This is a genomic window from Nocardia coffeae (genome assembly GCF_019890715.1).
Taxonomy (GTDB): Bacteria; Actinomycetota; Actinomycetes; order Mycobacteriales; family Mycobacteriaceae; genus Nocardia; species Nocardia jiangxiensis.
In genome coordinates, this window is record NZ_JAINZY010000003.1 from 1 (window position 1) to 54858 (window position 54858).

Annotated in this window: 62 protein-coding genes (1 of these 62 only partly in view); 31 read left to right on the forward strand and 31 right to left on the reverse strand. The window is 66.2% G+C overall.

Annotated elements, in window-relative coordinates:
- Positions 1–30: 30 nt before the first annotated feature.
- A complete protein-coding gene (locus K7711_RS13570; protein WP_222969410.1) occupies positions 31–405 on the reverse strand; it encodes an ArsR/SmtB family transcription factor in 375 nt (124 codons plus the stop codon).
- A 253-nt stretch (positions 406–658) separates the two neighbouring features.
- Positions 659–1024, reverse strand: a complete 366-nt coding sequence (locus tag K7711_RS13575) for a winged helix-turn-helix transcriptional regulator (protein WP_222969412.1) — start codon at positions 1022–1024, stop codon at positions 659–661.
- A gap of 104 nt (positions 1025–1128) precedes the next feature.
- Here K7711_RS13575 and K7711_RS13580 point away from each other — a divergent pair, with 104 nt between their 5' ends.
- Complete coding sequence (locus K7711_RS13580; RefSeq protein WP_222969414.1) at positions 1129–1497, forward strand: DoxX family protein; 369 nt, start codon at positions 1129–1131, stop codon at positions 1495–1497.
- 61 nt (positions 1498–1558) lie between these two features.
- Here K7711_RS13580 and K7711_RS13585 read toward each other — a convergent pair whose 3' ends face one another.
- The 7 genes from K7711_RS13585 to K7711_RS13615 all read right to left on the reverse strand — a co-directional run bounded on the left by K7711_RS13585 (position 1559) and on the right by K7711_RS13615 (position 6802).
- Complete coding sequence (locus tag K7711_RS13585) at positions 1559–2326, reverse strand: ESX secretion-associated protein EspG (RefSeq protein WP_222969416.1); 768 nt, start codon at positions 2324–2326, stop codon at positions 1559–1561.
- 122 nt (positions 2327–2448) lie between these two features.
- The gene (locus K7711_RS13590) at positions 2449–3603 is read right to left on the reverse strand and encodes a WXG100 family type VII secretion target (protein WP_222969418.1); all 1155 of its coding nucleotides are present in this window, start codon (positions 3601–3603) and stop codon (positions 2449–2451) included.
- Positions 3603–4133 carry a hypothetical protein gene (locus tag K7711_RS13595; protein WP_222969420.1) on the reverse strand — a complete coding sequence of 177 codons (531 nt, stop codon included), beginning with the start codon at positions 4131–4133 and terminating at the stop codon, positions 3603–3605. The genes K7711_RS13590 and K7711_RS13595 overlap by 1 nt, the downstream gene beginning before the upstream one ends.
- Before the next feature lie 46 nt (positions 4134–4179).
- Complete coding sequence (locus K7711_RS13600) at positions 4180–4767, reverse strand: DUF3558 domain-containing protein (protein WP_222969422.1); 588 nt, start codon at positions 4765–4767, stop codon at positions 4180–4182.
- 206 nt (positions 4768–4973) lie between these two features.
- Complete coding sequence (locus K7711_RS13605; protein ID WP_222969424.1) at positions 4974–5549, reverse strand: DUF3558 domain-containing protein; 576 nt, start codon at positions 5547–5549, stop codon at positions 4974–4976.
- Positions 5550–5726: 177 nt separating this feature from the next.
- Positions 5727–6332, reverse strand: coding sequence for a hypothetical protein (locus tag K7711_RS13610; RefSeq protein ID WP_222969426.1), 606 nt, complete (start codon positions 6330–6332; stop codon positions 5727–5729).
- Positions 6329–6802: a DUF4254 domain-containing protein gene (locus K7711_RS13615; protein ID WP_222969428.1), complete on the reverse strand. Its 474-nt coding sequence runs from the start codon at positions 6800–6802 to the stop codon at positions 6329–6331. The genes K7711_RS13610 and K7711_RS13615 overlap by 4 nt, the downstream gene beginning before the upstream one ends.
- A 410-nt stretch (positions 6803–7212) precedes the next feature.
- Between K7711_RS13615 and K7711_RS47560 the strand changes: the two genes are divergently transcribed.
- The 3 genes from K7711_RS47560 (at position 7213) to K7711_RS13630 (ending at position 9070) form a co-directional block, all read left to right on the forward strand.
- Positions 7213–8106 carry a helix-turn-helix domain-containing protein gene (locus tag K7711_RS47560; RefSeq protein ID WP_222969430.1) on the forward strand — a complete coding sequence of 298 codons (894 nt, stop codon included), beginning with the start codon at positions 7213–7215 and terminating at the stop codon, positions 8104–8106.
- Entirely contained in the window at positions 8103–8306 is a 204-nt protein-coding gene (locus K7711_RS13625; protein ID WP_222969432.1) for a DUF397 domain-containing protein, read from the forward strand. Before K7711_RS47560 ends, K7711_RS13625 begins: the two co-directional genes overlap by 4 nt.
- Before the next feature lie 146 nt (positions 8307–8452).
- Positions 8453–9070, forward strand: coding sequence for a nucleotidyltransferase domain-containing protein (locus K7711_RS13630; RefSeq protein WP_222969434.1), 618 nt, complete (start codon positions 8453–8455; stop codon positions 9068–9070).
- Between the two features lie 237 nt (positions 9071–9307).
- On the opposite strand, the gene K7711_RS13635 is transcribed toward K7711_RS13630, so the two are convergent.
- Entirely contained in the window at positions 9308–10153 is an 846-nt protein-coding gene (locus K7711_RS13635; RefSeq protein WP_222969436.1) for an SDR family oxidoreductase, read from the reverse strand.
- An 81-nt stretch (positions 10154–10234) separates the two neighbouring features.
- On the opposite strand from K7711_RS13635, the gene K7711_RS13640 reads away from it, so the two are divergent.
- Positions 10235–10669 (forward strand): MerR family transcriptional regulator, encoded by a 435-nt coding sequence (locus tag K7711_RS13640; RefSeq protein WP_308014708.1) that lies wholly within the window; start codon positions 10235–10237, stop codon positions 10667–10669.
- 126 nt (positions 10670–10795) lie between these two features.
- Here the strand turns inward: K7711_RS13640 and K7711_RS13645 are convergent, their stop codons facing one another.
- From K7711_RS13645 to K7711_RS13655, 3 genes are read right to left on the reverse strand one after another with little or no spacing between them, the layout of a single operon-like run.
- Positions 10796–11209, reverse strand: a complete 414-nt coding sequence (locus K7711_RS13645; protein WP_222969441.1) for an arsenate reductase ArsC — start codon at positions 11207–11209, stop codon at positions 10796–10798.
- Between the two features lie 35 nt (positions 11210–11244).
- Entirely contained in the window at positions 11245–12333 is a 1089-nt protein-coding gene (arsB, locus tag K7711_RS13650) for an ACR3 family arsenite efflux transporter (protein ID WP_222969443.1), read from the reverse strand.
- 20 nt (positions 12334–12353) lie between these two features.
- Positions 12354–12878 carry an ArsI/CadI family heavy metal resistance metalloenzyme gene (locus K7711_RS13655; protein ID WP_222969445.1) on the reverse strand — a complete coding sequence of 175 codons (525 nt, stop codon included), beginning with the start codon at positions 12876–12878 and terminating at the stop codon, positions 12354–12356.
- A 97-nt stretch (positions 12879–12975) separates the two neighbouring features.
- On the opposite strand from K7711_RS13655, the gene K7711_RS13660 reads away from it, so the two are divergent.
- From K7711_RS13660 to K7711_RS13695, 8 genes are all read left to right on the forward strand, one after another.
- Positions 12976–13335 carry an Rv2640c family ArsR-like transcriptional regulator gene (locus K7711_RS13660; protein WP_222969447.1) on the forward strand — a complete coding sequence of 120 codons (360 nt, stop codon included), beginning with the start codon at positions 12976–12978 and terminating at the stop codon, positions 13333–13335.
- Positions 13336–13579: 244 nt separating this feature from the next.
- The gene (locus tag K7711_RS13665) at positions 13580–14431 is read left to right on the forward strand and encodes an alpha/beta fold hydrolase (RefSeq protein ID WP_222969449.1); all 852 of its coding nucleotides are present in this window, start codon (positions 13580–13582) and stop codon (positions 14429–14431) included.
- A gap of 535 nt (positions 14432–14966) precedes the next feature.
- Positions 14967–15698: a hypothetical protein gene (locus K7711_RS13670; RefSeq protein WP_222969452.1), complete on the forward strand. Its 732-nt coding sequence runs from the start codon at positions 14967–14969 to the stop codon at positions 15696–15698.
- Positions 15699–15767: 69 nt separating this feature from the next.
- Positions 15768–16400 (forward strand): TetR/AcrR family transcriptional regulator, encoded by a 633-nt coding sequence (locus K7711_RS13675; RefSeq protein ID WP_308014709.1) that lies wholly within the window; start codon positions 15768–15770, stop codon positions 16398–16400.
- A 43-nt stretch (positions 16401–16443) separates the two neighbouring features.
- Entirely contained in the window at positions 16444–17595 is a 1152-nt protein-coding gene (locus K7711_RS13680) for an acetyl-CoA C-acetyltransferase (protein WP_222970320.1), read from the forward strand.
- A gap of 139 nt (positions 17596–17734) precedes the next feature.
- Positions 17735–17962, forward strand: a complete 228-nt coding sequence (locus K7711_RS13685; protein WP_222969456.1) for a hypothetical protein — start codon at positions 17735–17737, stop codon at positions 17960–17962.
- Positions 17963–18005: 43 nt separating this feature from the next.
- The gene (locus K7711_RS13690; protein WP_222969458.1) at positions 18006–18515 is read left to right on the forward strand and encodes a catalase family protein; all 510 of its coding nucleotides are present in this window, start codon (positions 18006–18008) and stop codon (positions 18513–18515) included.
- Positions 18506–18835, forward strand: coding sequence for a cytochrome b (locus K7711_RS13695; protein WP_308014710.1), 330 nt, complete (start codon positions 18506–18508; stop codon positions 18833–18835). The genes K7711_RS13690 and K7711_RS13695 overlap by 10 nt, the downstream gene beginning before the upstream one ends.
- 14 nt (positions 18836–18849) lie before the next feature.
- Here K7711_RS13695 and K7711_RS13700 read toward each other — a convergent pair whose 3' ends face one another.
- Positions 18850–19602, reverse strand: a complete 753-nt coding sequence (locus K7711_RS13700) for a class I SAM-dependent methyltransferase (RefSeq protein ID WP_222969460.1) — start codon at positions 19600–19602, stop codon at positions 18850–18852.
- A gap of 178 nt (positions 19603–19780) precedes the next feature.
- On the opposite strand from K7711_RS13700, the gene K7711_RS13705 reads away from it, so the two are divergent.
- Positions 19781–20260, forward strand: a complete 480-nt coding sequence (locus K7711_RS13705; RefSeq protein WP_222969462.1) for a nitroreductase family deazaflavin-dependent oxidoreductase — start codon at positions 19781–19783, stop codon at positions 20258–20260.
- Between the two features lie 224 nt (positions 20261–20484).
- Positions 20485–22446 (forward strand): molybdopterin-containing oxidoreductase family protein, encoded by a 1962-nt coding sequence (locus tag K7711_RS13710; protein ID WP_308014711.1) that lies wholly within the window; start codon positions 20485–20487, stop codon positions 22444–22446.
- 15 nt (positions 22447–22461) lie between these two features.
- Here K7711_RS13710 and K7711_RS13715 read toward each other — a convergent pair whose 3' ends face one another.
- The gene (locus K7711_RS13715; RefSeq protein WP_222969466.1) at positions 22462–23301 is read right to left on the reverse strand and encodes a glycosyltransferase family 2 protein; all 840 of its coding nucleotides are present in this window, start codon (positions 23299–23301) and stop codon (positions 22462–22464) included.
- 176 nt (positions 23302–23477) lie between these two features.
- Positions 23478–24647, reverse strand: coding sequence for an FAD-dependent monooxygenase (locus tag K7711_RS13720; RefSeq protein WP_222969468.1), 1170 nt, complete (start codon positions 24645–24647; stop codon positions 23478–23480).
- 146 nt (positions 24648–24793) lie between these two features.
- Here K7711_RS13720 and K7711_RS13725 point away from each other — a divergent pair, with 146 nt between their 5' ends.
- Positions 24794–25561, forward strand: a complete 768-nt coding sequence (locus K7711_RS13725) for a helix-turn-helix transcriptional regulator (protein ID WP_222969470.1) — start codon at positions 24794–24796, stop codon at positions 25559–25561.
- A 74-nt stretch (positions 25562–25635) separates the two neighbouring features.
- Here the strand turns inward: K7711_RS13725 and K7711_RS13730 are convergent, their stop codons facing one another.
- The 4 genes from K7711_RS13730 to K7711_RS13745 are packed head-to-tail and all read right to left on the reverse strand — an operon-like array spanning position 25636 to position 29128.
- Positions 25636–26727, reverse strand: a complete 1092-nt coding sequence (locus tag K7711_RS13730; RefSeq protein WP_222969473.1) for an NAD(P)H-dependent flavin oxidoreductase — start codon at positions 26725–26727, stop codon at positions 25636–25638.
- Entirely contained in the window at positions 26724–27482 is a 759-nt protein-coding gene (locus tag K7711_RS13735; RefSeq protein ID WP_222969475.1) for a CoA-transferase subunit beta, read from the reverse strand. The genes K7711_RS13730 and K7711_RS13735 overlap by 4 nt, the downstream gene beginning before the upstream one ends.
- Positions 27482–28357 carry a CoA transferase subunit A gene (locus tag K7711_RS13740; RefSeq protein WP_222969477.1) on the reverse strand — a complete coding sequence of 292 codons (876 nt, stop codon included), beginning with the start codon at positions 28355–28357 and terminating at the stop codon, positions 27482–27484. Before K7711_RS13740 ends, K7711_RS13735 begins: the two co-directional genes overlap by 1 nt.
- Positions 28358–28363: 6 nt before the next feature.
- Positions 28364–29128, reverse strand: a complete 765-nt coding sequence (locus tag K7711_RS13745; RefSeq protein WP_222969479.1) for an enoyl-CoA hydratase family protein — start codon at positions 29126–29128, stop codon at positions 28364–28366.
- A gap of 50 nt (positions 29129–29178) precedes the next feature.
- Between K7711_RS13745 and K7711_RS13750 the strand changes: the two genes are divergently transcribed.
- The 5 genes from K7711_RS13750 (at position 29179) to K7711_RS13770 (ending at position 34234) form a co-directional block, all read left to right on the forward strand.
- Complete coding sequence (locus tag K7711_RS13750; protein WP_372460131.1) at positions 29179–29973, forward strand: SDR family oxidoreductase; 795 nt, start codon at positions 29179–29181, stop codon at positions 29971–29973.
- Between the two features lie 37 nt (positions 29974–30010).
- Positions 30011–30925 (forward strand): SDR family oxidoreductase, encoded by a 915-nt coding sequence (locus tag K7711_RS13755; RefSeq protein ID WP_222969481.1) that lies wholly within the window; start codon positions 30011–30013, stop codon positions 30923–30925.
- Positions 30926–31311: 386 nt separating this feature from the next.
- On the forward strand, positions 31312–32604 hold the full coding sequence (locus tag K7711_RS13760; RefSeq protein WP_222969483.1) for a hypothetical protein: 1293 nt from the start codon (positions 31312–31314) through the stop codon (positions 32602–32604).
- Positions 32605–32616: 12 nt separating this feature from the next.
- Positions 32617–33129: an ImmA/IrrE family metallo-endopeptidase gene (locus K7711_RS13765; protein WP_222969485.1), complete on the forward strand. Its 513-nt coding sequence runs from the start codon at positions 32617–32619 to the stop codon at positions 33127–33129.
- Between the two features lie 85 nt (positions 33130–33214).
- Positions 33215–34234: a hypothetical protein gene (locus tag K7711_RS13770; protein ID WP_222969487.1), complete on the forward strand. Its 1020-nt coding sequence runs from the start codon at positions 33215–33217 to the stop codon at positions 34232–34234.
- Positions 34235–34533: 299 nt separating this feature from the next.
- Here K7711_RS13770 and K7711_RS13775 read toward each other — a convergent pair whose 3' ends face one another.
- A complete protein-coding gene (locus K7711_RS13775) occupies positions 34534–34950 on the reverse strand; it encodes a helix-turn-helix domain-containing protein (RefSeq protein WP_011207048.1) in 417 nt (138 codons plus the stop codon).
- A 505-nt stretch (positions 34951–35455) separates the two neighbouring features.
- Positions 35456–36622 carry a steroid 3-ketoacyl-CoA thiolase gene (locus tag K7711_RS13780; RefSeq protein ID WP_222969489.1) on the reverse strand — a complete coding sequence of 389 codons (1167 nt, stop codon included), beginning with the start codon at positions 36620–36622 and terminating at the stop codon, positions 35456–35458.
- Between the two features lie 135 nt (positions 36623–36757).
- Here K7711_RS13780 and K7711_RS13785 point away from each other — a divergent pair, with 135 nt between their 5' ends.
- Entirely contained in the window at positions 36758–37993 is a 1236-nt protein-coding gene (locus K7711_RS13785; RefSeq protein ID WP_222969492.1) for a cytochrome P450, read from the forward strand.
- 291 nt (positions 37994–38284) lie between these two features.
- On the opposite strand, the gene K7711_RS13790 is transcribed toward K7711_RS13785, so the two are convergent.
- Genes K7711_RS13790 through K7711_RS13810 form a run of 5 tightly spaced genes read right to left on the reverse strand, consistent with a single transcriptional unit; the run spans position 38285 to position 42780 of the window.
- Positions 38285–38713 carry a nuclear transport factor 2 family protein gene (locus tag K7711_RS13790; protein WP_222969494.1) on the reverse strand — a complete coding sequence of 143 codons (429 nt, stop codon included), beginning with the start codon at positions 38711–38713 and terminating at the stop codon, positions 38285–38287.
- Positions 38710–39582 carry a TIGR03619 family F420-dependent LLM class oxidoreductase gene (locus K7711_RS13795; RefSeq protein WP_222969496.1) on the reverse strand — a complete coding sequence of 291 codons (873 nt, stop codon included), beginning with the start codon at positions 39580–39582 and terminating at the stop codon, positions 38710–38712. The genes K7711_RS13790 and K7711_RS13795 overlap by 4 nt, the downstream gene beginning before the upstream one ends.
- Positions 39579–40745, reverse strand: a complete 1167-nt coding sequence (locus tag K7711_RS13800) for a thiolase family protein (RefSeq protein ID WP_222969498.1) — start codon at positions 40743–40745, stop codon at positions 39579–39581. The genes K7711_RS13795 and K7711_RS13800 overlap by 4 nt, the downstream gene beginning before the upstream one ends.
- The gene (locus K7711_RS13805; RefSeq protein WP_222969500.1) at positions 40742–41773 is read right to left on the reverse strand and encodes a thiolase family protein; all 1032 of its coding nucleotides are present in this window, start codon (positions 41771–41773) and stop codon (positions 40742–40744) included. The genes K7711_RS13800 and K7711_RS13805 overlap by 4 nt, the downstream gene beginning before the upstream one ends.
- Before the next feature lie 8 nt (positions 41774–41781).
- Complete coding sequence (locus tag K7711_RS13810; protein ID WP_222969502.1) at positions 41782–42780, reverse strand: Zn-ribbon domain-containing OB-fold protein; 999 nt, start codon at positions 42778–42780, stop codon at positions 41782–41784.
- 78 nt (positions 42781–42858) lie between these two features.
- On the opposite strand from K7711_RS13810, the gene K7711_RS13815 reads away from it, so the two are divergent.
- The 4 genes from K7711_RS13815 to K7711_RS13830 all read left to right on the forward strand — a co-directional run bounded on the left by K7711_RS13815 (position 42859) and on the right by K7711_RS13830 (position 48129).
- Positions 42859–43893: an LLM class F420-dependent oxidoreductase gene (locus K7711_RS13815; protein ID WP_222969504.1), complete on the forward strand. Its 1035-nt coding sequence runs from the start codon at positions 42859–42861 to the stop codon at positions 43891–43893.
- 305 nt (positions 43894–44198) lie between these two features.
- Positions 44199–45851, forward strand: coding sequence for an acyl-CoA synthetase (locus K7711_RS13820; protein WP_222969506.1), 1653 nt, complete (start codon positions 44199–44201; stop codon positions 45849–45851).
- A gap of 99 nt (positions 45852–45950) precedes the next feature.
- Positions 45951–46931 (forward strand): aldo/keto reductase, encoded by a 981-nt coding sequence (locus tag K7711_RS13825; protein WP_222969508.1) that lies wholly within the window; start codon positions 45951–45953, stop codon positions 46929–46931.
- 208 nt (positions 46932–47139) lie between these two features.
- On the forward strand, positions 47140–48129 hold the full coding sequence (locus K7711_RS13830; protein WP_222969510.1) for a sigma-70 family RNA polymerase sigma factor: 990 nt from the start codon (positions 47140–47142) through the stop codon (positions 48127–48129).
- A 6-nt stretch (positions 48130–48135) separates the two neighbouring features.
- On the opposite strand, the gene K7711_RS13835 is transcribed toward K7711_RS13830, so the two are convergent.
- Positions 48136–48552 carry a VOC family protein gene (locus tag K7711_RS13835; protein ID WP_222969512.1) on the reverse strand — a complete coding sequence of 139 codons (417 nt, stop codon included), beginning with the start codon at positions 48550–48552 and terminating at the stop codon, positions 48136–48138.
- 63 nt (positions 48553–48615) lie between these two features.
- On the reverse strand, positions 48616–49194 hold the full coding sequence (locus K7711_RS13840; protein WP_222969514.1) for a TetR/AcrR family transcriptional regulator: 579 nt from the start codon (positions 49192–49194) through the stop codon (positions 48616–48618).
- A gap of 96 nt (positions 49195–49290) precedes the next feature.
- On the opposite strand from K7711_RS13840, the gene K7711_RS13845 reads away from it, so the two are divergent.
- Together K7711_RS13845 and K7711_RS13850 are read left to right on the forward strand one after the other, a co-directional pair.
- Complete coding sequence (locus tag K7711_RS13845; RefSeq protein ID WP_222969516.1) at positions 49291–50199, forward strand: aldo/keto reductase; 909 nt, start codon at positions 49291–49293, stop codon at positions 50197–50199.
- Positions 50200–50262: 63 nt separating this feature from the next.
- Entirely contained in the window at positions 50263–50430 is a 168-nt protein-coding gene (locus K7711_RS13850; protein WP_222969518.1) for a hypothetical protein, read from the forward strand.
- An 81-nt stretch (positions 50431–50511) separates the two neighbouring features.
- On the opposite strand, the gene K7711_RS13855 is transcribed toward K7711_RS13850, so the two are convergent.
- Both K7711_RS13855 and K7711_RS13860 read right to left on the reverse strand, forming a co-directional pair.
- Entirely contained in the window at positions 50512–51624 is a 1113-nt protein-coding gene (locus tag K7711_RS13855) for an acyl-CoA dehydrogenase family protein (RefSeq protein ID WP_222969520.1), read from the reverse strand.
- Positions 51625–51644: 20 nt separating this feature from the next.
- Positions 51645–52838, reverse strand: a complete 1194-nt coding sequence (locus K7711_RS13860; RefSeq protein WP_040818007.1) for an acyl-CoA dehydrogenase family protein — start codon at positions 52836–52838, stop codon at positions 51645–51647.
- A 191-nt stretch (positions 52839–53029) separates the two neighbouring features.
- On the opposite strand from K7711_RS13860, the gene K7711_RS13865 reads away from it, so the two are divergent.
- From K7711_RS13865 to K7711_RS13875, 3 genes are all read left to right on the forward strand, one after another.
- Positions 53030–53218 carry a ferredoxin gene (locus tag K7711_RS13865; protein WP_040818010.1) on the forward strand — a complete coding sequence of 63 codons (189 nt, stop codon included), beginning with the start codon at positions 53030–53032 and terminating at the stop codon, positions 53216–53218.
- A 43-nt stretch (positions 53219–53261) separates the two neighbouring features.
- Positions 53262–54167 carry a 3-oxoacyl-ACP reductase gene (locus tag K7711_RS13870; protein WP_222969522.1) on the forward strand — a complete coding sequence of 302 codons (906 nt, stop codon included), beginning with the start codon at positions 53262–53264 and terminating at the stop codon, positions 54165–54167.
- 270 nt (positions 54168–54437) lie between these two features.
- Positions 54438–54858, forward strand: partial view of an MlaE family ABC transporter permease gene (locus tag K7711_RS13875; protein WP_040818015.1) — the 5' portion only. Its footprint extends 344 nt past the window's final position; 421 of the gene's 765 nt are visible here — the first part of the coding sequence; the start codon lies at positions 54438–54440; its stop codon lies beyond the right edge, outside the window.

Sequence of the window (54858 nt, forward strand, 5' to 3'; positions counted from 1 at the left end):
ACGCTGTGCCGACGGTTCGCTGCGCTCCGCTCACGACGCCTCCTGCGCACAGCACGAATCGATGCCGTATTCGGGGCACAATGCGACGGCGTTCCCGGTCGCGGCCAGCACGGCCTCCGCCGAGGACAACATCTGCACCAGTTCCGGGCGGGTCAACCGGAACAGCGATGCCCGCCCGACCGGCTCCGAATCCACCAAGCCGCAATCACGCAGGCAGGCAAGATGTTTCGACACCGTCGACTGCGCCAGGCCGACGGCCTTGACCAGATCGGTCACCCGGGTAGGACCCGCCGCCAACCGCCGCACGATCGCCAACCGGGCCGGATCGCCCAACGACCGGAACAGTGCCGCAGCGGGAATCAACTCCACCCGCTCGACATCGATATTAGACGCTTTCATCGTCATATGGCGATGCTATATCGGGCGGCCTCGTGTGCCAAGCGGCTGGGGAACGATTCACGGGTGATTCGGGCGTGCCGGTCTTGCGGTCCTCGCGCAGCTGTCTCGCCCGTCGCTCCGATGCGGTTCGGATGCGTCCGGCCTGGCGTGCGGGTGCGGCGGCCGGACTTGCCGCCGCGGCTCGCGAACGCCTCGAAGGCAGTCGAAACCGCTGGTTCTCGGCCGAATCACCGTGTGCCGCACTGTGAACGGTCGCCGATTACGCCTTCGGGGCGGTGCGGTTGGCGTTGATCTCGTCGCGGTGCGCCATGGCCCACTCGGCGAGGGAGACCAGCAGCGGCAGCAGGGTGCGACCGAGTTCGGTCAACTCGTACTCGACTCGCGGCGGCACCTCCGCATATGCCGTGCGAGCGACCAGACCGTCCTCGACCAGGTGCGCGAGCGTCAGGGTGAGCATCCGCTGCGAGATGCCCGCCACGGCTTCGCGCAGTTCACCGAATCGCAGCGGTCCCTCGCGCAGGGTGCCGATCACCAGCAGACTCCACTTGTCGCCGATGCGATCCAGCACCTCCCGGACCGCACCGCCGTCGGGTATCCGCACCGTCTTTCGTGTGACTTGCGTCATACCCGAGCTTCCTTCCTGGATGCATACATCGATGTGCCTTTTGTCGCCGCATCGACGCTCGCCCACGATATGACCACGTACCAACGTGAGGATCGGTGAATACGGTGAATATCGCATTGTGGATCGCGCAGGGCCTGCTCGCGTTCGTATATCTCGTCGCGGGCGGATTGAAGCTCGTCCGCTCGCGCGAGCAACTCGTGGCGACGGGCCGGCTGGACTGGATGAAGGACAACTCGGACGCGGTCGTGCGGGCGGTCGGCGCGATCGAAGTGCTCGGCGCGCTGGGTGTGATCCTGCCCGCGGCGACCGGCATCGCGCCCATCCTGACTCCGATCGCCGCGGTCGGGCTGGTCATCGTGCAGATCGGCGCATTGCGGGTGCACCTGACCCGCAACGAGCGACAACCCTTGCCTGCCAACGTGATTCTCCTGCTGCTCGCCGCCTTCGTCGCGATCGGACGTTTCGCGAGCTGACCTCGGCACACCGGATCATGTCCCGGGGTCGAGGCGGCAGGTGAATCGGTCGAACACCGGCTCACCAGGTGTCGGGTTCGTCCTCGCGGAGGCGTTGCAGGGCTCGTTCGATCCAGGTTTCGAAAGTGGTGGTGAGTTCGCGGGGGCTCGCGGGGCGCACGGTGAGGTGTTCTCGGGTGCGTAGTTGCAGGTAGCGGCCGTCCCGGGCGATATCGACCCATTGCACGGCGTACCAGGGGTCGAGGGTGTGGAAGATCGAGCCGGTGAACAGGGCCGCACCGCCACCGCCGTCGACGGGACGCTGGGATATGCGGTCGTAACGGTCGCGGGGAGTGTTGCGGCTCAGTCCCTCGGCGGGGCGGCGGATGTCCGCCAGGTGGAAGGTGTCCGGCTTCTCCTGGCCCGGCGGGAAGGACGGCACGATGGTGGCCAGGCGCTGGGCCAGCTGTTCGGTGCGGAACAGGCGGCAGCGCACGGTGCCGTCGATGGTGTCCTGGACGCCCGGATCGGCGGTCTGGGTGAGCATCATCGCGTTGAATCTCGTTCGCGCGCCGATGATCCGGTAGTCCTTCGGCTTGCCGCGACCGAGAGTCGTGGACTGCCCGAGGATTTCGATGCGCAGCTCGGCGTCGGTCAGGGTCTGGAACGCGAGTTCGATGAGGTTGCGCTCGTCCGCGTCGTACCGGCCGTGCACCTGCTGACGGTGGAAGCGAACCTCGTCCTGGGTCGGGAAGCGGCTGGTGTAGCTCAGCGGGCTCGGCAGCCGATCGCGCGCCTCGCCGAGCCACAGGGCAGCGAAATCATCGGGCTCCCAACTCCATTCGGTCATGGAACATCCTTCGATCACGAACTCCGGTCACCTGAGAACCGGAACGACAGTGGAACATGCGCCCAAGCGCCCCGCATTCGCGGGGGCGTCCGGAAATGCAAGGGGCACACCGGATCCGGCGCTCACCCGCGAGTATCGGGATCCCGGTCGAAATCCCCGCCGATGACGCCGCCCGGAATGCTCTTGGGCGTCGGGCCGAGCAGTTCCTCGGCGTTCTCCATATTGCGCAGCCAATCCGGGAGCGAGTGCTCTTTGTCGTCCTCGCCCTTACCTTTGCCCGCCGCGCCGCCCATTCCGCCCATACCGGCCATATTGCTGTTCGAACCAGCGGCTTTCGCGGCATTCGCCGCTGCCGCGGCGGCGTTGGATCCGGTGCCCGCCACACTCTTGCCCAGCCCGCCGCCGGTTGCCGAGCCCAGCCCGTTCAACGCGCTGTCCCCACCCGATCCGCTGCCGACTCCGCTGTAATTGCTCGGCGTGGTGGATGTCGGCGAGGTGCCGCTGTAGTAGCCGGTCGGCGTGGTCGCCGTCGAACTCGAATACCCGGACATCGACGGCATGGACGAGGAGCTGTATCCCGCCGCCGACGTGGAATCCGACTGGCTCGAAGACGTTCCCGACTGACTTCCGCTGTCGCCGCTCGTACCGCTGGTACTCCCGCCGGGGACGCTGGGGCCGTTGCCGGAGTTCGGGGTGTACGAGCTGCTGGGGGTGTAGCTGTAGAGCGGGTTGCTGATCTCGTTCGGCTTGGGGATAACTGGGATCTTCTTGTCCGCGTCGACGAAGTTCTTGACGTAGTTGTTCTTCATCGCCTCGCGGGCATCGTCACGGGCCTGGTCGATCTTCTTCTTCGATCGATCGCCGTGCCAGAAGAGAAGGTCGCCTTCCCAGAAGTTCGCGCGGCTTACATGTTGCATCGGTACTGCGACACCGCTTTTGGTGCCGTTTACGCCGTCGATCGCTGAGGTCACCTGGGTGGCAAGGGCATTCAATGCCTCGGTCAGATCCTCGGCGCGCTGAGCGTAGTTGGAGATGGCATCGTGAGAGGCATCGGCGGCCTTACCTTGCCACGCTGCTGAGCTGGACTGACGAATGCGAGCAGCGAAGAAGGAGGCAGCCGATGACCATTGGCTGGCCAATGTACTGTAATTTTGTGAAGCGGTATGCGCTTTGCTGGTATCGAGCGGATGAAACTTATTGTAAATATCCCAGTGGGAAAAATTATCCGGATTCTCCCCATCGTGAGGGATTTGGCCGTCCTCGTTAGTGACTCCCATTACTTAGACTTCCCCAGTCCAGGGTTGGTTGTGACACCAACTTGCATCTGCGTTCCGATAGGACTCTTCTCGATATTCGCTGTAAGTCGATTGTATTCGGCTGCGAAATTGCTGTCCTGCTGGCAATACTGCTGTGCAATAGTGTGATGGAGTGTTTGAAGGTCGTCAACTATTTTGTAATGCTGATCAAGGATGCTGTAGAGATTATCATCTGAGTCGGTATGGAGGCCGGCGTGGTTAGCTTTGCTTCGGAAGCGAGATACGACGGTATTTGCAGAGGTCAGGCCGTCTGTAGCCTCGCCAAGGCCCCAGTCCGACTGTTCGGAGATGGTTCTCGCCAGTGCCTGAAGCTTTGTGATCTCTGCCTTGAACGCCTTGCAATCCCGTTCTATGTAAGCAAACTCATCGGCGTTGAGTAGGAAATCCTTTGTCACGCCTTCGCCAAAACTTACGCTGAGACCGCCATTTTGGGCCTCGGTAATCAGACTTGCCAGCGGACCGGTTTGTGTCGGCTTGCCGTCGTCAGCCATCCTGTCGGCCTCCTCCCCAACTTAAATCTTGCCGATGTTGAAAACGCTAGACGGATGCTGGGAAGGTTGGTACCAGATCGCCCGCCAGCTTCTTGGCGATTTCGCAGGAATCCTGGGTCCCGGTCGCCTTGTGTGATGCTGGGTTCGTCACCAATATCTCCAACCCGCCGCCCTTCATCTCGACGTTCAGGATGCAATCCGCTCGCAGGTCTGTCAGATCGGCTTCGTGGTAGGTAATCGCTTGCCGCCCACCGACTGTCAGTTGTTCGAAATTGTTGAACTTCTTGTTGGCCTTGATGAGAGGGATTGTCAGGTTCGTGGTGCGGATTGTCGTCCCGTAGCCGTCGCCGTCGTACGTGGAGTAGACGCATCCTTTCCAAGCGGCGCCGCTCGTGGGATCCGTCGAGTCGGCCGGTATCGCGCCCGAATCGATGTGGTTTGCATCGGCCACCGACTGCGACAGCTCGCATGCATTGAAAGCTGAGGGTGCGGTCGGTGCGATGGTAGACGTCGCAGCTGCTGCCGATGAGCTGGCATTCGACGTTCCCCCGCCCTCGCTGTTACACCCAGCCAACAGGGCGGCTGCGCCGACGCCTGCTGCCGCACAACGGATTACGCGTCCCCAGTCGGTCATGTCGTCCTCTCGGCCCCGATACCACAGTGACGAGGGCCGGATCGACTCCCACCCCTCAACGGCTCGCATCGAACTTACCCGGTCGCTGTGTCCGCTTCAATACGCCTGCGCTTGGTCCGAGCGTCCGCTCACCGCAGTGCCGTGGTCGGTATGACATAACCCAGCGGGCGTCCTCGCGGTCAACAGCGGGGGTGCGGGCCTTGGGGCTAGGCGGAGGCCGGGAATGTAGAAACGATTTCTCCGGCGACTCGCTTGATGATCTCGCAAGAGTCTTGAATGCCGGTTGCCTTGTGCGAGGGCGGATTGTCGACCAACAGGTCCAGCCCGCCGCCCTTCATTTCGACGTCGATCATGCAGTCCTCGCGCAGATCGACGTCGTCGCTCGTGTGGTACGTCACTGCCCTGCGTCCGTCGACGGTCAGGCGCTCGGCGACCTTGTAGTCGCTCATGGTCTCGATCATCTGGACGGTCAGGTTGGTAGTCCAGGTATTGATGTTGAATCCGTCGCCGTTGTGTGTGGACCAGACGCATCCGCGGAACTTGATGCCACCGTCCGCGTCCGCGTCGGCGTTCATCGGATTCGAATCAATCTGCTCGGCATCGACCACGGACTGCGGTAGCTGGCATCCATTGAATGATGTCGGGGTACTTGGTGTTGTGGTCGTCGTCGCGGATGCATGCGGTGTGTTCGATCCCAGGTCGTCGCGGTTGCATCCTGTGAGCAGGGTTATCGCGCCGATAGTTACTGCCGCGCAATGGAGTACGCGTCTACGGTTGGTCATCTCGTCCTCACTCGGTGTCGTACCACGGTGGAGAGGCCGAATCGACTGCTCACCCCCCGGCGGCTCGGATCGAACTTACTTGGTGATCAACTTCGCCTTACAGAGAAGTTGTCCGGTCCGGACGGCTCGGCGCGCCGGTCAACGGGATTCGTGCCGGATCGGGTTGTGGGTGGGCGGTCAGATCCAGCGGGACAGTTCGGGGCGGGCCAGTTCGCACCACAGGACTGTGCGGCCTTGGTGTTCGTGGCGGCCGCAGTGGTGGGATACGTGTTCGACCTGGGGGGAGATGAGATTGTCTGCTGCGGAGATGAGGTGGGCGTTTTCGGGGGAGTCGTGGACTTCGATGACGAGGCGTCCGGCGGAGAGGGCGCGTAGACGGAGGGTCAGGCGGGTTATGTGGCTCGGGTCTTCGTCGACTACGGCGGTTACGAAGGCTTTGACCAGTTCGTAGGTGACCAGGACGCCGTCGAAGAGGACGTCGTGCCACCACCAGGCGGTGAGTTTCTTGCGGACGAACCATCCGGCGACGGTGACCGCATTCCATTGGGCCGCAAGGTCTATGCGTTCGTTGCCCGCGCCCGGGAAGGTGCCCGGCGGCGGCATGCCCTCGGCGATACCGGCGCGGGATGCCATGTGGGCGGCGACCATTCCCAATCTGCCCGCGAGGACGTTGATTTCGCGAGTGCCGAGGAGTTCGGCCACGGCGTCGAGGGTGGCGTGGTCGCAGGCGCTGACGCGGCGGATCTCGTCTCTGACGAGGTGAATCCTGTTGTCTGCGTTCATGTGTTCGCCTGCCGGATGGTCGGGTCGCAGGTGTGGGGTCTGGGATCGGCCAGGTCGGGCACCCTGCGGCGACCGGCGTGGATCTCCGAGGCCAGGTCCTCGTAGGCGACGGCGAGTTCGGACATGCGTTGCCAGAGATAGTGCCGATGCAGTTCCAGAACGCCTTGTGCCGAACCGGCCTGTGCGGCAATCGAATATTCCGCGATTCGGTCTATCACCATGCCGACGGTCTCGGTGTGCAGGAAGGGTGCGGTCGGCGTCTGCGCGCCGCTCGCCGACAGCCAGCGGTCGACTTCGCGCACCGCATTTCGCCGGGCATTATCTATTTCTGGAATATCTGTAATGGAATAGTCCAAACGGGCCTGATGCAGACACGCCAATTCTTGACACGCCAGCAGAACTGGATGATCCGGTGTCGCAATGCCTGTGCACGCCTGGACAAGAAGAACTTTCGATGGCAGTGCGGTCATGCCGTCCCCTCCCTCGGCGCGATCCATGCAGCGGACTCGTGCTGCCGCTTACCGCATAAGACCAGGTGAGGCGTCATCGCAGGACGATCGAGGTTCACACACCTTTCGGTCATCGTATGTCGCACGTGGGCAGCGTCTTTCGCTCGAACTGGTGATCGATTAACCCTTGTCGAGACAGCGGATCGCATGGTAATCATGGAGTTCCCCGGAATTGAGTCGGAAAATTCTGGTCGAACGCCCGAAACCAGGCCGGTAGGAGGTGCGTTCGAGGTCACCCATCAGGTGCGCGATCCATGTCACACCTGATTCTCCGGACGCACAAGCATTTTCGAGAAATTTGACGACTTCGAAAAAACGAATTCCTGATTCGGTAGGCGGTATATCCGCCGGTCATGAGAAGGAGCAGTACTGTGCCTGCACAGCCCACGACCCCGTCGGTTCCTCGCACGCAGGTTGCGCGGATCCTGTTCAAGCTCCACCAGCAGTCTGGCCTCTATATCAAAGATGTCGCCGAACAGATCAACCTCCACCACACGACGGTGTCGAAGATCCTCAAGGGGGAGCCGTGCAAGCTGAAGCCGATCTACATCGACAAGATGTGCGACATCTACCGTGTCTCGGACGACATCAGGGCGGACCTGAAAGTCTTGGCTGCTGAGGCCGAGCTTGCACGGGACTGGTGGTATGACTTCAACGATGTTGTGTCACACGACAAGTTGGACGTCTTCATCAATCTCGAGGCCAGCGCCACCACCCTCATCGGGTTTCAGAACATGCGCATCCCTGGTCTGCTGCAATGTGAGGACTATGCGCGAGCCTTACTGCGAACTAGTCCGGATCTGACCCCGGACGAGGTCGAACGCCACGTTCAGGTTCGGATGCGACGCAAAGCCATCCTTACCAGGCCATACCCCCTCCCCGGGTTGGACGTGATCCTCGATGAGGGAGTCCTTCGTCGGGTACTCGGTAACACCGAGGTCGCGCGAAAGCAGTTGCAGTGCATCGCAGAACTCTCAGCCTTGCCCAACGTCAGTGTTCGCCTCGTTCCCGTGGACTCCGGTATCTATCGCGGCACCGAGATAGGACCGTTCATCATCCTCGAATTCGGCGCCCCTCAAGATCGAGAACCTGATCCCTCAGTCGTGTACCTCGAGACAGGGGCGGGTGCGGGCAACCTCTATCTCCAGAAACCTGACCAGGTTGCCCGGTATCGTCAGTCCTGGAACGACATTGTTCGTGCGAGTCTGAGCACGGCCAAGACACGTGCTTATCTGTCCAAGATCGCAAAGGAGTTGCCCCGATGACGCAGTCTCCCGCCGGGTGGTTCAAGAGCAGTTACAGCCAGCAAGGTGGTGACTGCGTCGAAGTCGCCTTCCAAGCCATCGATGTGATCGCTGTCCGCGACTCGAAGAATCCCAGCGGCCCAGCTCTGTCCTTCACATCGTCCGAGTGGGATGCCTTCACAACGAACCTTCGGACAGGGGCATTCGCTGATCCTGCCTGATCGGATTGCACTGGACGTCAAGCAGATCCATTGCCGTTGGCGTGCCATCAACGCGTCACACCTCGTCCGCACCGGAGCCGTCTTCGAAATGGGCAAACACGTGGAACGACCGGTCGATTCGTCAACCACGAAGGCGGCCGCCTGATATGGCCGGTCGCCCGCTGTCGGCCGAGGAGTGCGATCGGCTTTGGGAAGCCTGGACTCCCACCGAAGTCGCCGAACGGCTGTCTAGCACCCGGTCGTGTTGGTATGTCGCTGCCGGGTGGGCGCTGGATCTGTTCGTCGGAGGACTCGGGCGTGAGCACTCCGATCTCGAAATCGGGGTTCCGCGTGAGCGATTCGCCGAGATCGCCGAGGTGTTCCCCGGATTCGAGTGGGACGTCGTCGGCGACGGCCATGTCTGGCCGTTCCCGGAGGAAGCCGACAACCAGCATCAGACATGGCTGCGTGAACCGGCGACCGGACATTATCGCCTGGACGTGTTCCGCGAGCCGAGTCGTGGCGATCGATGGGTATGCCGCCGCGACGCCTCGATCACCCTGCCCTACGACGAGCTGATACTCCGCTCGGCCGACGGTATCCCCTATGTGATCCCCGAGGTCGTGCTCCTGTTCAAGGCGAAAGCCCGGCGAGCCAAGGACGAAGTGGACTTCATGCACGCGGTCCCGACGATGGACCGATCACGGCGCTCCCGGCTGTCCGGATGGCTATCGCGAGTACACCCCGGCCATCCCTGGCTGGAAACGCTCTCGGAACTACCTTGATGCCACGACGTCGTCGCGGATGACGGGTAGTGCCGTTTCGTGGTGCGTGTCGTGTTCGGTCGGGTGTGATCGGGAGGGCGCGAACTGTGTTGCGGCTGTGGATGTTTCCGGGACTGCCTTGATGCGACGCCGTCTTCGCGGACGACGAGTAGTGCTGTTTCGTGGTGCGCACAGTGTTCGGCCGGGTGTGTGACCAGGAAGGCTCGCACGTGCCGCGGCTGCGGCTCATTCCGGGAACTACCCTGACGCGACCACGTCTTCGCGGACGACGGACAGCGCTGTTTCACGCTGCGCATCGTGTTCGGTCAGGCGTGCGACCAGGGAGGCGCGCACATCGCGGTAGGTGTCGGAGCCGAGCGGGAGGCGTAGCGGGTTCGCCTGGCTGTCGACCAGGTCGATCATCGCTCGGGCGATCTTTTCCGGGTCGTTGCTCAGCGGGAACGTGCCGTTTTCGAGAGCGCGGCGGACGTCGCCGGCCGGTGTGCGGTCGTATTCGGGCATGGCCGGTGCGGTGGACAGCGCGGTTCCGAATCCGGTCGGGGTCGCGCCGGGTTCGACGATGGTGAGGCCGATGCCGAACGGCTCGATCTCCCGGGCGACGGTCTCGCAGAAGCCTTCGATACCCCATTTCGAGGCGTGGTAGTAGCCGAAGTTCGGATACGTCGTCTGGCCGCCCGCGCTGGAGACCTGGAGGATGCGGCCGTGGCCCTGTGCGCGCAGATGCGGCAGTGCGGCGCGCACCACGTGCATCGATCCGAGCAGGTTGGTATCGATCACCTGGCGGATCTGCTCGTCCGTGACCTCCTCGACCGAGCCGAACGTGCCGAATCCGGCGTTGTTGACGATCACGTCGATCGTGCCGAGGGCCGTGAATGCCTCGTCCACGACGTGGCGGACCGACTCCGCGTCGGTGACGTCGAGCCGGGACACCCACAGGCGGTCGCCGTGGGCCGCGCGGAGGTCGTCGAGAGCTTCCGGCCTGCGCAGCGTCGCGGCGACCCGATCACCCCGCGCGAGCAACCGCTCGGTGAGCAGCCGCCCGAAACCCGAGGACGTTCCGGTGATGAACCATGTTCCGGCCATTGCGTTTTCCTTCCGTCGGTGTGTGTTGCCGACGGTATGAGTTCGAGTCGACTCGAAGTCAACCCGCGTACGCTGGCTCTTGTGACGACTGTTCCCGAGGCGACGTTGAGCATCGGTGAGGTCAGCGCGCTCACCGGTCTGTCGGCGCACACCTTGCGGTTCTACGAGCAGGAGGGCCTGTTCATCGAACCGGTGCGTCGCAATTCCGCGGGACGACGCGTATTCACCGACCAGGAGGTCGGCTGGCTGAAGGTCTGCGCGAAACTGCGCTCCTCCGGAATGTCCCTGCCGAACATCCGCCGCTACGCCGAACTGGCCCGGCGGGGCCCCGACACCACGAACGAGCGCTTCGACCTACTCCGCGCCCACGAATCCACAGTGCAACAACAGATCTCCGACCTCCAGGATGCGCTGGCAGTGATCCGCGGGAAAATCACCCTGTACGCCGACCACCTCGCCGCCGGCTCCGCCGACGAACTATGGCGCAACGGACCCGAGTGCGCCCCGGTCGAATAGTCCGTTCGCCCAATGGCCGGGCGCGAAGGGGCTATCCGGCATTTCGAATCGGCGTGCACGCGAACGGTCTTCTACCAGGGCAGTGACGCCGCTGATGTCTTCCCGCTCACTTTCACGGCCTCCGGCTCACAGCGTCGGCCGTATGCCCAAATCGTCCAGCAGGGTGCGGATGTGGTGTTCGATCTCGTCGCGGATCGGTCGGACCGCTTCGATGCCCTGTCCGGCGGGGTCGTCGAGTTTCCAGTCCAGGTAACGCTTTCCGGGGAAGTACGGGCAGGTGTCCCCGCAGCCCATGGTGATCACCACGTCGGAAGCTTCGACCGCGTCCGCGGTCAGCACCTTGGGGATTTCGGTGGAGATGTCGATGCCGAGCTCGGCCATGGCCTGCACGGCGGTGGGGTTGACCCGGTCGGCCGGCTCGGAGCCTGCGGAGCGGACCAGGACGCGGCCTGCCGTGAGGTGGGTCAGGAATGCGGCGGCCATCTGCGAGCGTCCGGCGTTGTGGACGCAGACGAACAGCACGCTGGGTGTGGAAGACATGGGTTTGTATCGGACCTTCGGTCGGTTGCGAGGGATCAGGGCTGAACCGGTGTTTTCTGAATATCGCTGCGGGGGAATCGGTTTCGGAGGGCGAGGGATACGTAGACGAGGCCGACCAGTACGGGGACCTCGATGAGCGGCCCCACGACTCCGGCGAGGGCCTGGCCGGAGGTGGCGCCGTAGGTGGCGATCGCGACGGCGATGGCCAGTTCGAAGTTGTTGCCCGCGGCGGTGAACGCGAGGGTGGTGGTGCGTTCGTAGCTCAGGCCGATGATGCGGCCGTAGAGGTAGCCTCCACCCCACATGATCGCGAAGTACGCCAGCAGGGGGACCGCGATGCGCACGACATCCATTGGGCGAGAGGTGATCTGGTGGCCCTGGAGGGCGAACAGGATCACGATCGTGAACAGCAGGCCGTACAGTGCCCACGGCCCGATTCGCGGGAGCAGTGTGCGTTCGTACCAGTCGCGGCCACGGGTCCGCTCGCCGAACCGGCGCGTGAGGAATCCCGCGACCAACGGGATGCCCAGGAAGATCAGCACCGATTTCGCGATCTGCCAGGGGGAAGTGTGAATCGTGGTCTGCGCCAAGCCGAGCCATCCGGGCAGGACCGAGAGGTAGAACCAGCCCAGCACGGCGAACATGACGATCTGGAAGATCGAATTCACCGCGACCAGGACCGCGGCGGCCTCGCGGTCGCCGCAGGCCAGGTCGTTCCAGATGATCACCATCGCAATGCATCTGGCCAGGCCGACGATGATCAGGCCGGTCCGGTATTCGGGCAGGTCCGGCAGCAGCAGCCAAGCCAGGGCGAACATCAGGGCGGGACCGACCAGCCAGTTCAGGACGAGGGAGCCGAGTAGCAGGCGGCGGTCGCCGGTGACCGCGTCGAGGCGGTCGTAGCGGACCTTGGCCAGCACCGGATACATCATGATCAGCAGGCCGATCGCGATCGGAAGTGAGATTCCGTCCACTTGCACCGCGGACAGTCCGCTGCCCAAGCCGGGAATCACGCGGCCCAGCAGGAGTCCGGCGGCCATCGCCGTACCGATCCACAGCGGGAGGAATCGGTCCAGGGTGGAGAGTTTCCTCGCGACTGCCGGATGAGTGTTGGTGGTGGTCATGGGGATTACCTCGGCATCGGTCAGCAGCAGCCGGCGTTCGCGGAACTCATGTCGGCCTTGGTGTCGGTGGCGCAGCATGAGCCTTCTGCGGCGGCTTCGGTGCGTTCGGTGCCGGTTCCGCAACACGCTCGCACCGCTGCGGCATCATCGGTGGCGAATTCCTTTGCAGCACCGAAGTGTTCGGTATCGGCGAGCACTGTGTAGACCTCCCACTTCTCGTCGTTCGGGCCGGTCACCCACACCTTGTCCTGGGTGGCGAAACAACACGTGGTCGCGATCTGCTCCTCGGTGAACAACCCCGCCTCCGACAGGCGGGCGATCTCGCCGTGTACCCGCTCGGAGGACTCGACCTCGACCCCGAGATGGTTGATCGTGCCGCCCTGACCTGTGTTCTCGAGCAGCACCAGCTTCAACGGCGGCTCGGCGATGGCGAAGTTGGCGTAGCCGGGCTTGCGCTTGGCCGGGGCGGTGTTGAACAGCGTGGAGTAGAACGTGATCGCCTGCTCGAGGTCGTCGACGTTGAGTGCGAGCTGGACGCGGGACATCAGAACCTCCATTGTGTGACATATATCGAAAAGGTGGTGTGTGGTCGAGTCTGGCACCTTTTCGACATATGTCAATACCGTAGGTACTGTGGGGCGCATGCCCAAGGCCTTGCCCGTGATCGATATGTCCGCGCCGGTATGCTGCGCGCCGGTTGCCGCAGGTCCGATCGACGACGCCGCCGCGCTCGCGGTCGCGCTGCGCCTCAAGGCTCTCGCCGACCCGGTCCGGGTGAAACTGATGTCACTGCTGTTGGCCAACCGCGAGACCGGCGAGAACGGCGGTGACCTCGCCGCTGCTGTCGGGCTGTCCGAATCGACGGTCAGTCACCATCTCGGGCAGCTGCGCAAAGCCGGACTCGTCGACTCCGAACGCATCGGCATGAACGTCGTCCATCGCGCCAAACGTGACGCACTCTCGGCGCTGTGCGTCGTCCTGGATCCCGACTGCTGCTGCTGAACGGGTCAGGTCGCCTTCGCGGAAATCTCGATCGTCGTCGTCATGCGGGACCAGCTCACAGTTGTTTACGCAGATCGGTGAAATGTATGCGCAGTGGAGCCGGTGTGGGATCATGAATTGGCGACAGCCGTCGGATCGATGACCTGGCTGTCGCGGTCCACAAGTTTCATGAACACCCGAACGCAGTTCGTCTTTGCATGCTCAATGTCTGCAAATCGTCGGCCACAACTTCGGGAGGATTGTCATGAACGATGCGATCGACCAGTTCGCTGACCTGTCCGAGATCAGAATGTGCTACCGCGACGAAGGTGATCCGGCGGGGCCACCGATGCTGATGATCATGGGACTCGGCTCGCAGCTGATCCACTGGCCCCAGGAAATCGTCGATGACCTCGTCGCGCGCGGCTATCGGGTGATCCGGCCCGACAACCGTGACAGCGGCCTGACCACGTGGAAGGTCACGCCCAGCCAGTACTACCTGCGGGCGATCGCGCGCGACTGTGTCGAATTGCTCGATCACCTCGGCATCGAACAGGCGCACGTCGTCGGCGCGTCGATGGGCGGAATGGTCGCTCAACTGATGGCGATCGAGCACGCGCCGCGAGTGCTGTCGCTGTGCTCGATGATGAGCACCCCGCATGCCAGTATCGGCATGGCCGACGGCGACGTGCTCCAGGAGCTGATGCGGCCGGTTCCGCCGGATCGTGACGACGCGATCGAGCAGATCGCCGCACTGTACGAGCTCATCGGGTCGAAGACCTACGCCGAGAGCGAGCGGCAACGTCGTTGGAATCTGGCGGCTCGCGCCTACGACCGCGCGCGGCACCCGGAAGGGGCGGCTCGGCAGGTCACCGCGGCCGTCATCGCGCCCGACCGCAGAGCCAGGCTCCAGCAGCTGCGTGTACCCGCGCTGGTCATCCACGGCGCGGAGGATTCGCTGATCAAGATCGCCGGTGGCGAGGCCACACACATGGCGATCCCCGGATCGAGTTATCTGCCGCTCGAGCCGATGGGCCACGACATCCCCATGCCGTTGTTCGGGGCGGTCATCGAGGCCATCTCCGAAAACGCTGCTCGGCGGCCCGCCGTCGTGTAGCGCTCGCCTCGCGTTCGGTGTCGTCGCCGGGTGGCCGCAGCCAGCGGTCATCCGGCGACGAGAGCAACTCGCTCGTGCACAGCACGGTGTGAGGTCGCGGCGAGAGTCCTTCGTGGAGAAGGGCTCTCGCCGCTGTCGTCGCCCGGCTGTCGAGCCTGGCTACTCGGTCGGAGTTCGGCGGCTGTCGCGAATAGGTGTGTTGATGGGGGATCGGGGTGTACCGCGGGCTCGGCTTCCGGAACAGATTGGCCGGGCCGGGATGCCGGTGGAGATCGTCATCTATCCGGATGGGGAGGGGGACTGGCGGCATGCGATTTTGCATGAGCGGCCGCGGATCGTGGATGGGCGGTTGCCGGGGACTGCTGGGGGTGAGGAGGAGGGTGTGGTGCCGAGACCGATTGGGGCACGGGGGATGTGAAAGGGGATGGTGGTCGGGCGTATTCGGCCTCGAAAAATCGGTGGCGCTGACCACCCTGGACTGTGCGATCCTGAGGTAGGCCGGTTCGGCGGAAATTTTTCGAAGGGACCACGGCCCATGGGTCTGGACCACCGTGACAACGAAGAGCTGGAACTCGAGCTGGTGCGTGAAGTGGTACTGGCCCGAAGACGGCTGGACGGCAAGGTGATGGCCGCGTTGGCGCTCGGCGCGGAACTTCTCGATCACGAATCGGATGATGTTGCCGCGGCGCGCGCTGCGCAGATTCTCGAGGAGTATGCGGTGGATGAGGACGAGGTCGCACGCGATCCACGGTGTGCGTTGCGGGCCGATATGGCTCGGGATCGGGCGCGGGCGGCGCGGATCGGGCTGTTGGCCGGGCCGGCGGGCGGGGAATCCGAGGAGGAGCGGCGGCGACGTCAGCGCACGCTGCTGCTGTGTGAGGTGCGCTCGGATCTGCTCGCGGTGGTGCGGCGGTGCCGCAGATTCAGCTACGACCGGGTGGCCTTCGCCGACGGGATCGCCGAAGGATTGTGCGCCGCGACGGACAAGCTGGTCGACGGCGCCGATATGGACACCTATCGCGCCTGGCAGCGGGGGATGGTGCTGAAACTGATCGAGGAACCCGTCGAGACCGGGCCGCCCCGGGTGCTGGCGACGGTCGACGCGGGGCCGGGCCGTGGGCCGCTGACCGTCGAATGGGACAGTTGTGAACGACGGTTGGCGCTGGTCGCGCGGATGGCGCGGGCGGGAGTGTCGCCGGTGGCGATCTGCGATCGGCTGCTCGCCGACCTGTCGGTGTCCTCGCCGCTGCGCTATTCCGTGCGATGACATCCGCGGCGATGCCGATGTGGCGTTGTCGAGATGGACCAAGCAAATGCTTGGTTGTACTATGGGCGAGTGCCCGCACCCGACGCATCCAAATCCGCACGTCGCAACGAGCTGCTCGCCATCGCGGCAGGTCTGTTCGCCGAGCGCGGGCTGCGTGCGACCACGGTCCGCGATATCGCCGACGCCGCCGGAATCCTGTCCGGCAGTCTCTACCACCACTTCGATTCCAAGGAATCCATGGTGGACGAGATCCTGCGCGGCTTCCTCGACGAGTTGTTCGGGCGGTACCGGGAGATCGACGCGGCCGGGCTGCCCGCGCGCGACACGCTCGAGGCGTTGGTCATCGCGTCCTTCGAATCGTTCGACCGGTCGCACGCCGCGGTCGCGATCTATCAGGCCGAGGCCAAAAGACTCAGCGGCACACCGCGTTTCGACTACATCGACGAGTACAACCGGGAGTTCCGGGACCTGTGGCGGCGGGTGCTCGACAAGGGTGTGGCGGACGGTAGTTTCCGGGCCGAGCTCGATACCGAACTGGCCCTTCGCTTTCTGCGCGACACCGTCTGGGTGTCGGTGCGCTGGTACAAGCCCGGCGGTCGCATCACCGTGGACAACCTGGCCAAGCAATATCTGACCATCGTGCTGGACGGTCTCACCGACCCCGAGTCCGGCGCGAAATCCACAGTCCAGCACGGCAAGTAGGAGTTACCCCATGTCAGCACCGTCCCGTCGTCAGTACTCGCCCGTGCGGGAGGCGTATGTCGTCGACGCCGTGCGCACGCCGGTCGGCAAGCGCGGCGGCGCGCTGTCGGGTGTGCACCCGGCCGATCTCGGGGCCGCGGCACTGCAGGGTCTGTTGGGGCGCAACGCAATCGACCCCGCGGCGGTCGACGACGTGATCGTCGGCTGTGTGGACAACGTCGGCCCGCAGGCCGGAAATATCGGCCGCACCATGTGGCTGGCCGCCGGATATCCCGAGCACGTGCCGGGTGTCACTGTGGACCGGCAGTGCGGTTCGAGCCAGCAGGCGATCAATTTCGGCGCGCAGGCCATCATGAGCGGCACCGCGGAGGTCATCGTCGCTGGCGGTGTGCAGAACATGAGCGCCATCCCGATCTCCGCGGCCATGCTGGCCGGCAAGGAGTACGGGTTCGAATCGCCGTTCGTCGGCGCGCAGGGCTGGGACCACCGCTACGGCACCGGTGAGGTGTCGCAATTCAACGGCGCGCAGCTGATCGCCGAGAAGTGGGACATCAGCCGTGAGGATATGGAGCGCTGGGCGCTGCGCAGCCACGAACGGGCCCGGAAAGCCATCGCGGAGGGCACTTTCGACCGCGAGATCGTGCCGGTCGGCGAGTTCTGGATCGACGAGGGCCCGCGCGAGACGACGCTGGAGAAGATGGCCGGACTCAAGCCGCTGAGCGAGGGCAGCCGCCTGACCGCCGCGGTCGCCAGCCAGATCTCCGACGGCGCCAGCGCGACCCTGCTCGCCTCCGACTGGGCCGTCGCCGAATACGGGCTGAAGCCGCGGGCGCGCATCCACCACGTCAGCGCGCGTGGCGCGGACCCGATCTACATGCTCACCGCACCGATTCCGGCGACCAAGTGGGCGCTGGAGAAGACCGGCCTGAGCATCGAGGACATCGACGTCATCGAGATCAACGAGGCCTTCGCCTCGGTCGTGCTGGCCTGGTTGAAGGAGACCGGCGCGAATCCGGACAAGGTCAACGTCAACGGCGGCGCGATCGCCCTGGGCCACCCGCTCGGCGCGACCGGCGCGAAGCTGTTCGCGACGCTGCTGAACGAACTCGAGCGGGTCAACGGGCGGTACGGCCTGCTGACCATTTGTGAGGGCGGCGGGACGGCCAACGTCACCATCATCGAGCGGCTGAGCTGAGTTCGCTTGTGGCCGAGGGGCGTTGGTAGCGCCCTTCGGCCCGTGGTTCTGACGAAACTGTGAACTCCGGGCGCAGGTGATTGTCTCCCGATCTGGTCCCGCTTAGCGTCGAATCCCGAAACGGGAAGGGAGACACGCTGTGCGGGATATCGGGGCACGGGAACTACCGAACCGGCGGGCCGCCCTCGGGGCGCTGTTGGTCGGCGGGGCCGGGGCGGTGAGCATCGGCGGGTTTCTGTTCGCCCGCGATGTGATCGGCCCGGAGCGGTTGACCGCGGGGCGCATCGTGGATCGGTTGCAGGCGGTCGGGGGCCGGTTTCCGGGGTTTCGCCGCAACCACGCGAAGGGGCTCGCGGTGGCACGGTAATCCGAACCAGACCGACGCGGTCGGCGCGGTTCGCGGGCTGGGGTTGTGGTTCGCACTGCCCGGCGGTGAGCAGTGGCGCACCGCGATGGTCAACCTGCCGGTGTTCCCGGACCCCACACCGCGCGACTTCTATGATCGGCAGCTCGCCTACGCTCCGGATCCGGCCACCGGTAAACCGAATCCGCAGCGTGTCGCCGCATATCTGGGGGAGCATCCCGAGACCGCCGCGGCCATGCGGGTCATCGCCGCGCATCCGCCGTCGCCCACCTTCGGGACGTCGATCTTCCGTGGGCTCAACGCTTTCTGGTGTGTGGACGAGTCCGGACGTCGTACGCCGGTGCGCTGGGAGTTGACGCCTCGTAACGTCCCGACGACCCCTCGTTCGTCCGGCCGGGATGTGCTGTTCGACGACCTGGTGACGGCTCTGCACGGTGGACCTCTGTCGTGGACGCTCACCGTGATCGTCGGCGTGGCCGGGCAGGACCCGACCGACAACGCTTCTGTCCTTGGCCGTCCGAGCGGCGGCGGATCGAGGCGGGCACGGTGGTGTTGACCGATGCGGTACCGCGCTCTGCGCTGCGCGGGGTCGAGCGGTTCGTGGCAGGCGGCTCCGAGGCGCTGATGTACCTGCTGTTCCTGGCTCAGCCGCTGGTCGGCTGGGCGCTGGTGTCGGCCTCCGGAGCGCCGATCGAACTGTTCGGCGGCGTCTATCTGCCCGCCATCGCGCCCGCCGACGCGCATCTGTACGCCGAACTGCGCACCCTGCACAGCTGGCTGGCCTACGCGCTGCTCGCGGTCTTCACCGCACATATGTGCGCGGTGCTGGCACACGCCTCGATCCTGCGGGACGGGCTGCTGCGTCGCATGCTGTAACGCGGCAGTCGGAACTAGTCGACGCGGGTGGCCGCAACGGCCCACACGGGCAGGTGCACCCGGTTGTCCCGCAGCAGCGGCGCGAGGACCCGGAACTGTTCCTGCATAGGCCGCATCCGTTCGGCCCATGCGGAGTCGCCGTTCATCTCCTGAGTGAGCCGGATGAACGTCTCCGGGGTGAACGTGGCCTGGTAGGTGGTGGTGCCCAGGTAGTCGATGCGCCAACCGGCCGCGGGCAGCACCCGCTCGAAGTTCTCCGCGGGTAAGCCCTCGGGTTGCAGGCCGTTGACGTTGTGGCGGCCGAATTCGAACATGAACAGTCGCGCCCCCGGCCTGGTCGCCCGGTGCAGGGCCTGCGCGTACCGGTGCTGGGTCTCTTCGTCGTCGAGGAACACGTGGTAGAACGCGCTGTCGACGACGGTGTCGAACCGATCCTCGAGGCCGTCGAGCCTGGTGGCGTCGGCCACCTGGAAGTCCACCCGCACCCCGGCACGCTCCGCGTTGCGTTTCGCCCGCTCGATCGCCGCCGGCGCCGCGTCGATACCGGTGGCCGAGTAGCCCTTGGACGCGTAGTGGATCGCATGGTGTCCCGGGCCGGTTCCGGGGTCGAGCACCTCGCCCCGCACCGCGCCGTACGCCACCAACTGCTGCACCGCCGGTTGTGGGCCGCCGATGTCCCAGGGGATCGAAGCGGGAGCGTTCTGCTCCGGCGGCGCCTCGCGGTACAGCGCCTCGAAGTCCGGTGTGCGATTCGCTTGCTTGTCCATGACTCCTCCTTCGATTGCGGACGGGCCACACCTGAAGGGTCGTGCTGGAGATGAGACCAATCGTTCCGCAACTCGGTCGAGGGCGCCACCATCTTGTCGTGATTGTGGGCCTGGGCGGTCGGAATCAGGGCCGTTCGGCCGCTTGCCTTCGATGACGGACAGGTGGACGCTCGGGTTCATGGCCAAGTCGTATCGAGCGGGGTGGGCCGTCAAGGCGTCCAACGCGTGGATGCGGGTCGTGATACGCGCCGGATTGCCGATGTGGACATTCCGTGTGCTCACGGTGGCCGGACGTCGGACCGGGCGGGCGATCGAGACGCCGCTGACGGTGTTCGAACACGACGGGCGGCGCTATCTGGTGGCGGCCTACGGAACGGTGAACTGGGTGCGCAACCTGCGTTCGGCACGAGGGACCGCGACGCTGCGGCACGGTAAGCACGTCGAGGCCGTGACGGCTGTGGAGTTGCCCGCCGACGAGTCGGCCAGGGTGTTCCGCGCGGCGCTGCTGGCCGGGCCGCCACGTGTGCCGAAACCCTTTGTGGCGCTGTATCGGCGGTACTTCGTGCTGCCCTATCTGGATGTGAACGGGGACTCCTCGCCGCAGCAATTCCTCGACAACGCTCGCACTCATCCGGTGTTCGAAATCGTGTCGACCTGACTCGGGTAAGACACTCTTCGGGCGGACTCACCACGAGCCGCCGTGCGATGCGGGAACCTCCGCAGCATCGGCCGACGCGATCGGTTGCCCGGGGTCCGGCTCAGCGGGAACATAATGCGATCCCGCCTGCGCGCGAAGCCCGGACCAGCTCGGGGGCATGCCGTGCCCGTCGGCGCGGACGGGGACAGGGCTGGGCAGCGGATCTGCTGGTTACGATCGGTCGGGTGAAGGTATTCGGGGCTTGCGCGCTGGATTGTCCCGACGGGTGCTCCTGGGAGGTGACCGTCGAGGACGGCGTTGCCGTGGGGATGCGGGGCACCAAGGCGCACCCGGTGACCAGGGGTGCGCTGTGCGTGAAGGTGAACCGGTATCTCGAGCAGCTGAACGCGCCGGATCGGATCCGGTATCCGATGCGGCGGGTCGGGCGTAAGGGGGAGGGGCGATTCGAGCGGATCGGGTGGGACGAGGCGCTGGACGAGATCGCCGGACGTCTGCACGGAATCATCGACGAGTATGGGGGAGAAGCGATCTGGCCGTTCCTGGGGACCGGGAATCTCGGGTACGTCCAGGGCACCGAAGGGCTCACGGTGCGGCGGCTGTTCAACGTGCTGGGCGCCTCGCTGCACGATCCGACGATCTGCTCGGCGGCGGGGTCGGCGGGACTGAAGTACACGCTGGGCACGGCCGGCGGGATGGATCCGGAGGATTTCGCGCATTCGGAACTGGTGCTGCTGTGGGGGACCAACCCGCTGACCTCGGGGCATCACCTCTGGAAGTTCATCCAGGACAGCGGCGCGTACACGGTGGCGATCGATCCGGTGCGCAGCCGGACCGCCGAACGGTGTGACGAACATCTGGCGCCGATGCCGGGGACCGATGCCGCGCTGGCGCTCGGGTTGATGAACGTCATCGTGTCGAAGGGGGCGCACGATGCGGGCTATCTCGCCGAACACACCGTGGGCTGGGATGAATTCCGCGGTCGGATCATGGAATTCACGCCCGATCGGGTCGCCGGGATCACCGGACTGCCGGTCGAGCGGATCGTCGAGCTTGGTGAGCGGATCGCCCGCACCCGGCCCACCGCGATCCGGGCCTCACAGGGGATCCAGCGGCATGCCGGTGGCGGAATGGCGCTGCGGACCATGGCCTGCCTACCCGCGGTGACCGGTGACTGGGCGATTCGCGGTGGGGGACTGCACTATTCGACCTCCGGGCATTTCCAGCTCGACGTGGCCGGGCTGGCGCGGTTCGATCTGCTGCCGCATCCGGTGCGCACGCTGTCGCAGACGCGAGTGGGCGCGGGACTGCTCGAGGCGTCCGATCCGCCGGTGCAGGCGTTGTTCGTGATCGCGGCCAATCCGGTGGGATCCAATCCCGAACAGCGCGCCGTGATCGAGGGCCTCTCGCGCGAGGATCTGTTCACCGTTGCGCTGGAACACTTTCCGACCGACACCGTCGACTACGCCGATATCGTGCTCCCGGCGACCATGCAGCCCGAGCACACGGATTTCGTCGCCGCCTACGGGAATCTGTATCTGGTGTGGAACGAGAAGGCGGTCGAGCCGCCCGGCGAATGTCTGTCCACGACCGAGACGTTCCGCAGGCTCGCACGTCGCATGGGCCTGACCGAACCCGCGCTGTACGACTCGGACGAGGAGCTGCTCCGAATCGTGTTGCAGGGCTACGACATCGACCGGCTGCGCACCGAGGGTTTCCTCAAGATCGAGCCTCGCCCGGTGCCGATCGAGAAGATCAACTTCACTTCCCCGTTCGCCGAACGAGCCGGGCACGATCGGTTACCCGGCTACACTCCACCCGGTGACTCGGGCGCCGGTCTGGTGCTCATATCCGCTGCGCCGCACTACTTTCTGAACACGACGTTCGGCTCGAACCCGGAATTGCGCCGCCGTTCGGGCGAACCCCGCATCACCATCCACCCCGACGACGCCGCTGCCCGCGACATCGCCGACGGCGCACCGGTTCTGGTCGCCAACGCCCGCGGCTCCTTCGAAGCCGTCGCCGAGATCTCCGACCGGGTCCGCCCCGGCGTCGCGGCCACCACCAAGGGGCGCTGGGCCAAGTTCACCAACGGCGCCACCGTCAATGCGACCATCGCCGAACGTGATTCGGATTTCGCCGGTGGCGCGGTGTTCCACGACAACCGGGTGGAGATCACGCCGCGCTGAGCGATCAGACCGCGATCAGGCCGGTGCGACGCGGGCGGGGCGGAGGCCGAAGCGCTGCCGGTCGAAGTCCCAGAACCGGTAGATCGGCCACTGGACGGTGTGCGTCAGCCAGGCGGCCGAGATGAGGATTCGGTGGATCGGCTGAACCGGCAGGCCGTGGTCCCGGAGGGTACGCAGACCTCGGAGATGGAACTGCCAGCGGCTGTTCGGGGTGTCGCGCCGACGCCGGGCCGAGGTCCGGGCGCGCATGTGGATCAGTTGGTCGATGCGAATTCCGCTCTTGCACAGGCACAATGCCAGATCCAGATCTTCGATGACGTCGCTGCGCGTCTGGGTTTCGCCACGCACTTTCGACCAGGCGTCCTGGCGTATCGCCATATTCGGCCCGTACATATTGCCGACCTGACCTCCCAGTTTTCCGGCGCGGATCAATATCCACTGGCCGAATTCCAGGAAGAAGCCGATCGGAGAATCGTGGTATGTGCACAGGCCGGTCAATGCGCCGGTATCCGGATGGTCGGCGAAGAAGTCGCGAATCGTCGCGGCCCAGTCCCGGTCGACGAGGGTGTCGGCATCGGTGCGGGCGACGAATTCGCCACGCGCCTCGTCGAATCCGGCGTTGCGAGCAGGGGCGATACCGCGATTCGGTTCGTGCAGCAGGCGCACCCGCGGGTGCTCGGCCTGGAAGTCGCGGACGACCTCGATGGTGCCGTCCACGCTGCCGTTGTCCACGACGATCACCTCGTCGACCGCATCCTGGGCGACCAGACTTCGCAGCGTGCGTGGAATATTCGCGGCTTCGTCGAGAACGGGGACGACTACCGACAGAACGATCGGTGAATTGGTGTCCGTCATGAATGCAATCCGTCCGGGGTTCGTACTCGACGAACAACATATCGCACGAAAGTTACGACGAATGGCGAATTGTGTCATCCCCCAACGAGTCCGTACCGTGATTGGAGTCGATCTCGGCCCGCCGATCGGTGAATTGCCTCGCAGTGCCTACCGCGGTGTGACGACAGTGGCGTGCATCACGCCCGTGCCGCGAGGGTCTGGCGCGCCACGCGCTCGGCGTCGTAGGTGCGCAGTTCCAATCGGTCGTAGATCGCGACGATCCGGTCGGCCTGCTGCTCCGGGGACAGCCCGGTCGAGCGGTACAGCTGCCCGGCCTCTCGGGCGCCTTCGCGGACCTGGCGATTGCGTTCGACGCGCAACTCCTCGTAGCGCCGCAGCTGCGCCGGAATGTCGGCGGCGCAGGCATTTTCGAGCAGGACGGCGAGCGTGATGGCATCCTCGACGGACTGGTTCGCGCCCTGCCCGAGGTGTGGGGTCACCGCGTGAGCCGAGTCGCCCAGCAGGGTGATGCGGTCGGTCGACCAGCCCCGCATGGGTTCGCGATCGTAGATTCCCCACCGGAAGGTCTGGTCCATGACCGCGATGACGTCCCGAACCTGCCGGTCCCAACCGTCGTATGCCGCGGCGAGGGCGGCGACGTCACCCGGCGCACTCCAGCTTTCCTCGACGTCCAGGTCCGTGGGGACGAATGCGACGAGGTTGAGCAGCGCCCCGTCCGAGACCGGATAGGTCAGGAAGCTCTGCCCCGGCCCGACCCACAGCGACCACAGGCCCATGTCGTAGATGCCGTCGAGGCGCTCGGCCGGGATGAGCCCGCGATAGGCCATGATTCCCTCGCTGACCGGCGCACTCTTCGCGCCGACCAGCGGCTGGATCGCCGAGTGGATGCCGTCGGCGCCGATCAGCAGGTCCGCGTGCGTCGTGCTGCCATCGGCGAAGTCGATCCGCACTCCCCGCTCGTCCTCGACGGCGGCCACGCACTCGTGGCCGAGCCGGACCGTGCCGGGCGGCATCGCGGCCACCAGCAGGTTCTGGAATTCGGCCCGATGCAGCGAATAGGTCTCCGCGGCGGGATACGGCGGCCGGTACCCGGGCAGCGCCTGGCCCTGCCAGGTCTGCATCGTCACCGTCGAGGACTTACCGGCGATGGCGGCGATGGAATCCAGCAGGCCCAGGCTGTCGTAGACCCGGGCCCCGTTGGCTCCGATCACCACACCGGCGCCCAATTCCCGCAGTTCGCGCGCCTTCTCGTAGATCGTCACGTCGATTCCACGCCGGTGCAGCGCAATCCCCGCCGTGAGCCCGCCGATACCGGCTCCCACGATCGCGACCCGTAACCCACTCATGATCCGCTGCCTCCAATTCCCGGAATGCCTCCGCGTCCTTCTCAGCCTCGCCCCACCGGACTCCTCGACGCCAGGGCTGAGCACTCCTAGGAGTGCTGCACCCACTGCGCCCGGTCCGGCGGTCCGACCGGGACTAACATGGCGCTGTGCCGGCGAACAGGTTGGGGGAATTTCTTCGCGCCCGCCGAGCGGCCGTGCAACCGCCCGCCGACCCGCAGCGCCGCCGACGGCAGACACCCGGCCTGCGCCGCGAGGAGGTCGCCGTGCGTGCCACCATCAGCACCGACTATTACGTCCGGCTGGAGCAGGGCCGCGAACGGAATCCGTCGCCGCAGGTGGTCGATGCCCTCGCGACCGCGCTGGAACTGTCGACGGCCGAGACCAGCTATCTGCACGGCCTGGTCAGCCCGCCCCCTGCCCCGCGCAAGCCGGTCGGCGTCCGCGAGGAGGTCAACGAATTCCTGTCGCTGGTCATGCGATCGTGGGAGCCGGGCCCGGCCTACATCGTGAATCACCGCAGTGACGTGCTGGCGGCCAATCGATCGGCGCGGGAACTCTTCGAGCGTTTCGAGATCTCGGACAACATCCTGCGCATGCTGTTCCTGGATCCGGCCGCGCCGCGGATATGGGCGGACCGGGATGCGTTCGCGCGGTTCTTCGTCGGCGGCATCCGCCGCATGATCGGCCCGGCGCCGCAGGACGATCCGGTGACCACCGCACTGCTGGCGGACGTCTCGGCCAGGAATCCCGCGTTCGCCGAGCTGTGGAACCGGCACGAGATCGGCGTCCCCGAACGCAAGCAGAAGTGGATTCACCACGAGGAACTCGGCGAGATCAGGCTCGACTTCGAGCTACTGGCCGCGCTCGACACCCCGCACCAATATCTCGTACTGCATCGAATCCAGCGGCAGTGATCGGCGCGAGGCGAAGCGCAGGCCGCCCCGTGAGAGGTGGTCGGGGCGGCCTGCGGTGATCGGCACGAGGCCGATCACGTTGTGGGGATGGTGGTTCCCGTGTCGCGCAGTTCGGCGAGGGCGTCGATGCGGGCGACGGCCTCGATGACGATGCGGTCGATCAGATCGGCCACCGTGGGCAGATCCTCGATGATGCCGGTGACCTGACCTGCGGCGAGCACGCCGGCGTGGGTGTTGCCCTCGACCAGACCGGCCTTGAGCAACATCGGGGTGTTGGCCGCCATGATGACCTGGGACCAGGTGAGGTCCTTCTGCTTACGCATGGTGAGCCCGTCACGGATGATCGTGGACCACTTCATGCCGGTCATCGACTTGAACTTCATGGCGTTGGCGACCGCGGCGGTCAGGCCGCGCCAGCTGCCCGAATGTTCCAGGCGGTCGACGAGCTCGGTGTTGAGCACGCGGTGCGGCATACCGTCGACCTTGCGGGAGACGACGGTGTCCTGCAGGCCCCGGCGCAGGTACTCCTGCTTCACCGAATCGGGCACGCTGCTGTCCTGGGTGAGCAGGAAACGGGTGCCCATCGCGACTCCCGCCGCGCCGTAGGACAGCGCCGCGGCCAGCCCGCGACCGTCGAAGAATCCGCCACCGGCGATCACCGGGATGTCGACGGCGTCCAGGACCGAGGGCAGCAGCAGCGTCGTGGCGACCGGACCGGTGTGGCCGCCGCCCTCGCCGCCCTGCACGATCACCGCGTCCGCGCCCCAGGAGGCGACCTTCACGGCGTGCTTGGCCGCGCCGATCGACGGGACGACCACCACGCCGTTGTCCTTCAGCCGCGCGATGAGCTCCTTCTTGGGCGCGAGCGCGAACGAGGCCACCTTGATGCCCTCGCGGATCATCAACTCGATCCGATCCGACGCATCGGTGGCGTCGGCGCGGATGTTGACCCCGAAAGGCTTGTCCGTCTTGGCTTTCGTCTTGGCGATGGCCTCCTCGAGTTCGGCGAGGGTCATCGTCGCCGACGCCAGGATGCCCAGCCCGCCCGCGTTGGCGGTGCCCGCGACCAGGCTCGGACCGGCGACCCAGCCCATGCCGGTCTGCACGATCGGATGATCGATGCCGACCAGTTCGGTCAGCGGAGTCCGCAACCGCTGCGCGGTCACGACTGGACTTCCTTCTCGCGAATGCCCTTGGGGTCCAGGACGTTGCGGATGATGTTCAGTTCCTCGTCGGTGGGCAACCGGGTCTCGCCCGCCTCGGCCAGACCCGCGATCTCGAACGAGGTGTTCTCCGCGACCTCCTCGGCGCGCACGCCCGGGTGCAGCGACAGCGCGCGCAGCGTGTGGTCCGGTCCGCCGAAGTCGAACACGCCCAGATTCGATACCACCCGATGCAGGTGATGGAACCGGTACGCCGGATTCTCGGGATCGACCTTGTCGTAACCGATTCCGGAGACGATGTCCACAGTGTCGCAGAACACCCGCTTGGTGTGCCGGGGGACGAAGTAGCTGGTGGGATGGTTGATGGTGTTGCCCGGAGCGCCGCGCACGCCGAACATCTGCCGGCTCGGCTGCTGCAGCGGGCCGAAGGCGGACAGGTTCTGATTGCCGTGGCGGTCGATCTGGTTCGCGCCCATCACCACGTGGCGGCGACCGGAATTCACCACGTCGAACACCTTCGAGAACGGAATCCAGCCCTCGACCGGAGCCTTGCCGCCGATCGGCGGGACCTCGGCGAAGAACAGCGCCTCACCGTCGGACAGCAGCAGATCCGGCTCGAAGGTCAGCCGCGCCAGCCGTGCGCCGATGGTGGTGATGGTGGACATCGGCGAGGCCATGATTTCGCCTGCGCCCCGGAAGATCTCGGCGGAGGCGATGACGCACACCTCGGCCCGGGTGATCGTGTTCGTCTCGGTCATTACTTCTGCTCCTCGCCGAAAGCCTTGACGGCGGCCTGGTATTCGTCCTCGGACACGTCCAGATAGCGAGCCTTGAACTCGGCCCACGACTCCGGAGTCTTGGCGGCCTCGACATAGTGACGCTGGAACTTCTCGTCGCGGCGGTAACTGCCGGAGAAGGTGAAGTGCGCGCCGCCGGGGGCCTCGACCACGCCGTCGACCATCATGCGATTGAGGATGAGCGCCTGCTGCGGAACGGCTTTCACCAATTCCTCGGTCTCCACCAGGCGATCCACCGACAGGTAGCGCTTCTCGGCGGCGAGGGCGTACAGATCGTCCATGTACGGGTCCACGCCGGTGTAGGCGGCGTTGCCGTGCTTGTCGCCCAGATCCAGATGGAAGAACGCGGCATCCAGGTTCAGCGCGGGCATGGCGACCAGGGTCTCGGCATTGCCGTCGGTGAGGTACGGCGAGGTGACCGTCTTCAGCTCACCCTCCCAGAAATCGATGACCGCGGAACCCAATCCGGCACGCACCGGCAGGAAGGGCAGCCGTGCGGCCGCGGCCTGCAAGCCGGATTTGACCATGCCCTCGTCCATTTCGCGCACGGTGATCGCACCCTCGGTGCGCGCCTTGGCGAACCACGGATCGTAGAACGGCGCGGAATCCAGGGATACGAAGCCGTAGTACGCCTTTCGCACCTTGCCCGCCGAGCACAGCAGACCCAGATCCGGGCCGCCGTAGGTGACGACGGTGAGATCGGTGACGTCCGAACGCAACAGCGCCCGCACGAAGGCCATCGGCTTGCGCCGCGAACCCCAGCCACCGATTCCGATGGTCATACCGCTGCGCAGCTCGCCGACGGCCTCGTCGAGCGTTGTTCGCTTGTCGCGCATGGCTTTCTACTTCTCCTTCTTCTGGGCGGCCAGATCGTCGTCGAACCGCGCCCGGATCTCGTCGGCCACACCGGCCAGGTTGAGCTCCATCGTGAAACCCTGTTCGAAACGGTAGGAGCGGTGCACGTCCTGCACGTCGATGCCGTTGAGGGCCTTCTTGGCGGCGCGGATGACGCGCCCGTCCTTGTTCGCGATGTTCTTCGCGACTTCCAATGCGGCAGCGTCGAGTTCGGACCTCGGGACCACCTGGTACACCGAGCCGAAGTGGTGCAGCTGCTGCGCGGTGAGCTTGCCTGCGGTGAAGAACATGGTGCGCATCAGATGCTGGGGGACCAGGCGCGCGAGATGGGTGGCCGCGCCCAGCGCACCGCGATCCACCTCGGGCAGGCCGAAGGTGGCGTCATCGGAGGCGACGATGACATCGGAATTGCCGACCAGGCCGATGCCGCCGCCGAGGCAGAAGCCGTTGACCGCGGTGACGACGGGAACCTGGCAGTCGTAGACGGCCGCGAACGCCTCGAAGCAGCCGTGATTGGCGCGGATCAGCGCGGTGTGCCCGGAGTCGGCGTTCATCTCCTTGATGTCGACGCCCGCGTTGAAACCGCGGCCTTCCGCGCGCAGCACCACCACCCGGGTCTCCGGGTTTCGCCCGGCCTCGCGGATCGCGTCGGCCAGGGCGAACCAGCCGTCGGACGGCAGGGCATTGACCGGCGGGTAGTCGACGGTGACGACCTCGACGCCCTCGGTTTCGGTGTGACGGTTGATCCCCATCTCGAGTCCCATCGTTGGCAAAACAAGCAAGTGCTTGGTAGGTTAGCACGGTGGCAATAGAAGTGGACCTCTCCGGATCCGTAGTTCTCGTGACGGGCGGCGTGCGGGGGGTGGGCGCCGGGATCAGCCGGGTTTTCCTGGACGCCGGAGCGACGGTGGTGGCCTGTGCGCGCCGTCCCGCCGACGCGCCGGTCGAGAGCTCGGGCCGCACGGCCGAATACCTGCCCTGCGATGTGCGCGACGGGGATGCGGTCACCGCGCTCGTGGATGCGATCGTGGCCCGCTACGGCCGCCTGGATCATGTGGTCAACAACGCCGGGGGCGCGCCGTTCGCACCGGCCGCGACCGCCAGCAAGAACTTCCACTCCAAGATCGTCGAGCTGAACCTGCTTGCCCCGCTGCTGGTTTCGCAGGCCGCGAATGCGGTCATGCAGAAGCAGGACGACGGCGGTTCGATCGTGATGGTCTCCAGCGTCAGCGGGCATCGCCCCTCACCCGGCAGCGCGGCCTACGGCGCGGCGAAAGCGGGTATCGATAGTCTGGTCACCTCGCTGGCCATCGAATGGGCTCCGAAGGTGCGGGTCAACTCGGTGATCGTGGGCATGGTCCACACCGAGAGCAGCCATCTGCACTACGGCGATCAGGCCGGAATCGACGCGGTCGGCTCGACGGTGCCGCTCGGACGTCTGGCCGCGCCGGAGGAGATCGGCCGCTGCGCGCTGTTCCTGTCCTCGCCGCTGGCCTCCTACGTCACCGGCGGCACGCTGCTCGCGCACGGCGGCGGTGAGCGCCCGGCCTTCCTGGACGCCGCGACCGTCAACGAACCGGCCGCCGCACCGCACTGAAATACACCGCACCACAACGGAAATGAGAGCAGAAAAGATGGCTGACCAAGACAAGCTCTGCGCCGGACGCACCGTCATCGTCACCGGAGCCGGTGGCGGCCTCGGCCGGGCGCATGCGCTGGCGTTCGCGGCCGCCGGGGCCAATGTGGTGGTCAACGACATCGGCGCGGAACTCGACGGCACCCCGCTCACCGATTCCCCGGCCGCGCAGGTGGTGGAGGAGATCCTCGAACTGGGCGGCAAGGCCGTGGTCAACGGTGACGACGTCGCCGACTGGGCAGGCGCGAAACGCCTGATCACGCAGGCCGTGGAGACCTTCGGCGGGCTGGACGTGCTGGTCAACAATGCCGGCATCGTCCGGGACCGGATGCTGGTGAACCTGTCCGAGCAGGAGTGGGACGCGGTCGTGCGGGTGCACCTCAAGGGCCACTTCGCGACCATGCGGCATGCCGCGGAGTACTGGCGCGGGGAGTCCAAGGCCGGAAACGCGGTGGACGCGCGCATCATCAACACCAGCTCCGGCGCGGGCCTGCAGGGCAGCGTCGGGCAGGGCAACTACGCCGCGGCCAAGGCCGGCATCGCCGCGCTGACCATCACCGCCTCGGCCGAATTCGGGCGTTACGGCGTCACCGTCAACGCGATCGCCCCCTCCGCGCGCACCCGGATGACCGAGACGGTGTTCGCGGACATGATGGCCGCGCCCGAGGACGGTTTCGACGCGATGGCCCCGGAGAACGTCTCACCGCTGGTGGTGTGGCTGGGCAGCGCCGATTCGGCCGGTGTCACGGGCCGGATGTTCGAGGTCGAGGGCGGCAAGGTCGCACTGGCCGACGGATGGCGGCACGGCGTTCCGGTCGATCGCGGCGCGCGTTGGGCCCCGGCGGAGGTCGGTGCGGCAGTGCGCGAGCTGATTGCCCAGGCGACGCCGCCGGAGGTCGTCTACGGCGCCTGAATTGTGCGTTACGTCCCGGGTTCGCGAGGCCCGGGACGATCCGCGCGGACCGGATCGCGCGATGTGCCGAAGCCTTCCCCCGGCAACGATCCGGACACCCGTCGGTGTCGAATATTCCTGTGCGAGTTGCGATGACCGGGTCCGCCCGCTGACCTGCGCGAGCCCCGCACGCCACCGGCACGGCCTGCTGCCAGGGCCGTTGCCGAACCGGGAACAGCACGGTTCCAAGATCATGTGAGGTCATCGGAACGAGTGCGATGTCTCACATGATCCCGCTGCGCGAGCAAACAACCCGCAGTTATGATGATCGACATCGTTCGACTCCCGGACTTCTCACGCGACCGGGTACAGATCTGCGCTGAACACGATGAGGGGAAGGCAAGCGCATGGCCATAGGTCGCATTCTGCGCGTCCTGACAGTGACCGGCATGGCTGCCGGTTACGGGCTCTTGGGGGCATTCGCCGCCCAGGCACAGCCCGCCCCACCTTGCCCCCAGTGCAGACCGGCGAATCCGGGCAGTTCGGTGGACCCCGACCAGGGCATTCCCCTGAAGATCCCGGGCCGCCCCTCGTCCGCGTCGCGGCCCGTGCCGCAATCCTCCCTACCTGCGCAGCGGTCGCCGTCGCAGCGGATCACCGTCCCTGGTTCCGCTGCCGCGCACTCCGGGCCCGCGCACGCCACGGGTCCCTCGGCGGGCCTGCCCCTGCGACCCACCCCGGCCGCCGGCCCGGAAAGTCTTGCGGGTCTACTCGGCCTGCTCGGAACGGGTTCGGCCGCGGTCGGCTCGGCGGCCGTCGGTTCAGCGGCAGGTGGTCCCGCCGCGGCATTGGCCGGTACCGGTTCGGCGGCGGTCGGCTCGGCTGCGGCCACCACCGGTTCGGCTCTCGCCGGAACCGGGTCCGCTGCCGCGGGCGCGGGTGTCGGACTCGGCGCAACCGGTTCTGCCGCAGCGGGTTCGGCGGCTGCCGGTACCGGCTCCGCACTCGCCGGTACCGGATCGGCCGCCACCGTGCTGTTGGCCACTCTGCTCGGAACAGGTTCCGCCGCAGTCGGTTCCGCTGGTGCGGCGACCGGTGCGGCATTGCTCGGCACCGGTTCCGCCGCGGGCGCGGCCCTGCTGGGGACCGGATCGGCCGTCGCGCCGGCGCTGGCCGCGATCCTCGGTACCGGTTCCGCCGCAACAGGTTCCGCACTCGCCGGACTCGCCGGAACGGGTTCGGCGCTGACCGGTTCGGCGGCGCTGGGTTCGGCCGCGGCCGCCTCACCGCTGCTGCTCCTGCTGCTGTTGCAACCGCCCCCGGCTCCGGCCGCCCCCGCCGCGCCGCTGGCCATCCCGCCCGCCCCCGCGGGGCCCGGTGCCCCGGCGCCCTCGGTGCCGATTCCGGCCGTGGCGCTGCCCGCCGCACCCGCGGCGGCCCCGGCTCCGGCCGCACCGGCACCCGCAGCGCCTCCGGCCGCGTCCTCGGCGCCCGCTGTGCAGGCCCAACCGAATCCGGATGTGCGTCCGACCTCGGCGAACTCCGATCTGCCCAAGCCCGCGGTACTGACCGTGATCGGCGGCCTGATCGCCATGGCATTGGCCGCGGCCGGGTCCGGCGCGGTCAGCTTCCAGAGCGCTTCGGCCGCGCAGGCGCGCATCGACGCCGCGCGCGCGGAATTCTTCGGACCTCGGGCATAAGGGGTAGAGGTCATGACTGAGAGTCGCGCACAGAGCAGTCGTTCGTATCGCCGCGTCGCGGCCGCGGTGGACGCGGTCTGCGCGGTGGCCGCCGATTTCGACGCCACCGATCTGGACGAGGTGGTCCTGGCGATCTCCGCCGAACGCCGCCGACCCATCGAGATCGCCAGCGCCCAGCTCGGGCCCGGGGTGTGTGGTCAGCGGCGGAGTTATCCGGAGAAGGACGTCATCGTGCTGGCCTCGGCGCTGCCGAGCCGCGACCACACCCTCGCACACGAGTTGGGGCACATCATCTTCGATCATCCGGGTGAGACGGCCACCGAGGTCACCCTCGAGGCCAGCGACGATCTCATCGCCTACATGCTCAGCCAGCGTTCACATCAGCAGGTCGTCGACGACGGCGAGGACGAGCAGGCCGAATGGGAAGCCGAAACCTTCGCCAACATGTTGATGACCCGGCTGCGCGTATTCCACAACCGCGGCGCGGGCGTCTCAGTGCTGCGTTTCGACGAGGCGCTCGGATGAGCGCGCCCGGAACGCCGCTCGCACCGATGGCCGGTACGACATCCGATCACTCTGAGTCGCAGGGATATTCGCGAGGGGAAGCGGCATGACATTCTGGTTGACTGCGCTGCTGATCTGGATGGCGGCGGGTGCCCGGGTGGGCCGGGTGCTGGTGAAACCGGCGACGACCGCTCGGGTGGCGATCGTGGTCGCGGTGGCCTCGGTGGCGGCCGCGGCGACCGTGTCGGTGCCGGAAATCGCTCTGGCACTGGACAACCTGGTGCCGCACGGGATCAACGGCATGATGTTCGGCGACCGGATGACCGTCGCCGCCTGGTTGTTGTTCACCATCGCCACCTCGGTGGTGGCCGCGGCGGCCTGGCCGGTGGTGTCGCGGCAGAATCTGCGGCAGATCGCGCTGGTGATCTACGGCATCGGCCTGATCGCCATCGCGCTCACGGTGGCCTGGTCGGTGCTGTTCGGCTGGGTGATGACCCTGCTGGGCTGTGTGTTCATCGCCGTGACCGGGCTGCGGAACCTGGACTGGACCGCGCTGGGCCGCGGTATCGCGCTCTACACCTTCGGCACCATCGTGGTCGGCGTGCTCGCCGCGTTGTCGATCCGGCGGCTGGCGATCGGCGAACTGCCCGCCCGGCCCTCGGCGCCGGGCTGGTACTGGCCGCTCTGGCAGATCGCGAGTCTGCTGATCGCGGTGGGCGCGGTGTGGATCGTCATCGAGCTGTGGGTGCGAGCGCGTGTGCTGCTGCGGCAGATTCGGCCCCTGCACCACACCATGACCAAGCGCTTCCCGGAGGTCGTGGCGCACGATCAGACCGGTTCCACAACGCAGCTCAAGGCGTCCGACCACGTCGCGCAGATCATGGACGCGCTGTATCTGCAGTCCGGCGGCGGCATCGAACTGGCCGCCGCGGGACTGCCGCCGGGCTCGGCCGCCGAACGCGCCGAACTCGTCGCCCGCTGGGCGCACAACCCGCTCGGCGATGTGATTGTCGACGCGCGTTGGATCGCGCCGCCGCAGGGCGTGAGCCCGCGTGGATGGGTGCAGGCGATCGCCCGCGCATTCGATGCCGAACCGGGACATCCGGCTCTTTCGCCCCGTGCATGAAATACCCGGGGCGAAAGTCCGGTATGCATGTTTTGTCTTCTGTGATTACGGGAACACTAACCGATTCTTATGGTGTTCGGTCACAAACGCTCGGTGTTCGCCGAACCAACCGGTATGGCGGTCCCGATCACATCAACTAATCCGTTGCGCACACATGTCCGCGCACGACTGAAGACCGGAGCACTACCTCGAGGTATGTGCTCGCACTTGTGACCGAAGCGCTACGCGCTTCGGTTATCGACCCAAAAACGACACAGTGCGGGTACAAGACTCCGCACTGTGTCGCTTTGTGGTACTTCCTATTCCGTGCCGTCCGGCGGGATCTCGGGCAAACCCTCGCTCGCCCGCAGCTTCTCGGCCATGGAGGTCAGGAGGTTCTGCGATTCTTCGGAGAGGTCGAACGCCCTACTCGACAGACGACGCAGTCCATAGCCTTGCAGCTGGGACAGCAGCTCGAGATCGTGATCGATCTTGGCCGCGTAGATGTCGTTGAAGAAGTAGTCCGGTTTGACCTTGAAGAACTTCGCCAGCGCGGCCACCGTCTCGTCAGAGGGGTTTGTGCGCTGTCCCGACCGCAGCTGTGAGAGATACGGTTTCGAGATCGGATGGCCGGAGGCCGTCAGCGCAGCCGCCACCTCGGCGTTGGTGTGCGGCTTACGCCCCGGGGGATGCACGGTTTCGAACAGCTTGTTCAGCCGCGCCGCGAAATCAGCCATTGTGAGCCGCCCAATTCCCTTCGCTGTACTAACAGTCGTTATCTCGGATACGTATCATTGATATTAGCGGCTGAGTAACTGAAAACCTACGCCTGATTCGCGATTTCCTTGAAGCTTCCAGACGCCCGGTTCGTGAACCGGCGGTGGCGGGGGCGTTTGCGGGCCACCGCAACGGTTGTCGGGAACCGCAGGTAGAGACCGGTTCTGGCCCGTCGCGAGGGTCCTTCGCCTCACCCTTTCGGTTGCCCGAGAATAGCTGACATCTCATCGTCCTGTCTGTACTGCAGATTGTGTGGCGTACGCCACGTTCGGATAATCCTGCCGTGAAGATTCAACAACGGCTGATAAGAGCGCTGTTCGGTCCCGCACAGCCGTGATCTGGGCTGTCGCATGTGCGCCACCGACGCACATGAGGACCTTACTCACGACTCCGCCCCGGCGCGCGGCATGGTGCGCATCCGGGGCGGAGGTGCCGGGATCGTTGCTGACCGAAATGTCGAGTTTGTCAGATCCGTTCGATGATGGTGCCGGTGGCCAGGGCGCCGCCGCAGCACATCAAGACCATCGCGGTGCTCTTGTCCGAACGCTCGAGTTCGTGCAGGGCCGTGGTGATCAGGCGAGCGCCGGTGCTGCCTACCGGATGTCCGATCGCGATCGCGCCGCCGTTGACGTTCACCCGGTCCAGATCCGGCTTGTGCACCGAAGCCCAGGACAGCACCACCGAGGCGAAAGCCTCGTTGATCTCGAAGAGGTCCAGATCGCCGATGCTCATCCCGCTGCGCTCGAGCAGTCGCGAGCACGCCTGCACCGGGCCGTCGAGGTGGAACTCCGGCTCGCCGCCGACCAGGCACTGCGCCACGATGCGGGCGCGCGGGCGCAAACCCGTTCGGCGCGCGGCATTTTCGTCCATCAGCAGCACCGCGGCCGCACCGTCGGAGATCTGCGAGGAGGTACCCGCGGTGTGCACGCCGCCCTCCAGGACGGGCTTGAGCTTGGCCAGACCCTCGCGGGTGGTCTCGCGCAGCCCCTGATCCCGGCTGACGTCCAGCTTCTCGCCGGTGAGGTTGCCCTCCTTGTCGACCTGCGGTGCGCCGGCGACGGTGAGCACCTCGCGATCGAAGCGGCCCTGCGCCCACGCCTGCGCGGCCAGGCGCTGCGAACGCTCGCCCCACTCCTCGACGTCATCGCGAGTCAGGCCGCGCCGCTTGGCAATTCGCTCCGCGGCCTCGAACTGGTTGGGCATATCGATATCCCACGACGCGGGGCGGCGCGGTCCGGCGTTCTCGCCGACGTTGGCGCCCAGCGGAACGTGGCTCATCGACTCGATGCCGCATGCGAGGCCGACCTCGATGGCGTCGGTGGCGATGAGTCCGGCGACCAGACCGGCGGCCTGCTGTGCGGAGCCGCACTGGTTGTCGATCGTCACCGCGCCGGTCTGCCACGGCAGTCCGGCGTGCAGCCAGGCGGTGCGGGTGACATTGTTACCCTGCTCGCCGACCTGCATCACGCAGCCGCCGACGACCTGTTCGACGAGGGTGGGGTCCACCTGGGCTTTGTCGAGCACACCCTGCTGTGCGGCGCCGAGTAGTTCGGCGGCGTGCAGACCGGCCAGCCAGCCGTTGCGCTTGCCGATCGGGGTGCGCGCGGCTTCGACGATGACGGGTGTTCCCATGGCTATCCTCCCGTAGGGAAACTGTAACAAGTTCTCCAGATGTCATGCGAGCAGAATCTGGCTTCTTTACTACTGATACCACCTATGCTGCAATGAAGGTAGAACGTGTTTCAGTTAGTCGAAGGAGACAAGCTGGTGGTTGACACTCGCATCGCGCCGAACCTGCCCAAGGGCTTCGACGTGACCGATCCGCAGATCTGGGCGGAACGGGTGCCGGTCGAGGAATTGGCCGAGCTGCGCCGAAGCGCACCGATCTGGTGGAATCCCAAGTCGCCCGAGGTGGGCGGGTTCCAGGATGACGGCTTCTGGGTCGTCAGCAAGCACGCTGACGTCAAGGAGGTGTCGCGTCGCAGCGACGTGTTCTCCAACTACGAAAACACCGCCATCCCGCGGTTCAACGACGACATCCAGCGCGAGAACATCGAGATGCAGCGTTTCGTGCTGCTCAACCAGGACGCGCCGCAGCACACCCGGATGCGCAAGCTGATCGCGAAGGGTTTCACCCCGCGCGCGGTCAACGGGCTGCGCGACGAGCTGTCCGCGCGGGCCAAGGGGATCGTCGAGGCGGCCGCCAAGTCCGGTGCGGGTGATTTCGTCACCCAGGTGGCCTGTGAGCTGCCGTTGCAGGCCATCGCAGAGCTGATCGGCGTGCCGCAAGAGGACCGGATGAAGCTGTTCCAGTGGTCCAACGACATGACCGGGTACGACGACCCCGAGTCCACCGCCGACCCGCTGCTCGCCTCGACCGAGATCCTGGGCTACGCCTGGCAGATGGCCGAAGCGCGCAAGGCCAGCCCGGCCGGTGACATCGTCACCGAGCTGGTCAACGCCGATATCGACGGTGAGGCGCTGACCTCGGAGGAGTTCGGCTTCTTCGTGATCCTGCTGGCCGTGGCCGGTAACGAGACCACGCGCAACGCCATCTCGCACGGCATGGTCGCCTTCCTGGAGAACCCGGATCAGTGGGAGCTGTACAAGAAGGAACGTCCGGCCACCGCGGCCGACGAGATCATCCGCTGGGGCACCCCGGTCTCCTCGTTCCAGCGCACCGCGCTCGAGGACACCGAACTGAGCGGGGTGACGATCAAGAAGGGGCAGCGGGTGGTGCTGGTGTACCGCTCGGCCAACTTCGACGAGGAGGTGTTCGAGAATCCGTACGCCTTCGACATCACCCGGGATCCCAACCCGCACTTGGCATTCGGCGGGACGGGCGCGCACTTCTGCATCGGCGCGAACCTGGCGCGACTGGAGATCGATCTGATTTTCAACGCGATCGCCGACCACCTGCCCGACATCTCCAAGCTCGGTGACCCGAAGCGCCTGCGTTCCGGCTGGCTCAACGGCATCAAGGAGTTCGAGGTCAGCTACTAGAAGACAGCGAGAAGGGGCGGGCACCGGATGGTGCCCGCCCCTTCTCGTCTCGATCCCCACCGGCCGGCGCCTGCCGAAGCGAGGCAAACAAGCCGACATGCCCAGCGGCGAAGCGTCTCCGTTCGCTGGTAGTCGCCCGCGAAGCGAAAGGCTCAGCAAGGCCAACAACAAGGTTTTCGGCGCGGGCTCGTCGCTGCGCCCTCGAAGCGCATGGCCGAAGGCCGAGTCTCGAGGGCGCAGCGACGAGCCTTACAGTGCCGAAAACCCGCCGCAGCGAAGCGGAGGCCAAATTTACAGCGGGCGGATGGTGCGCATTGCGCGGTCGGTTTCCCAATAGGCGCGTAAGGCGGCGATCTTGCCGTCGTCGTCTACGCGGTACGTGAAAACGCCTTCGGCATCGATGATCTGGCCGCCGATGTGGGTGCGGATGAGGCCGGTGTAGGCCACCTCGCTACCGCAGGCGAAGGAGTCGCCGAAGACGAACTCGATGGACTCGGTCGCGGCGATCGCCTTGTCCCAGAACGCCGAAATCGCGTCCCGGCCGCGGTGACCCTTACCCTCGGGGTCGAAGCCGGAGGGGCCGATCGGGTCCTCGACGATGCCGTCCGCGGCGAACAGGTCGAGCCAGGCCTCCTTGTCGCGGGCGCGGACCGCCGACTGCGAGGCGCGCCCGGCCCGGCGGGCAGGATGTTCGTCCTGCCCGCTTCCCGCCGTGCTCATTTCGACCCCTGGATGTACTGATCGGCGAAGCGGCGCAACGAATCCTGTTTGGCCGAGAGTTCGGAATCGAAGCCGAGGCCGTCGAAGATCCACGGGACCACGATGGAGTCGGTGACCCCGGCGGCGGCCAGCTCCTCGTAGCCCGACTTGCCGAAGCGGTCGATGCAGACCACCTGGATCTCGAACGGGTCCGCGGCCCGGCCGTACTCGGCGCGCAGCTTGGTCAGTTCGGCGATGGTGCTGACGATATCGTCGTATTTCATCATCGCCGAGGTCCAGCCGTCGCCCACCCGGGCGGCCCGGCGCAGGGCCGGACCGGTGTGCCCGCCGATGTAGAACGGCACCGGCGCGGTGGGCGCGGGGCTCATCTGCAGCTTGTCGAAATCGTAGAACTCACCGTGGAATTCGACCATCCCGCCGCCCAGGACGAGCTTGATCACGTCGATCATCTCGTCCACGCGCGCGCCGCGGCGGGCATAGGGCACCCCGCACCACTCGAATTCCTCGGGCGCCCAGCCGATCCCGACGCCGAAGCCGAATCGGTTGCCGCTCATGGCCGCGACCGATCCCACCTGACGGGCCAGCAGCACGGGATTGCGCGAACCCAGTTTGAGCACGTTGGTGTAGAAGTGGATCTTCTCGGTGACCGCGGCCATCGCCGTCGCGCCGATCAGCGGATCCACCCACGGCGTGTCCGGGCCCCAGAAGCGGTTGCCGTCGGGGGTGTACGGATACTTCTCCGACTGGGATTCCATGTAGAACAGCGAATCCGGTAGCGCGATACTCGAAAACCCGCACTCCTCGGCCGTTTTCGCGAGCTCGGGCAGCTGCTCGAGCGGGCTCATCGCGATTCCGACGGTGAATTTCACGGCTGCTCGCTCCCGACCACCCACATCGAGAAGTACTGCGACCCACCGCCGTACGCGTGGCCGAACGCCTTGCGGGCGTTCTCCACCTGGTAGTCGCCCGCGCGTTCCATGACCTGCTTGGCCGACTCGGCGAAGCGGATCATGCCCGACGCCCCGATCGGGTTGGAGCTGAGCACGCCACCGGACGGGTTGACCGGCAGCTTGCCGCCGATGCGGGTCTCCCCGGCGTCGGTCAGCTTCCAGCCCTCACCCTCGGCGGCGAAGCCCAGGTTCTCCAGCCACATCGGCTCGAACCAGGAGAACGGCACGTAGATCTCGGCGGCGTCGATCTCCTCGACCGGGTTGGTGATCCCGGCCTGCTTCCACAGCGCGGCCGAGGCGTCCTTACCGGCCTGCGGGCTCACCTGGTCACGGCCGGAGTAGGCCAGCGGTTCGGTGCGCATCGCGGTGCCGTGCACCCACGCGACCTTCTTGCCCGACGCCTCGGCTGCGCGGGCGGAGGTCTCGTCACCGAAGACGATCGCGCACGCGCCGTCGGAGGAAGGGCAGGTCTCGTCGAAACGGATGGGGTCCCAGAGCATCTGGGAGCCCAGCACCTTCTCCAGGGTGATGTCGGCCTGCTGCAGATGGGCCAGCGGGTTGCGGGACCCGTTCAGTCGGTCCTTCACCGCGACCATCGCGCCGATGTGCAAGGGCGCGTTGGTCCTGCGGATGTAGGCGCGCACGTGCGGCGCGAAATATCCGCCCGCACCGGCGCCGACGGGCTTGGTGAACGGAACCGGATTCGACAGCGCCCACATGGCATTGGATTCGGACTGCTTCTCCCACGCCACCGCGAGCACCTTGCCGTGCACACCCGCCTGGACGTGGTTCACCGCGACGATGGCGGTCGAGCCGCCCACCGAACCAGCGGTGTGCACGCGCAGCAGCGGTTTCCCGGTGGCGCCCAAGGCATCCGCCATGAACAGCTCGGGCATCATCGAACCCTCGAACAGGTCCGGCGCCTTGCCGATGACGACCGCGTCGATCTCGGCCATGGTCACACCGGCGTCCTCGAGGGCGCGATCGATCGCCTCGCGGCACATGCCCGACATCGAGACGTCGGAGCGTTTCGTCACATGATGGGTCTGTCCGGTGCCGAGCACCGCGGCGGGGGAACTCATTTGGCCTCCAGGGTGGCGACAAGGTTCTGCTGCAGGGCGGGGCCGCTCGAGGCGTGCGCCAGGGTGCGATCGGCGGTGCCGTTGATGATTGCGGTTGCCGCGTAACCGATCCGCTCGAGTCCGGCGGAGAACATCGGATTACCGGACAGCGCACCGCCGGACGGGTTGATCCGGGTCTTGTCGCCCAGTCCGATGGCCTGCTTCAGGATCAGCTGTTCGTGGCTGTACTGCGCATGCAGTTCGGCCACATCGAAGTCGGCGGAGTTGCCGCCCAGGGCCGCCTTCGTCGCCGCGGTGGTCGAGGGGGAGGTGCTCAGATCGCGCGCACCCAGCATCGGAGTGTCGATGCGGTGGGCGATGCCGGTCAGCCAGGCGGGACGCTCGCAGAGTTCGCGCGCGCGATCCCCGGAGGCCAGCACGATGGCCGCGGCGCCGTCGGTGATCGGCGCGATGTCATGCTCGCGGAACGGATCCGCGACGAACGGCGCGGCCAGGCGCTTGTCGATCTCCGCGTCGTCGGCGGCGTTCACCGCGGCCATGTCGCGTTCGGTCCAGCGTCCCGCGTCCAGTCCCGCGCGGGCCGCCAGCCCGGCCATCGAGACCGCGTCCGGCCACAGCGGGCCGACCAGATACGGGTCGGTCTGCAACGTCAGCACCTGACGCAGGGTGCCGGCCGACGGCTTGCCGAAGCCGTACACCAGGGCCGTATCCACCTGTCCGGAGCGGAGTTTCACGTACGCCTCGTACAGCGCCCAGGCCGCGTCCATCTCCACGTGCGATTCGTTGATCGGCGGTACCGCGCCGATCGAGTCGATCGCCGAGATGAACGAGAATGCCCGTCCGGCAAGGTAATCCGAGGAGCCCGAGCACCAGAAGTCGATATCGGACACGCCGATGCCGAGCTTGTCGTACAGGGTCCGGAAGCAGGGGATGAGCATTTCGACACCGTTGGTGGTGCCGTAGGTCTCCCGGACATGCGGGGCGTGGGCGAATCCCACCACCGCGATGTCGTTCGTGTTGTCGCTCAAGGGTTCTCCTAGAGATGCTGCGAGAAGGACTCGTAGTCGGCGTCGGGTTCGCCGCTGGGTTCGAAGTGGGAGACGTTGTCCAGACCGTCGTAGGTCCACTCCTCGCGGGGTTTCCACACCGCCTTGACCCGCATGCCCATCCGCACCTCGGCGGGGTCGCAGCCGAGCACCAGGTGCAGGAAGGGGATGTCGCTGCCGTCCAGCAGCACGTAGGCGGCCACGTACGGCGGTTTGATGCGCTGGCCCTGGAACGGCACGTTCACGATGCAGAACGTGGTCACGATGCCGTTGTCGGCCAGTTCGACGTAGTCCTCGGTGGGCTCGCCGGTGCGCGGGTCCGCGCCGCGCGGCGGGAAGTACACCTTGCCGTCGCCCGCGCGGGCGCCCAGTAGGCGGCCCTCGGCAATCGCCTTCAGGAACACCGTCTCCTGCGGCGAGGCAGTGTGCTTGTAGCGCAGGTCGATCGGGGTGACGATGCCGGTCACCGGCTCGTCGGCCGCGGCGGATGCGGCGGGCGCCGCGGAGGTGTCACCGGGCTCGAAGGCGGCGATGTCGTGGATGTCGCCGGTGCGTTCGGCGGCCCAGCGCACCCGGACCCGCAGGCCGGTGTGGATCTGCTCGGGGGAGGCGACGTCGACCGCGTGCAGCAGTGCGGTGTCGGCCCCGTCCAGCTTGATCAGCGCCCAGGCGAAGGGGCGATCGAACGGCTGGCCCGGCAGCGGCTCGGCCACCCAGGACCAGCTCTGCACCGTGCCGACATCGGCGACGTCGACGAAATCCGTCAACGGCTCGGCGGTCACCGGATCGTATTCGGCAGGCGGGACGATCACCCGGCCGTCGGAGCCGCGCACGCCGACGACGCGGCCCTCGCGGAGTCCGGTCAGGAATCGCCCGATGGTCGGGCCGACCGATCGGGTGTAGTCGAACTTCATCCGCAGCTCTGCGGCCAGTACTTCGGGAGCAGGTTCCGTTTCCGGACCGCTTCCTTTCGCAATTGTGCCGGTCATGGTGTTTCCCTGAGTCACGATATCGAGTAGAACAGGTTCTTATTCTGGTGACAAGAGTAGCGCCGAGAAGGAGTAGTCATGCGATTCGGGTTACAGCTCGGATATTGGGGCGCGAGCCCGCCGGTCAACGCGGCGCAGGTCGTCACTGCCGCCGAGGAGACCGGATTCGACGCGGTGTTCACCGCCGAGTCGTGGGGTTCGGACGCGTTCACGCCGCTGGCCTGGTGGGGTGCGGCCACGCAGCGGGTGCGGTTGGGCACTTCGGTGGTGCAGATGTCCGCGCGCACCCCGACCGCGACCGCGATGGCCGCGCTGACCATGGATCATCTCAGCGGCGGACGGCACATTCTGGGCCTGGGCGTGTCGGGTCCGCAGGTGGTCGAGGGCTGGTACGGCCAGCCCTTCGCCAAACCGCTGGCGCGCACCCGCGAATACGTCGGGATCGTCCGGCAGGTGCTCGCGCGCGAAGCCAAGGTGACCAGCGACGGAGCGCACTACCCGCTGCCCTACAACGGCCCCGGCGCGACCGGGCTGGGTAAGCCGCTCAAGCCCATCACCCATCCGCTGCGGGCGGATCTGCCGATCTGGCTGGGTGCGGAAGGGCCCAAGAATGTGGCGCTGACCGCGGAGATCGCCGACGGCTGGCTGGCCATCTACTACACCCCGCGACTGGCCGGAATGTACGACGAATGGCTCGAGGAGGGGTTCGCCCGGCCGGGCGCGCGGCGTTCGCGGGAGGACTTCGAGATCGCCGCGAGCTGCCAGGTCGTCGTCACCGACGACGCGCGTGCGGAGATCGACCGGATCAAACCGGTGATGGCGCTGTACATCGGCGGTATGGGCGCGGAGGAACTGAACTTCCACGCCCAGGTCTACCGCCGGATGGGGTACGGCAACGAGGTCGACGAGATCACCAGGCTGTTCCGGTCCGGGCGCAAGGAGGAGGCCGCCGCGGTGGTGCCGGACGAGCTGATCCTGGACACCATGATCGTCGGCGACGAGACGCAGGTCCGCAGCCAGTTGCAGGTGTGGGAGAAGGCCGGGGTGGACATGCTGCTGGTGTCGGCGCGCGACACCGAGCAACTGGCCAAGCTGGCCCCTCTGGTGCTGTAATTTTGGCCTCCGCTTCGCTGCGGCGTGTTCGCGGCCCCCGAAGTCTCACCGGTCGGCCCCGTGTCGGGTACTCGTTCCTCGCACCCGCCACGCGTCCGACCGGCGAGACGGGCCGCGAACTGTGTTGGATTGCCTCCGCTTCGCTGCGGCGGTGCCGGCGTTGTCCGGGGTTGGCGGAACAGGGTGTTCGGGTGTTGCAGGCAGCAAGCTGGTGAGATGGGTCACTCCAGAGTGAAGGCCCTCCAATTAGTAAACCCCGTAAATCAAGTCTTGTCAGGGCCGAGAACACGTTCTATTTTTGTCGTGTGAGCCATAACATAGCGGACCTTGTCGAACACACGATCGACCTCGTGCCGGAGCGCGTCGCGCTGGCCGATGACACCCGCTCGGTGACCTATGCCGAGTTGGAGGATCGGGCCAACCGGCTGGCGCATCATCTGCTGGAGCAGGGTGTGCAACCGGGCGACAAGGTCGGCATCTACTCGCGCAACACCATCGAGGCCGTCGAGGCCATGGTGGCGGTGTTCAAGGCGCGGGCGGTCATGGTCAACGTCAACTTCCGGTACGTCGAGAACGAGCTCCAGTACATCTTCGACAACTCCGATATGGTCGCGCTCATCCACGAGCGGCGCTACACCGACCGGGTGAGTGCGGTGCGGCCGAACACCCCGAAGCTGAAGGCCGTCCTGGTGGTGAACGACGGTACCGAGGACGAGTACCCCCTCGCCACGGATTCGGTGGAATACGAAGCGGCCCTTGCCTCTTCACACGGCGAGCGGGACTTCGGCGACCGCTCGCCCGACGACATCTTCATGATCTACACCGGCGGCACCACCGGCATGCCCAAGGGCGTGATGTGGCGTCAGGAGGACTGGTGGCGGGTGCTGGGCGGCGGCATCAACTTCGTCACCGGCGAGTACATCGAGGACGAGTGGCAGCAGGCCAAGAACGGTGCGGGCGGTCCGCAGATGGTGCGCTACCCGATTCCGCCGATGATCCACGGCGGTTCGCAGGCAGCGACCTTCCACAGCCTGTTCGACGGCGGCAAGGCCATCATGCTTCCGGAGTTCAACGGGCACGGCGTGTGGCAGGCCATCGACCGCCACAACGTGAACCTCATCTTCATCACCGGCGACGCGATGGCGCGCCCGATGCTCGACGCGCTCGAGGCGGGCCACCCGGAAACCGGTGAGTCCTACCAGCATTCGAATCTGTGGGCGATGGCCAGCAGTGCGGCGCTGTTCTCGCCGGCGCTGAAGGACAAGTTCATGGAACACCTGCCCAATACGGTCATCACCGATTCGATCGGCTCCTCGGAGACCGGCTTCGGTGGACTGTCCATCGCGGCCAAGGGCGCCACTCACACCGGCGGCCCGCGGGTGAAGATCGATTCGGCCACAGAGGTTCTCGACGACGACGGCAACCCGGTGACGCCCGGATCCGGCCAGGTCGGCATCCTCGCGCGCAAGGGCCACATCCCGCTCGGCTACTACAACGACCCGGTCAAGACCGCGGCGACGTTCAAGGAGTTCAACGGAACTCGCTACTCCATCCCCGGCGACTTCGCCCGCGTGGAGGAGGACGGCAGCGTCACCATGCTCGGCCGCGGTTCGGTCAGCATCAACAGCGGCGGCGAGAAGATCTACCCCGAAGAGGTCGAGGGTGCGCTCAAGTGCCATCCGGAGGTCTTCGACGCCTTGGTGATCGGCGTTCCGGACGAGCGCTGGGGTCATCGGGTGGCCGCGGTGGTGCAGTGTCGCGGTGCGGCGCGGCCCACGCTGGAGGAGCTGCGTCCGGTTCTCGCGCAGGAGATCTCGTCCTACAAGCTGCCGCGCAGCCTGTGGTTCGTGGACGAGATCAAGCGTTCGCCCGCGGGCAAGCCCGACTACAAGTGGGCGCACGCGCAGGCCGAGGCGCGTCCGGCCGACGAGGAAGCGCACGCTCCCGCGACGAAGTAGTTCCCTTGCGGGCGTGACCGATCCGATCCATCGGAATGCCGATGGATCGGATCGGAAACTCTATTGGTGCGCCGCGAGTCGTCCGGCGACGATGGGGTCATGCAGCAACGCACTCTCGGAAGTTCCGGACCGGTCGTCTCCGCGATCGGTCTGGGTTGTATGGGGTTCTCCCAGGGTTACGGCACCGTGGACGACGACGAGTCGGTGGCGTCCGTGCACACGGCGATCGAGTCCGGGACAACGCTTTTCGACACCGCGCAGAGTTACGGCGGCGGACACAACGAGCGACTGCTGGCGCGGGCGCTGCGCGATGCGGGGCCGGATGTCCGGGTAGCGACGAAATTCGGCATCGTGCGCGGCGAGAACGGTGTGCATCTGGACGCGAAACCCGAACGGGTGCGCGAATATTGCGATGCCTCGCTGGCTCGGCTCGGGCGCGAGGTGATCGATCTGTACTACCTGCACCGGGTCGATCCGGAGGTGCCGATCGCCGAAACCGTCGGCGCCATGGCCGATCTGGTGCGCGCGGGCAAGGTGCGGCATCTGGGTGTGTCCGAGGTGAATCCGGAGCAGCTCGCGCAGGCGGCCGCGGTGCATCCGATCGCGGCGGTGCAGTTCGAATGGTCGATGCTGTGGCGCGAACCGGAGAACGACGTGGTGCCCGCCGCGCGTGAACTGGGTGTCGGGCTGGTGCCCTACAGTCCGCTCGGCCGCGGATTGCTCACCGCGACACTGACTTCCGACACCGTCGCCGCCAGCGATTTCCGGCGCAACGATCCGCGATTCTCCGGGGAGAATCTGGCGAACAATCTGACGCGGGTGGCAGCGTTGCGCGCGCTCGCGGAACGGCTGGGAATCACGCCCGGACAGCTGGCCCTGGCCTGGCTGCTGGCGCAGGGGCCCGATGTGGTGCCGATTCCGGGCAGCCGCCGGGCGACGCGAATCATCGAGAATGTCGCCGCGGCGGCGATCGAACTCGACGCGCAGGATCGGGCCGAACTGGCGAAGATCGTCGCCGCGGGCTGGGCGGGGGATCGGCAATCCTTTGCCGCGCACGGCACCTCGCGATCGGATTCCTAGACCGTCCGGGAGTTCGTGGACCCGCTCCGGGCCGGGGAATCTCTGCACCTGGTCGACTGGGAATTTCCGCTATGCGGAAGTGAGACGGATCACGTTTGAATCGGCGCTGCCCCGGATTCGGGGGTGTTTACTTGTCGGTGGCCTGTGCCAGAGTGTGTGACATGAGCCATCGAATCAGATTCACAGCCGAGCGCTAGCGGGGTCGGGCATGAACCAGACGCGTTCCACCGGCGCCATCGATGAGGTGCTGCAGCAGTTCGAGGGGTATCGGCGGGAGCTGTGCGCTTACGCCTACCGGATGTTGGGGTCCTCGTTCGAGGCCGAGGACGCCGTTCAGGAGGCATTCACCCGGGCATGGAAGTCCTACGCCTCGTTCGAGGGGCGGGCCAGCGTCCGGTCGTGGCTGTACAAGATCACCACCAATGTCTGCCTGGACATGCTCGACGGTCCGCAGCGCCGTGCCCGGCCGATGGACCTGAACGGCCCGTCGAGTCCCAGCAGTCCGATTCCGCCGCCGCAGCCGGACTACGTCTGGATCGAGCCCATCCCCAACGGCCTGGCCTTCGGCGCTGATCCGGCCGAACATGCCACCGCCAAGGATTCGTTGCGGCTGGCGTTCGTGGCTGCGGTGCAACACCTTCCGGCCACCCAGCGCGCGATCCTGATCATGCGTGAGGTGCTGCGGTTCTCCGCCAACGAGACCGCCGACATGCTCACGATGTCACCGGCCTCGGTCAACAGCGCGTTGCAGCGAGCCCGCGCGACCATGTCCAAGGTGCAGCCGGACTCCGCTGACGGCTACGACGAGTCCGACGAGAAGCAACGCCAACTCGTCGACGGCTTCGTCCGCGCATTCGAGGCCTACGACATGGACGCGCTGACCTCCCTGCTGAAAAAGGATGTGGCGCTGTCGATGCCGCCGATCGAGCTGTGGGTCTCCGGTCCCGGCAACATCGCGGAGTTCATGCTCGGTCCGGGTCCGTCGGCCTGCCGCGGTTCCCGCCTGATCCCGCTCGAGGGAGCCAACGGCCTGCCCGCGTTCGGTCAGTACAAGCCGGGGCAGCGGCCGGGTGTGCTCGAGCCGTGGGCGGTCGTCATCCTGGAACTCGACGGCGACGGTATCGGCGGGCTGAACTTCTTCCTCGACACCGAGCGGTTGTTCCCGCTGTTCGGACTGGCGCCGGAGTTGCAGATGTAGGCCGGATCACGCGCCCGGGATGGCCATGCAGAACGGTTCCCACTGATGGCCGTCCGGGTCGGCGAAGGTCCGCCCGTACATGCCGACCTCGCGTTCCTGGGCGCGCTTGTCCACGTTGACCTCCTCGGCGGCCCCGGCGCGCAGGGCCGCGCCGGTGAGGTCGTCGACCTCCTGCGCGCTGCCCAGGGCCAGCGCGTAGATGGATCCGACCGAGGCGGTCGTCTCGGCCAGCGGTCGGCGGGTGAAGGTCTCGAAGAACGGTTTGATCAGCAACATCAGGCAGATGTTGTCGTCGATCACCACGCAGGCGGCGTTGTCGTCGGTGAACTCCTGATTCACCGTCCAACCGAGTGCCGCGTAGAAGCTCTTGGACCGTTCCAGATCGTCGACCGGGAGATTCACGAAGATCATCTTGCTGGCCATATCGGTCCTCTCGCGCACAGTCCTCTGGTTGTCACCTATGTCGACGGGGCGCGGGGTCCGAATTCATCGGGTGGTGCGGCGCTCGACGCGTAGGGCGTCCATCAGCAGGTCCATCATTCGGTCCGCCTGCTCGCGTTGTTCGGGTGCGCCGCAGGCCAGGAAGATCCCCAGCAGGCTGGCGACCACGTCGTGTGCGGGGACGTCCGGGCGCAGGGTGCCCTGGGCTGTGCCCGCGTCGATGAGTTTCTGGACGGCTGTGGACAATTCGGCACGAGCCTCCTCCGCGGTGATCGCGCCGGAGGCGATGACGGCGCGCAGGGCCTCGGCCATCTCGCGCTTGGCGGAGATGTAGTCACCGAAGCGATCCATCCAGCTGCGCAACGCCGCCGCGGCGTCGGGGCCGGTGACCAGGTCGTCGGCGGCCTCGCACAGGCGTCGGCGTTCAGCCCGGTAGACGGCCTCGATCAGATCCTCGCGGGTCGGGAAGTGCCGGTAGAGCGTGCCGATGCCGACTCCGGCCGCGCGGGCGATCGATTCCAGGGAGACCTTGTCGCCCTCGGCGAAGGCGGTTCTCGCGACCTCGAGCAGGCGCTCTCGGTTGCGATGCGCGTCGGCGCGCGGGGCTCGGGTTCTGTTCACCAAGCGGAGGGTCCTCCGTTTCTGCTACGCTCGAACTATGCGGAGGGTCCTCCGTATGGCCGTCGAGTCCACTATCCCACTCAGAACAGGATCACGCAGATGGCAGTCCAATCCGAATTCACCGTCCCCGGCGGCACCGCATCGCTCGGCCCGCGGAACGTCGCCCGGATCGGTTACGGTGCAATGCAATTGACCGACCACGATGGTCGCGACTACGACCGGCAGGCCGGTATCGATATCCTCCGGCGGGCCGTCGAGCTGGGCGTGAACCACATCGATACCGCGCAGTTCTACGGAGCCGGGGCATGCAATGAGCTGATCCGCGCGGCGTTGTCGCCGTATCCGGCGGATCTGGTGCTGGCGACCAAGGTGGGCGCGGTCTACGACGCGGACGTCCGGTTGCTCGCGGCGCAGCGGCCGGAGCAACTGCGTGCCCAGGTGGAGGCCAATCTGGTTGCGCTGGGCGTGGATTCGCTCGGCGTGGTCAATATGCGCCGCGCCGACGTCCCGCCCGGCATCATCGCCGAAGGTGATCAAGTCGTGGACCTGGACGATCAGCTCGCCGAACTGACAGCACTGCGAGATGCGGGCAAGATCGCCGGAATCGGCCTCAGCCACGTCTCCGCTGACCAGTTGCGCCAGGCCCTACCGGCCGGAATCGTCTGCGTGCAGAACCTCTACAGCCTCCTGAACCGCTCCGCCGAACCGGTTCTGGACCTGTGCCGCGCCAACGACATCGCCTGGGTCCCGTACTTCCCTCTCGGCTCGGCCTTCGCGGGTCTGCCCAAGGTCACCGAACATCCAGCCGTCCTGTCCGCCGCCGCCACCCTCGATGCCACCCCCGCCCAGATCGGTCTGGCCTGGCAACTCGCCCACTACACCCACACCCTCCTGATCCCCGGCACGTCCAATCCGGCCCACCTCGACGAAAACCTCGCCGCGGGCTCGGTGCGGCTTCCCGCGGACGTCATCGAAACGCTCGACAACCTCGCCGAGTCCGAGTCGTAGCGCAACTCGCTCGGGAAGGAAACTTGCCGGCCTCGTCCTGTGCGATTCGGTCCCTCTGGAGAAATGGAAGGATCGGATGCCACGCCGCTCGAGGAATCGGATGCCGTGCGCACGCATGCCGACGCGGCGGGAGTCGCGTTGGCCGCGATCAACGAACAAGCGCGCTTGTTCCAGAGCACGGCCGAGCATGTGTTGCGGGTCAGTGCGGAACTGAACCGGGTGCTTACCTGACACGGAAACGAGAACGCCCGCGCCGAACCCGAGGGGAGGGTTCGGCGCGGGCGTTCTGCTGACGGCGAGAGAGGTTGCGCGTCAGTGTGATTCGGCCAGTTGCGCGCCGAGGGCGCGGAGGTGGTCGGTGGCGCCGCCGAGCGCGAATTCGTTGTGCTTGGCGGCGGTGAAGAACTGGTTGACGATGTGGTCGCGGTCGATGCCGACGCCGCCGTGGACGTGCACGACGGTGTGCGACACGCGATGCCCGGCCTCGGCGGCCCAGAACTTGGCGGTGTGGATCTCCGCGGCGGCGGGCAGGTTCTCCGATACGCACCAAGCGGCCTGCTGGACAGCCAGGCGGATGCCCTGGACGTCGATGTAGCTGTCCGCCAGACGCTGTGCCACGGCCTGGAAGCCGCCGATCTTGCGGTTGAACTGCTCGCGTTCGCGGGCGTAGTCGGCGACCAGCTCGAGCCCCTTCTCCACCACACCCAGCTGGTGTGCGGACAGACCCAGCCAGGCCCGGTGCAGCAGCCAGTCCAGGATCTGCGCGCCCTGCTCGACGGTGCCGACCAATTCCGCCGGGGTGCCGGAGAACTCGATCTCGGCCTCGGGCGTGCGGTCGGTGACGATCTGATCGGTGATCCGCACGGATGCGTCGGCCGGATCGACCAGGAATACCGCTGCCTGTCCGGACACGGTGGCGGGCACCAGAATTCGTGACGCCTGCCGCGCGAACGGCACGGTGATCTTCAGTCCGGTGATCCGCCAGCCGGCGCCCTCCTGCGCGGCGGTGGTGACCGGCTTGGCCGGCTCCCAGTTGCGCTCCTCGCTCAGTGCGACGGTGAGAATCGTTGCGCCCGAAGCGGCTTCGGCCGCCAGTGCGCGCTGAGCCTGGGAGCCGAACTCCGCCAGCGCCCCCGCGCCCAGCACGATCGACCACAGATACGGCACCGGCGCCACCGAACGCCCGAGTTCACGCAGGACGGCGGTCTGCTCCAGGATGCCGAAACCGCCGCCGCTCACGGACTCCGGCAGCGCCGCGGCCAGCACGCCGGTCTCTGCCAGCGAGTTCCACAGCGGCTCGTCGAAGCGCGCGTTGTCCGAATTCTTGTCCAGTTCACGCAGCCGATCGGCGGTGACCAATTTGCCGGTCACCTCGGCGGTGAGCCGGGCCAGATCCTGCTGCGCTTCGGTGAGGGTGAAATCCATTGTGTTTCCTAGCTTTCCGTTCAGCGCGCAGCGGCGGGCTGCTTCAGGGCGGTCATGGCGATGATGTCGCGCTGCACCTCGTTGGTGCCGCCGCCGAAGGTGAGGATCAGGCAGGCGCGATGCATGCGCTCGAGGCGGCCGAGCAACTGCGCGCCGGCCGAACCCTGGCGCAGATAGGCCTGCGGGCCGAGCACCTCCATCAGCGTGCGGTACGCCTCGGTGGCCAGTTCGGTGCCGAGCACCTTGCAGGTGGAGGCGTTCCACGGCTTGGGCGCGGAGTCGCCGCCCGCGTCCGCACCGGACGCGATCTCCCAGTTCAGCAACTTGAGGTATTCGACCTTCGCATGCACCCGGGCCAGATTCAGCTGCACCCATTCGCTGTCGATCACGCGACCGCCGTTGGAGTCCTTGTTGTTCTTGGCCCAATCGACGGTCTGGGCCAGCGCCAACTGCAGGGAGGCGGCCGAGGTCAGCGCGACGCGCTCGTGGTTGAGCTGGTTGGTGACCAGTGACCAGCCGCCGTTCTCCGGGCCCACCATGCTGGTGTGCGGGATGCGGACGTCCTGGTAGTAGGTGGCGCTGGTGTCCGGACCGGCCATCGTGTGCACCGGCGTCCAGGAGAAGCCCTCGGCGGTGGTCGGCATGATGAACATGCTGATGCCCTTGTGCTTCTTGGCATTCGGATCGGTGCGCGCGGCCAGCCAGACGTAGTCGGCGTACTGGATCAGGCTCGTCCACATCTTCTGCCCGTTGACGATCCAGTCGTCGCCGTCGCGCACCGCGCTGGTGCGCAGCGAGGCCAGGTCGGTGCCCGCGCCCGGTTCGGAGTAGCCGATGGAGAAGTGCAGCTCACCTGCGGCGATCTTGGGCAGGAAGAACTTCTTCTGCTCCTCGGTGCCGTAGTGCATGATCGTCGGCGCGACCGAGTTGATGGTCAGGAACGGCACCGGTGCGCCGGCGATGGCGGCCTCGTCGGTGAAGATCAGCTGGTCCATCGTGGAACGGTCCTGGCCGCCGTACTCCTTCGGCCAGCTCAGCGTGAGCCAGCCGTCGTGACCCATCTGCTGGACCACTTCGCGGTAGACGTTGCCCTGACCGTATTCGCCGGTCTGCGAGGACAGTGCCTCGCGCCGCTCCGGGGTGATCAGCGTGGCGAAATAATCGCGCAATTCCGCGCGTAGCTGTTCCTGCTGCGGGGTATACGCAATCCGCATGGCGGTAACCTCGTCGTTCCTCTGGGTAGCCGGCTCGTTCGATAGCCAGCCGACATGGACTGGGCGGTTGTCCCGATCATTGCACAACTACTGAAACATGTTCCAGTATGGACCCGAAACCGAGCCGCTTCCGCCTCGTTGGCCGAGGTGGGCTTGTAGGCTCGTGCTATCAGTGACAAAGGAGTTGTCAAATGAAGGTCAGTGTGGATTTCGACCAGTGCGAGGCCAACGGCATCTGTGTCGGATACGCCCCCGACGTGTTCGAACTCGATGACGAGGACAACCTGCACGTCACCTCGGGCGATGTGCCGGACGATCAGCTCGACGACGTGAAGACGGCGGTCGCGCAGTGCCCGAAGGCGGCATTGAAGCTCGTCTGAACCGATGCTTGCCGTTAACTGGAACACGTTCTAGAGTCACCGTGTGAGCGAATCTGAAATCAGCTTGTCCGGACGGGTGGCCATTGTGACGGGCGCCGGTGCCGGGCTGGGGCGGGCGGATGCGCTCGCCCTGGCCGCTGCCGGAGCGTCGATCGTCGTCAATGATCTTGTCGAGAACGACGCTGTGTCGGCCACCCTCGCCGATATTCGCGCGCTGGGCGCCAAGGCTGAATTCGTCGCCGGGAGTATTGCCGATCGTGCCACCGCCGATGCGTTGATAAGCACCGCGGACGAGACGTTCGGCAGTGTGGACATCGTGGTGAACAACGCCGGAATTGTCCGTGACGGAATGCTTTTCAATCTCACCGATGACGACTGGGATTCGGTTCTGGCTGTTCATCTGCGCGGACATTTCCTGTTGTCCCGCAATGCCGCCGCATACTGGCGCGGCAAATCCAAAGCGGCCGGCGCGCCGATCTACGGCCGTTTGATCAACACCTCGTCCGAGGCCGGTCTGCTCGGCCCGGCCGGGCAGCCGAACTATGGCGCCGCCAAGGCCGGAATCACGGCGCTGACCTTGTCCGCGGCTCGCGGCCTGGAGCGATACGGCGTGCGCGCCAACGCAATCTGCCCTCGCGCGCGCACCTCGATGACCGAGAAGGTCTTCTCCGATGCGCCCGAGGACGGCGTCGATCCGCTCTCGCCCGATCACGTCGGACGATTGGTCGCCTATCTCGCCTCGCCCGCCGCGGACGCGGTGAACGGCCAGGTATTCGTCGTCTACGGCCCGATGGTCGCACTGATGGCCGCGCCGGAAGTCGAGCAGCGTTTCGATGCCGCGGGTGCGGAATGGTCGCCCGAGGATCTGGCCGACACGCTCGGTGGATATTTTGCCGAACGCCCGGCGGGGCGTACGTTTTCGGCGTCATCGTTGCACGAACTCGGCTAGTAGCGAACAGCTACCGACCACGTTGTTGATCACCGGTCCACCACTTGGTAGACATGAGGATCGACGGTGTGGGGCGACTCACACAGTTTCTCCTTACGCCGTATGAACAAGTTCTAACTTCCGATCACCGTTCGGTAGGAAAGGGCAGTTCAATATCGCCAAACGGTGCTCGACAACAGAGTGAACGTGTTCTAATCTTCCAGACTGACGGCCGGTTGAGACCGCCGTCACAAGCTCGACGTGCATGGCATGGCAAGGAGGGAATCGGGAATGAACGAGGTTCTTGCCGTGCCGTTGCGAGCGGTCGGCGGGTTCTTCGAACTCACCGCTGCGGTGGCCAAGGCAACCGTGCGGCCGCCCTTTCAGCGTCGTGAATTCGTCGACCAGGCGTGGTTCATAGCGCGAGTTTCGATCCTGCCGACCCTGCTGGTCGCCATCCCGTTCACCGTGCTGGTGAGCTTCACGCTCAACATCCTGCTGCGCGAGATCGGCGCGGCCGACCTGTCCGGCGCCGGCGCCGCGTTCGGCACCGTCACCCAGGTCGGCCCGATCGTGACGGTGCTGATCGTGGCGGGCGCGGGCGCCACCGCGATCTGCGCGGATCTGGGCGCACGCACCATTCGCGAGGAGATCGACGCGATGAAGGTGCTGGGCATCGACCCCATCCACCGACTCGTCGTCCCGCGCGTGC

Excerpts from the sequence above, each read along its gene's own strand:
- K7711_RS13740 (WP_222969477.1), bottom strand. The coding sequence starts at position 28,357 with ATGCGCGACAAGCGAACAACGCTCGACGAGGCCGTCGGCGAGCTGCGC.
- K7711_RS13860 (WP_040818007.1), bottom strand. The coding sequence starts at position 52,838 with ATGCGGATTGCGTATACCCCGCAGCAGGAACAGCTACGCGCGGAATTG.
- K7711_RS13735 (WP_222969475.1), bottom strand. The coding sequence starts at position 27,482 with ATGACCGAGACGAACACGATCACCCGGGCCGAGGTGTGCGTCATCGCC.
- K7711_RS13655 (WP_222969445.1), bottom strand. The coding sequence starts at position 12,878 with ATGTCCCGCGTCCAGCTCGCACTCAACGTCGACGACCTCGAGCAGGCG.
- K7711_RS13585 (WP_222969416.1), bottom strand. The coding sequence starts at position 2,326 with ATGACCGAATGGAGTTGGGAGCCCGATGATTTCGCTGCCCTGTGGCTC.
- K7711_RS13755 (WP_222969481.1), top strand. The coding sequence starts at position 30,011 with ATGGCTGACCAAGACAAGCTCTGCGCCGGACGCACCGTCATCGTCACC.
- K7711_RS13615 (WP_222969428.1), bottom strand. The coding sequence starts at position 6,802 with ATGACCGCACTGCCATCGAAAGTTCTTCTTGTCCAGGCGTGCACAGGC.
- K7711_RS13595 (WP_222969420.1), bottom strand. The coding sequence starts at position 4,133 with ATGGCTGACGACGGCAAGCCGACACAAACCGGTCCGCTGGCAAGTCTG.
- K7711_RS13600 (WP_222969422.1), bottom strand. The coding sequence starts at position 4,767 with ATGACCGACTGGGGACGCGTAATCCGTTGTGCGGCAGCAGGCGTCGGC.
- K7711_RS13660 (WP_222969447.1), top strand. The coding sequence starts at position 12,976 with ATGCCCAAGGCCTTGCCCGTGATCGATATGTCCGCGCCGGTATGCTGC.
- K7711_RS13715 (WP_222969466.1), bottom strand. The coding sequence starts at position 23,301 with ATGACGGACACCAATTCACCGATCGTTCTGTCGGTAGTCGTCCCCGTT.
- K7711_RS13780 (WP_222969489.1), bottom strand. The coding sequence starts at position 36,622 with ATGGGAACACCCGTCATCGTCGAAGCCGCGCGCACCCCGATCGGCAAG.
- K7711_RS13845 (WP_222969516.1), top strand. The coding sequence starts at position 49,291 with ATGGCAGTCCAATCCGAATTCACCGTCCCCGGCGGCACCGCATCGCTC.
- K7711_RS13810 (WP_222969502.1), bottom strand. The coding sequence starts at position 42,780 with ATGACCGGCACAATTGCGAAAGGAAGCGGTCCGGAAACGGAACCTGCT.
- K7711_RS13700 (WP_222969460.1), bottom strand. The coding sequence starts at position 19,602 with ATGGACAAGCAAGCGAATCGCACACCGGACTTCGAGGCGCTGTACCGC.
- K7711_RS13800 (WP_222969498.1), bottom strand. The coding sequence starts at position 40,745 with ATGAGTTCCCCCGCCGCGGTGCTCGGCACCGGACAGACCCATCATGTG.
- K7711_RS13765 (WP_222969485.1), top strand. The coding sequence starts at position 32,617 with ATGACTGAGAGTCGCGCACAGAGCAGTCGTTCGTATCGCCGCGTCGCG.
- K7711_RS13610 (WP_222969426.1), bottom strand. The coding sequence starts at position 6,332 with ATGAACGCAGACAACAGGATTCACCTCGTCAGAGACGAGATCCGCCGC.
- K7711_RS13635 (WP_222969436.1), bottom strand. The coding sequence starts at position 10,153 with ATGGCCGGAACATGGTTCATCACCGGAACGTCCTCGGGTTTCGGGCGG.
- K7711_RS13835 (WP_222969512.1), bottom strand. The coding sequence starts at position 48,552 with ATGGCCAGCAAGATGATCTTCGTGAATCTCCCGGTCGACGATCTGGAA.
- K7711_RS13865 (WP_040818010.1), top strand. The coding sequence starts at position 53,030 with ATGAAGGTCAGTGTGGATTTCGACCAGTGCGAGGCCAACGGCATCTGT.
- K7711_RS13625 (WP_222969432.1), top strand. The coding sequence starts at position 8,103 with ATGACGCAGTCTCCCGCCGGGTGGTTCAAGAGCAGTTACAGCCAGCAA.
- K7711_RS13720 (WP_222969468.1), bottom strand. The coding sequence starts at position 24,647 with ATGAGTGGGTTACGGGTCGCGATCGTGGGAGCCGGTATCGGCGGGCTC.
- K7711_RS13590 (WP_222969418.1), bottom strand. The coding sequence starts at position 3,603 with ATGGGAGTCACTAACGAGGACGGCCAAATCCCTCACGATGGGGAGAAT.
- K7711_RS13770 (WP_222969487.1), top strand. The coding sequence starts at position 33,215 with ATGACATTCTGGTTGACTGCGCTGCTGATCTGGATGGCGGCGGGTGCC.
- K7711_RS13570 (WP_222969410.1), bottom strand. The coding sequence starts at position 405 with ATGACGATGAAAGCGTCTAATATCGATGTCGAGCGGGTGGAGTTGATT.
- K7711_RS13830 (WP_222969510.1), top strand. The coding sequence starts at position 47,140 with ATGAACCAGACGCGTTCCACCGGCGCCATCGATGAGGTGCTGCAGCAG.
- K7711_RS13630 (WP_222969434.1), top strand. The coding sequence starts at position 8,453 with ATGGCCGGTCGCCCGCTGTCGGCCGAGGAGTGCGATCGGCTTTGGGAA.
- K7711_RS13775 (WP_011207048.1), bottom strand. The coding sequence starts at position 34,950 with ATGGCTGATTTCGCGGCGCGGCTGAACAAGCTGTTCGAAACCGTGCAT.
- K7711_RS13645 (WP_222969441.1), bottom strand. The coding sequence starts at position 11,209 with ATGTCTTCCACACCCAGCGTGCTGTTCGTCTGCGTCCACAACGCCGGA.
- K7711_RS13815 (WP_222969504.1), top strand. The coding sequence starts at position 42,859 with ATGCGATTCGGGTTACAGCTCGGATATTGGGGCGCGAGCCCGCCGGTC.
- K7711_RS13705 (WP_222969462.1), top strand. The coding sequence starts at position 19,781 with ATGGCCAAGTCGTATCGAGCGGGGTGGGCCGTCAAGGCGTCCAACGCG.
- K7711_RS13605 (WP_222969424.1), bottom strand. The coding sequence starts at position 5,549 with ATGACCAACCGTAGACGCGTACTCCATTGCGCGGCAGTAACTATCGGC.
- K7711_RS13850 (WP_222969518.1), top strand. The coding sequence starts at position 50,263 with ATGGAAGGATCGGATGCCACGCCGCTCGAGGAATCGGATGCCGTGCGC.
- K7711_RS13760 (WP_222969483.1), top strand. The coding sequence starts at position 31,312 with ATGGCCATAGGTCGCATTCTGCGCGTCCTGACAGTGACCGGCATGGCT.
- K7711_RS13745 (WP_222969479.1), bottom strand. The coding sequence starts at position 29,128 with ATGGGGATCAACCGTCACACCGAAACCGAGGGCGTCGAGGTCGTCACC.
- K7711_RS13855 (WP_222969520.1), bottom strand. The coding sequence starts at position 51,624 with ATGGATTTCACCCTCACCGAAGCGCAGCAGGATCTGGCCCGGCTCACC.
- arsB (WP_222969443.1), bottom strand. The coding sequence starts at position 12,333 with ATGACCACCACCAACACTCATCCGGCAGTCGCGAGGAAACTCTCCACC.
- K7711_RS13665 (WP_222969449.1), top strand. The coding sequence starts at position 13,580 with ATGAACGATGCGATCGACCAGTTCGCTGACCTGTCCGAGATCAGAATG.
- K7711_RS13575 (WP_222969412.1), bottom strand. The coding sequence starts at position 1,024 with ATGACGCAAGTCACACGAAAGACGGTGCGGATACCCGACGGCGGTGCG.
- K7711_RS13790 (WP_222969494.1), bottom strand. The coding sequence starts at position 38,713 with ATGAGCACGGCGGGAAGCGGGCAGGACGAACATCCTGCCCGCCGGGCC.
- K7711_RS13825 (WP_222969508.1), top strand. The coding sequence starts at position 45,951 with ATGCAGCAACGCACTCTCGGAAGTTCCGGACCGGTCGTCTCCGCGATC.
- K7711_RS13670 (WP_222969452.1), top strand. The coding sequence starts at position 14,967 with ATGGGTCTGGACCACCGTGACAACGAAGAGCTGGAACTCGAGCTGGTG.